This is a genomic window from Saccharopolyspora sp. NPDC000995 (genome assembly GCF_053599315.1).
In genome coordinates this window covers 1-45,365 of record NZ_JBSFLZ010000044.1, presented here as the reverse complement: position 1 = coordinate 45,365, position 45,365 = coordinate 1, and the positions used below count along the sequence as shown (strand labels likewise).

At 67.2% G+C, this 45,365-nt stretch carries 44 protein-coding genes and 5 pseudogenes; 30 read left to right on the top strand and 19 right to left on the bottom strand.

The genetic code is table 11. The annotated features are described in order from the left end of the window. The first annotated feature begins 362 nt into the window (after window positions 1-362). Together ACWDKQ_RS16855 and ACWDKQ_RS16850 are read left to right on the top strand one after the other, a co-directional pair. Window positions 363-3,452: a discoidin domain-containing protein gene (locus ACWDKQ_RS16855; protein ID WP_450139664.1), complete on the top strand. Its 3,090-nt coding sequence runs from the start codon at window positions 363-365 to the stop codon at window positions 3,450-3,452. A 298-nt stretch (window positions 3,453-3,750) separates the two neighbouring features. Then, window positions 3,751-3,885 carry a hypothetical protein gene (locus ACWDKQ_RS16850; RefSeq protein ID WP_450139663.1) on the top strand — a complete coding sequence of 45 codons (135 nt, stop codon included), beginning with the start codon at window positions 3,751-3,753 and terminating at the stop codon, window positions 3,883-3,885. Between the two features lie 732 nt (window positions 3,886-4,617). Here ACWDKQ_RS16850 and ACWDKQ_RS16845 read toward each other — a convergent pair. After that, complete coding sequence (locus tag ACWDKQ_RS16845) at window positions 4,618-5,043, bottom strand: SsgA family sporulation/cell division regulator (protein ID WP_450139662.1); 426 nt, start codon at window positions 5,041-5,043, stop codon at window positions 4,618-4,620. A gap of 134 nt (window positions 5,044-5,177) precedes the next feature. On the opposite strand from ACWDKQ_RS16845, the gene ACWDKQ_RS16840 reads away from it, so the two are divergent. The 3 genes and pseudogenes from ACWDKQ_RS16840 to ACWDKQ_RS16830 all read left to right on the top strand — a co-directional run. Then, window positions 5,178-5,303, top strand: a complete 126-nt coding sequence (locus ACWDKQ_RS16840; protein ID WP_450139661.1) for a hypothetical protein — start codon at window positions 5,178-5,180, stop codon at window positions 5,301-5,303. A 322-nt stretch (window positions 5,304-5,625) separates the two neighbouring features. Then, window positions 5,626-5,847, top strand: a complete 222-nt coding sequence (locus ACWDKQ_RS16835; RefSeq protein ID WP_450139660.1) for a hypothetical protein — start codon at window positions 5,626-5,628, stop codon at window positions 5,845-5,847. Window positions 5,848-6,042: 195 nt separating this feature from the next. Then, window positions 6,043-6,315 (top strand): annotated as a pseudogene (locus ACWDKQ_RS16830) (transposase); the annotation flags it as partial. A 95-nt stretch (window positions 6,316-6,410) separates the two neighbouring features. On the opposite strand, the gene ACWDKQ_RS16825 reads toward ACWDKQ_RS16830, so the two are convergent. Both ACWDKQ_RS16825 and ACWDKQ_RS16820 read right to left on the bottom strand, forming a co-directional pair. Then, window positions 6,411-6,806, bottom strand: a complete 396-nt coding sequence (locus ACWDKQ_RS16825; RefSeq protein ID WP_450139659.1) for a DUF397 domain-containing protein — start codon at window positions 6,804-6,806, stop codon at window positions 6,411-6,413. A 4-nt stretch (window positions 6,807-6,810) separates the two neighbouring features. After that, a complete protein-coding gene (locus ACWDKQ_RS16820) occupies window positions 6,811-8,835 on the bottom strand; it encodes a phosphocholine-specific phospholipase C (RefSeq protein WP_450139658.1) in 2,025 nt (674 codons plus the stop codon). Window positions 8,836-9,327: 492 nt separating this feature from the next. Between ACWDKQ_RS16820 and ACWDKQ_RS16815 the strand changes: the two are divergent. From ACWDKQ_RS16815 to ACWDKQ_RS16795, 5 genes and pseudogenes are all read left to right on the top strand, one after another. Then, window positions 9,328-9,525, top strand: a pseudogene (locus ACWDKQ_RS16815) (helix-turn-helix domain-containing protein); the annotation flags it as partial. After that, window positions 9,477-9,659 carry a winged helix-turn-helix domain-containing protein gene (locus tag ACWDKQ_RS16810; RefSeq protein ID WP_450139657.1) on the top strand — a complete coding sequence of 61 codons (183 nt, stop codon included), beginning with the start codon at window positions 9,477-9,479 and terminating at the stop codon, window positions 9,657-9,659. The pseudogene ACWDKQ_RS16815 and the gene ACWDKQ_RS16810, both read left to right, overlap by 49 nt. A 46-nt stretch (window positions 9,660-9,705) precedes the next feature. Continuing rightward, window positions 9,706-9,891: pseudogene (locus ACWDKQ_RS16805) on the top strand (hypothetical protein); the annotation flags it as partial. Window positions 9,892-10,029: 138 nt separating this feature from the next. Next, the gene (locus tag ACWDKQ_RS16800) at window positions 10,030-10,221 is read left to right on the top strand and encodes a hypothetical protein (protein WP_450139656.1); all 192 of its coding nucleotides are present in this window, start codon (window positions 10,030-10,032) and stop codon (window positions 10,219-10,221) included. A gap of 356 nt (window positions 10,222-10,577) precedes the next feature. Continuing rightward, a complete protein-coding gene (locus tag ACWDKQ_RS16795) occupies window positions 10,578-10,889 on the top strand; it encodes a hypothetical protein (RefSeq protein ID WP_450139655.1) in 312 nt (103 codons plus the stop codon). A gap of 225 nt (window positions 10,890-11,114) precedes the next feature. Here the strand turns inward: ACWDKQ_RS16795 and ACWDKQ_RS16790 are convergent, their stop codons facing one another. From ACWDKQ_RS16790 to ACWDKQ_RS16780, 3 genes are read right to left on the bottom strand one after another with little or no spacing between them, the layout of a single operon-like run. Beyond that, window positions 11,115-12,311: a M20 metallopeptidase family protein gene (locus ACWDKQ_RS16790; RefSeq protein WP_450139654.1), complete on the bottom strand. Its 1,197-nt coding sequence runs from the start codon at window positions 12,309-12,311 to the stop codon at window positions 11,115-11,117. Further along, window positions 12,304-13,443, bottom strand: coding sequence for an amidohydrolase family protein (locus ACWDKQ_RS16785; RefSeq protein ID WP_450139653.1), 1,140 nt, complete (start codon window positions 13,441-13,443; stop codon window positions 12,304-12,306). Before ACWDKQ_RS16785 ends, ACWDKQ_RS16790 begins: the two co-directional genes overlap by 8 nt. Then, entirely contained in the window at window positions 13,433-14,722 is a 1,290-nt protein-coding gene (locus ACWDKQ_RS16780; protein WP_450139652.1) for a glutamine synthetase family protein, read from the bottom strand. The genes ACWDKQ_RS16785 and ACWDKQ_RS16780 overlap by 11 nt, the downstream gene beginning before the upstream one ends. Window positions 14,723-14,972: 250 nt before the next feature. Between ACWDKQ_RS16780 and mftD the strand changes: the two genes are divergently transcribed. The 8 genes from mftD (at window position 14,973) to ACWDKQ_RS16740 (ending at window position 23,889) form a co-directional block, all read left to right on the top strand. Continuing rightward, a complete protein-coding gene (gene mftD / locus ACWDKQ_RS16775; protein ID WP_450139668.1) occupies window positions 14,973-16,145 on the top strand; it encodes a pre-mycofactocin synthase MftD in 1,173 nt (390 codons plus the stop codon). 64 nt (window positions 16,146-16,209) lie between these two features. Beyond that, window positions 16,210-17,718 carry a GMC family oxidoreductase gene (locus ACWDKQ_RS16770; RefSeq protein ID WP_450139651.1) on the top strand — a complete coding sequence of 503 codons (1,509 nt, stop codon included), beginning with the start codon at window positions 16,210-16,212 and terminating at the stop codon, window positions 17,716-17,718. Beyond that, complete coding sequence (locus ACWDKQ_RS16765; protein WP_450139650.1) at window positions 17,699-19,018, top strand: aspartate aminotransferase family protein; 1,320 nt, start codon at window positions 17,699-17,701, stop codon at window positions 19,016-19,018. Before ACWDKQ_RS16770 ends, ACWDKQ_RS16765 begins: the two co-directional genes overlap by 20 nt. Before the next feature lie 184 nt (window positions 19,019-19,202). After that, a complete protein-coding gene (locus tag ACWDKQ_RS16760; RefSeq protein ID WP_450139649.1) occupies window positions 19,203-20,438 on the top strand; it encodes an ABC transporter substrate-binding protein in 1,236 nt (411 codons plus the stop codon). Then, window positions 20,435-21,208 (top strand): ABC transporter ATP-binding protein, encoded by a 774-nt coding sequence (locus tag ACWDKQ_RS16755; RefSeq protein ID WP_450139648.1) that lies wholly within the window; start codon window positions 20,435-20,437, stop codon window positions 21,206-21,208. Before ACWDKQ_RS16760 ends, ACWDKQ_RS16755 begins: the two co-directional genes overlap by 4 nt. A 1-nt stretch (window position 21,209) precedes the next feature. Then, entirely contained in the window at window positions 21,210-21,944 is a 735-nt protein-coding gene (locus tag ACWDKQ_RS16750) for an ABC transporter ATP-binding protein (RefSeq protein WP_450139647.1), read from the top strand. Then, on the top strand, window positions 21,941-22,816 hold the full coding sequence (locus tag ACWDKQ_RS16745; protein ID WP_450139646.1) for a branched-chain amino acid ABC transporter permease: 876 nt from the start codon (window positions 21,941-21,943) through the stop codon (window positions 22,814-22,816). Before ACWDKQ_RS16750 ends, ACWDKQ_RS16745 begins: the two co-directional genes overlap by 4 nt. Beyond that, window positions 22,813-23,889 (top strand): branched-chain amino acid ABC transporter permease, encoded by a 1,077-nt coding sequence (locus ACWDKQ_RS16740; RefSeq protein WP_450139645.1) that lies wholly within the window; start codon window positions 22,813-22,815, stop codon window positions 23,887-23,889. Before ACWDKQ_RS16745 ends, ACWDKQ_RS16740 begins: the two co-directional genes overlap by 4 nt. A 46-nt stretch (window positions 23,890-23,935) precedes the next feature. On the opposite strand, the gene ACWDKQ_RS16735 is transcribed toward ACWDKQ_RS16740, so the two are convergent. Continuing rightward, window positions 23,936-24,784: a MurR/RpiR family transcriptional regulator gene (locus tag ACWDKQ_RS16735; protein ID WP_450139644.1), complete on the bottom strand. Its 849-nt coding sequence runs from the start codon at window positions 24,782-24,784 to the stop codon at window positions 23,936-23,938. Window positions 24,785-25,220: 436 nt separating this feature from the next. On the opposite strand from ACWDKQ_RS16735, the gene rocD reads away from it, so the two are divergent. From rocD to ACWDKQ_RS16720, 3 genes are all read left to right on the top strand, one after another. Beyond that, the gene (rocD, locus tag ACWDKQ_RS16730; RefSeq protein ID WP_450139643.1) at window positions 25,221-26,459 is read left to right on the top strand and encodes an ornithine--oxo-acid transaminase; all 1,239 of its coding nucleotides are present in this window, start codon (window positions 25,221-25,223) and stop codon (window positions 26,457-26,459) included. 100 nt (window positions 26,460-26,559) lie between these two features. Further along, the gene (locus ACWDKQ_RS16725; protein ID WP_450139642.1) at window positions 26,560-26,862 is read left to right on the top strand and encodes a hypothetical protein; all 303 of its coding nucleotides are present in this window, start codon (window positions 26,560-26,562) and stop codon (window positions 26,860-26,862) included. Between the two features lie 86 nt (window positions 26,863-26,948). Then, window positions 26,949-27,140: a hypothetical protein gene (locus tag ACWDKQ_RS16720; RefSeq protein WP_450139641.1), complete on the top strand. Its 192-nt coding sequence runs from the start codon at window positions 26,949-26,951 to the stop codon at window positions 27,138-27,140. A 596-nt stretch (window positions 27,141-27,736) separates the two neighbouring features. Here ACWDKQ_RS16720 and ACWDKQ_RS16715 read toward each other — a convergent pair. Both ACWDKQ_RS16715 and ACWDKQ_RS16710 read right to left on the bottom strand, forming a co-directional pair. After that, complete coding sequence (locus ACWDKQ_RS16715) at window positions 27,737-28,495, bottom strand: CbtA family protein (protein ID WP_450139640.1); 759 nt, start codon at window positions 28,493-28,495, stop codon at window positions 27,737-27,739. A 25-nt stretch (window positions 28,496-28,520) separates the two neighbouring features. Beyond that, window positions 28,521-28,736, bottom strand: coding sequence for a CbtB domain-containing protein (locus ACWDKQ_RS16710; RefSeq protein ID WP_450139639.1), 216 nt, complete (start codon window positions 28,734-28,736; stop codon window positions 28,521-28,523). 253 nt (window positions 28,737-28,989) lie between these two features. Here ACWDKQ_RS16710 and ACWDKQ_RS16705 point away from each other — a divergent pair, with 253 nt between their 5' ends. Next, window positions 28,990-29,583 (top strand): histidine phosphatase family protein, encoded by a 594-nt coding sequence (locus tag ACWDKQ_RS16705; RefSeq protein WP_450139638.1) that lies wholly within the window; start codon window positions 28,990-28,992, stop codon window positions 29,581-29,583. A gap of 60 nt (window positions 29,584-29,643) precedes the next feature. Here ACWDKQ_RS16705 and ACWDKQ_RS16700 read toward each other — a convergent pair whose 3' ends face one another. Both ACWDKQ_RS16700 and ACWDKQ_RS16695 read right to left on the bottom strand, forming a co-directional pair. Beyond that, the gene (locus tag ACWDKQ_RS16700; RefSeq protein WP_450139637.1) at window positions 29,644-29,865 is read right to left on the bottom strand and encodes a Tn3 family transposase; all 222 of its coding nucleotides are present in this window, start codon (window positions 29,863-29,865) and stop codon (window positions 29,644-29,646) included. Then, window positions 29,783-30,514, bottom strand: a complete 732-nt coding sequence (locus ACWDKQ_RS16695) for a Tn3 family transposase (RefSeq protein ID WP_450139636.1) — start codon at window positions 30,512-30,514, stop codon at window positions 29,783-29,785. Before ACWDKQ_RS16695 ends, ACWDKQ_RS16700 begins: the two co-directional genes overlap by 83 nt. Before the next feature lie 175 nt (window positions 30,515-30,689). Here ACWDKQ_RS16695 and ACWDKQ_RS16690 point away from each other — a divergent pair, with 175 nt between their 5' ends. Further along, a complete protein-coding gene (locus ACWDKQ_RS16690) occupies window positions 30,690-30,890 on the top strand; it encodes a hypothetical protein (RefSeq protein WP_450139635.1) in 201 nt (66 codons plus the stop codon). Next, the gene (locus ACWDKQ_RS16685; RefSeq protein ID WP_450139634.1) at window positions 30,887-33,238 is read left to right on the top strand and encodes a hypothetical protein; all 2,352 of its coding nucleotides are present in this window, start codon (window positions 30,887-30,889) and stop codon (window positions 33,236-33,238) included. The genes ACWDKQ_RS16690 and ACWDKQ_RS16685 overlap by 4 nt, the downstream gene beginning before the upstream one ends. 421 nt (window positions 33,239-33,659) lie before the next feature. Here the strand turns inward: ACWDKQ_RS16685 and ACWDKQ_RS16680 are convergent, their stop codons facing one another. The 3 genes from ACWDKQ_RS16680 to ACWDKQ_RS16670 all read right to left on the bottom strand — a co-directional run bounded on the left by ACWDKQ_RS16680 (window position 33,660) and on the right by ACWDKQ_RS16670 (window position 34,917). Beyond that, window positions 33,660-33,881, bottom strand: coding sequence for a helix-turn-helix domain-containing protein (locus ACWDKQ_RS16680; protein WP_450139633.1), 222 nt, complete (start codon window positions 33,879-33,881; stop codon window positions 33,660-33,662). Continuing rightward, the gene (locus tag ACWDKQ_RS16675; protein ID WP_450139632.1) at window positions 33,881-34,366 is read right to left on the bottom strand and encodes a DUF2975 domain-containing protein; all 486 of its coding nucleotides are present in this window, start codon (window positions 34,364-34,366) and stop codon (window positions 33,881-33,883) included. Before ACWDKQ_RS16675 ends, ACWDKQ_RS16680 begins: the two co-directional genes overlap by 1 nt. A 428-nt stretch (window positions 34,367-34,794) precedes the next feature. Continuing rightward, window positions 34,795-34,917, bottom strand: coding sequence for a hypothetical protein (locus tag ACWDKQ_RS16670; protein WP_450139631.1), 123 nt, complete (start codon window positions 34,915-34,917; stop codon window positions 34,795-34,797). Between the two features lie 283 nt (window positions 34,918-35,200). On the opposite strand from ACWDKQ_RS16670, the gene ACWDKQ_RS16665 reads away from it, so the two are divergent. The 3 genes from ACWDKQ_RS16665 (at window position 35,201) to ACWDKQ_RS16655 (ending at window position 39,725) form a co-directional block, all read left to right on the top strand. Further along, window positions 35,201-36,580 carry an FAD-binding oxidoreductase gene (locus ACWDKQ_RS16665; RefSeq protein WP_450139667.1) on the top strand — a complete coding sequence of 460 codons (1,380 nt, stop codon included), beginning with the start codon at window positions 35,201-35,203 and terminating at the stop codon, window positions 36,578-36,580. Window positions 36,581-37,319: 739 nt separating this feature from the next. Next, window positions 37,320-39,035: a GAF domain-containing protein gene (locus ACWDKQ_RS16660; protein WP_450139630.1), complete on the top strand. Its 1,716-nt coding sequence runs from the start codon at window positions 37,320-37,322 to the stop codon at window positions 39,033-39,035. 162 nt (window positions 39,036-39,197) lie between these two features. Beyond that, window positions 39,198-39,725, top strand: a complete 528-nt coding sequence (locus tag ACWDKQ_RS16655) for a nucleoside monophosphate kinase (RefSeq protein ID WP_450139666.1) — start codon at window positions 39,198-39,200, stop codon at window positions 39,723-39,725. Window positions 39,726-39,745: 20 nt separating this feature from the next. Here the strand turns inward: ACWDKQ_RS16655 and ACWDKQ_RS16650 are convergent, their stop codons facing one another. Beyond that, window positions 39,746-39,946, bottom strand: coding sequence for a helix-turn-helix domain-containing protein (locus ACWDKQ_RS16650; protein WP_450139665.1), 201 nt, complete (start codon window positions 39,944-39,946; stop codon window positions 39,746-39,748). 143 nt (window positions 39,947-40,089) lie between these two features. Here ACWDKQ_RS16650 and ACWDKQ_RS16645 point away from each other — a divergent pair, with 143 nt between their 5' ends. Then, window positions 40,090-40,374: a methylmalonyl-CoA mutase family protein gene (locus ACWDKQ_RS16645; RefSeq protein ID WP_450139629.1), complete on the top strand. Its 285-nt coding sequence runs from the start codon at window positions 40,090-40,092 to the stop codon at window positions 40,372-40,374. 232 nt (window positions 40,375-40,606) lie between these two features. Here the strand turns inward: ACWDKQ_RS16645 and ACWDKQ_RS16640 are convergent, their stop codons facing one another. From ACWDKQ_RS16640 to ACWDKQ_RS16625, 4 genes and pseudogenes are all read right to left on the bottom strand, one after another. After that, the gene (locus tag ACWDKQ_RS16640) at window positions 40,607-40,951 is read right to left on the bottom strand and encodes a hypothetical protein (RefSeq protein ID WP_450139628.1); all 345 of its coding nucleotides are present in this window, start codon (window positions 40,949-40,951) and stop codon (window positions 40,607-40,609) included. Between the two features lie 246 nt (window positions 40,952-41,197). Continuing rightward, the gene (locus ACWDKQ_RS16635; protein WP_450139627.1) at window positions 41,198-41,746 is read right to left on the bottom strand and encodes a zinc-binding dehydrogenase; all 549 of its coding nucleotides are present in this window, start codon (window positions 41,744-41,746) and stop codon (window positions 41,198-41,200) included. 113 nt (window positions 41,747-41,859) lie between these two features. Beyond that, window positions 41,860-42,573: pseudogene (locus ACWDKQ_RS16630) on the bottom strand (IS5 family transposase); the annotation flags it as partial. A 276-nt stretch (window positions 42,574-42,849) separates the two neighbouring features. After that, a complete protein-coding gene (locus ACWDKQ_RS16625; protein WP_450139626.1) occupies window positions 42,850-43,800 on the bottom strand; it encodes an IS630 family transposase in 951 nt (316 codons plus the stop codon). 339 nt (window positions 43,801-44,139) lie between these two features. Here ACWDKQ_RS16625 and ACWDKQ_RS16620 point away from each other — a divergent pair. Both ACWDKQ_RS16620 and ACWDKQ_RS16615 read left to right on the top strand, forming a co-directional pair. Beyond that, window positions 44,140-44,358: pseudogene (locus ACWDKQ_RS16620) on the top strand (hypothetical protein); the annotation flags it as partial. Between the two features lie 797 nt (window positions 44,359-45,155). Then, window positions 45,156-45,341, top strand: a complete 186-nt coding sequence (locus ACWDKQ_RS16615) for a hypothetical protein (RefSeq protein ID WP_450139625.1) — start codon at window positions 45,156-45,158, stop codon at window positions 45,339-45,341. Window positions 45,342-45,365: the final 24 nt, after the last annotated feature.

Below are 45,365 nucleotides of genomic sequence, written 5' to 3'. Positions count from 1 at the left end.
CGCAAGCACGGCATCAACGCCTTCGAAGCCATCGCTGCCGCCGTCACAGGAAACCCTTGGGGACCAACGCCTCTCCCAACCACGTGAATAGTTACAAATAATTATCCACCAAACCAAACGCGACGCGGCCAACCCGGCCGGCCAATGCCCAGCCACCGTCCCGTTCCTCAAGCCGAAGCCCCGAGTCGTGCGGTTGTCTGAAAACGGACAGGTTTGGCCTGCGGGATTGCCTTTCCGCGCCGGAACGAAGCAGAATCACGTAATCGTCGCTGACAGCGTTGTCGACGGGGCGGAGAACATTGAGTATTGAGCATTCTCGCCGATGGATTCTCCAGGCGTCCGGCACAGGTGGACTCGCGCTCGTGGCCGCCGGATTGGTGACGCCGATAGCCTGGGCACGGGCCTTGGCCGCGCGGCCGATCGTTTCGCAGCGCCAGGGTGCCCCGGACGACGTGGCGGCAACTTACCTGAGGGTGTTGCTGCGGCACACGCGCTGGGCCGAGCGACAGTTCGACCCGGCTTCGGGAATCTACCCTGCCAAGGACTTCACGTTCGCCGTGGTTCTCGGCAACGCCGTCCTGCTGACTAGAGAGGGCTACGACGCGACGATCGCTGGGGTCGAGCGGGAGGTGCTGCACCGGCAAACCATTGACACGATCCGCCACTTCGCGGCATCGAACGTAATCGCCGGCGGCACCGAGTGGGGGCGCCGGCTGTACTTCGACACGACGTTCCAGTCTTATTTCCAGCTCGCCGGTCGTCTACTCTGGAGCGATCTGGACGATGGTACGCGGGAGAACCTAGACAAGATCGCGATCGGCCAAGCGGTCTATACGGCGGGGTTGGGCTCAGGTGACGACCCGCTGTCGAGTGGCTGGACGCCACTGGGATTGTCCGGGGGGCACGTCGGGGACACCAAGTTAGAGGAGATGGGCGTCTACGCTCAGGCACTGACCCCGGGAATCGCTTGGGCGCCGGATGACCCGCAAGCCGTGGCGTGGCGTGAGTGGTTTGGTAAGTGGAGCCGCAACGAGACGAGCCTGCCCGTCGCGGACCTGGCCAACCCGTGTGTGGTGGACGGCGTGCCGATCTCGGCCAACACCGCCGAGAACCTGTACGACACGTTCCTGGTCGAGAACCACGGTTCGTTCGGCCCGCACTATCAGGAGGAGCTGTGGCGCACCTCCGGGCGCAACGCGATGCATTTCCTTCTCGCGGGGCAGCCGCTGCCGGAGGTGCTCACCGCGCAGCCGAACGGCGAGCGGCTGTGGCACACCATGCTGCTGATGGCCAGCGACGCGGGCGAACCGTTGATGCCGATGGTGGCGGACCGCGAACATCTTTACGGTCGCGACGTCCTCCCACTCGCCTTCCGCGCCCAAGTCCTCGGCGACCGTTACGCCGCACGCGCCGAGGTGCAGCTTGCCGAGCGGCTCGAGCCCTACCAGGCATACCCGCCGGCCGATCGCATCACGAAGTTCTCCGGTGAGCCGAAGTACGAGCCAGAGGCCCGCGCGGAAATCGCGATCAGCTACCTGCTGCACGAGTGGCGCGCGAGTCACGGTGGCCCGGTGCAGGCAGTGAGCCAGGCCGGGTTCGACGCGTACGCGATAGGCGTGGGCGATTTCGGTGAGGGGCCCGGATTGATGGCGCACCGAACGTCTTACGCGTGGACGGCGGCGGTGAGCAAGCCGGGCTTCGTCAAGTTCGCCTGGCAGCCCCATCACGACGACTGGCTTTTCGTCGTAAGCGGTGCGACGCCGATGCTCTTGCCGTCGACGGCGCTCAAGATACTGAAGCGGAACGCCGCGACGTGGACGAAGGTGCGGGACAATTTCGACGCGACCGCAGCGGTGCTGAAATTCGACAATGGCTACGCCGGTTTCGCCACGCTGCCCTCGGGCGCCGCGGTATACGCGACGACCGGCTTGGCTTCGGGAGAGGGCGTCGTGTCGGTCTACAACCTCGACATGCCTGGCATTCCGGGATTGAACGGTAAACGCAGTTACCACACCGCCGAGGGGACCGTGACCGTCCCGGTCGCTCCCGGACCCCCGCCCGGCGGCGGCCGGACCGACGAGGTCGCTTTCCCTGCGGTCACGGCACGCTACGTCCGGATGCTCGGCGTGCTACCGGATCCGGCGTACGCCTATTCGGTGTTGTCCTTCGAAGTGCGCGATGGCGCCGGCAGGACCGACCTTGCCCGCGCGGCTACCGCGTTCGCCTCGTCAGCGGCGCCAGGCAAGGAAGCGAAGTACGCGACCGACGGCGACGCGACCACGCGCTGGGCGGTCGCCACGGACGATCGCCCGCGTACCGACAGCTGGCTCGCCGTCGATCTTGGCTCGGCACAGCGGTTCGACCGCGTCAAAATCGTGTGGGACGCTGCGGCCGGACGGTACTACCGCATCGAGACCTCGCAGGACGGGGATACCTGGACCGCGGCGGCGACCTACCCGCGACCGGCGGTCAGCACCACCGGAGACTGGCTCAACGTCGATGGGCGTGCCGGGTTCGTCGTGACCGGTTCACCGAACCCGATAATCGTGTCCGGCGACCAGATCCTGCTCTCCGGCGGCAGCGCGGCACCCCTGCAAGTCGAATGTCACCCGGACCCGCGCACCCTGGCCACTTCGGCGACGGCACCGCGTCCGACGTCCAGTGCCGCCGCGGTGCGCACTTCCGTGGTCGACGGATACCTCGTCATGCTCAATCTGTCCGGCTCGGCGGTGCGCGGGACCGTCGCACTGCCCGAGGCCGGGGGCACCGTGTCGCTCTACCGTGGCGTTCAGGTGATCACGAAGGCCGGCAGTGAACTCACGATGTCGTTGGCCGAAGCGGAAGGACGGGTCGAACCGGCTTGGTTTACCGTGCGCGCCGCCGCAGGGCCGCATCTGCCCGCCGGGCTACAGGCGACCGTCGCCGACGGCGCGACACTCCGGCTCACGGCACCCGCCGGACCGCCACTGCGCCTCCAGGTGCAGCCCGCCGGGGAGCCACCGCGCCACGTGGCGGTGCCGGGACGCCACACGGTGACGATCGAGGCCCGCAACACCCGACCCTACCCACAGGATGATCTCGCCCTTGGGGCCACAACGTTCCCGACCGAACCGCTGCCCCCGGGGATGTCCGCACCGAGCGCAGCGGTCGACGGTGACGAGCGGACCTCCTGGCACCCGGGCCCCGACGGCCGGATGGTCGTCGACCTCGGCGCGCTCTGGCAACTCGGCGAGGTCGAACTGACATGGACCGACGGGCTGCCGCCCGCCGTCACCGTCGAAACGAGCACCGACGGGCGTGCGTACACGCCAGCGCCCCCACCGACCTCCCGCAGGAGCACGACAGTGCGCTTGGGAGGTGCCGCGCGCTACGTGGCGATCCGGGTACACGGCGGTCATGCCGGGGACGCCGAACTCACCAGGATGAAGGTGCGGCCAGCAGGGTTCGGTTGATCATGTGGTCGGCCTCGTCCGGGGTTAGTCGAGCTCCTGGACAATCCGCGACATAGCGGTACTCCACCACCCCAGTCAACAACAAGATCAATCAGACCCCCGGACACTAGGCAGAAGATTGCGTCCATGATCGCCCGCTGGCATTGGGTCTGCCGGTGCCACCCTTGCCCGCCAGCCAAGTCGGCTTCGGCAGTTACGGATCGATCAGCGCCCACTGCGAATCGGTCGTGTCCGACGGTACCGGCGAGTCGAGTCCCACGCTGGAATCGGGCAAGACGACAACGTGGGCCCCAGAACCATGGCCTCCCTGAGCAACCTCGCCATCAGCGCCCTACGCCTGGCCGGACACACCGACATCGCCAGCGGACCACGCCACACCGCCCACACCGCCCGCGACGTCACCCGACCAGTCCTCTACGGAATCATCCCCTGACAAGCCAAAAACGACTTTGCCGGGACCCGGTCACGCCGCAACCGGGGCACACCCAAGAGCCGGGGCCGCGAGGTGGCCGATGATGAGGAAGACCTTGAGCAACGTGGCGTTCTAGACCTTCATCAAGCGTGTCGGGTGGGTAGATCCGGCCTGAGATAAGGCAAAGGCCTTATCCTGCTTGGGTTTGCGACTCCAACGCAGCCCAAGAGGAAAGGCCTTAGTGGTGAAGAAGATACCGCACGAGCAGAGCCGGCGGAACGCGGCACGCCGACGGCGCAAGGTGGCGGCCCGGCATGCACGTGCGGGACACTGGGGCGCGCAGTCCAATCCGATGCTGCACTCGGGCACGGTGAGCGACGAGCCCCGCGACCCACAGCACACTGACCACCCAGCTCAGCAGCCCGAGCTTGAGCGGAACGGTTACCGCTGCGGCAGGAGAGGCGGACTGGCCTGGCCGTCTGGACCAGGGCAGCAACGACGACGAGCCACTGGGTAGGACCGGAATCAGGAGACACCCCTGATGATCTCCCAAGGACACCGCTGGTGACCGGGATTTCAGGATCATAACGGCTTTAGCGGTACAGCAGCGTATTCGACGGCCCGCATGCAGCACTGCGCCTCCGGGCTGGGCGGAGTCCCGGCTCGGAGGCGCAGCGTGGCGGACTTTTCAGGTTTTCAGCGCCGCCAGGTCCCGCGGCCGGTCGCCCGGCGTGCGGCACTTCGGGAGGGCCATTACAGGTTGTGCGAGAGCAGCAGGCTCAGCGTCTCGTCGACGTTCATCCACCGGTGTTCGTCACCGGGTGCGACCGCGTCGTAGGTGTCGTTCAAGAACTCCGCAAGCTGATCGGCGTTCACTTCGAAGGTGGCCTGTCCCAACGGCGCGCTCAACGCGATCATGACCAACCCCGAAGAGTCCAGGCGGGGGCGGATGCGCACGTCGCCTTCGCCTGCCTCGGCGACCAGCCCGTCGGCCAGCAGGTCGCGGGCGATCACCCAATCCACCTCACCAGCCTTGCCGGCGTTGAACTTCATGCCGACCTCGTACGGGTTGCGGCTGTCGTACCGCAGTTCCACGCCGACCGGCGCGATCACTCCCGCCGGGGCTACCAGGTTGAAGACCATGGTGGCGAGCACCGTGCCGTGACCGTTTGCCATCATGTCCGCACTCCCAAGCATCGGCTTTCCATACCCTCTTAACGAAGCATGCCCAACGTGGGTTCAGACCTTCTTCACGAAGTCTTCAGGCCCCTGCTCGGCCCTGCAAACGCCGAGGTCCCGGGCAAGATGCCGGAGTGGGTCATTTGCGCCAGTACGCCTTGCAACCCGCCGTGGTGTACTCCTGGAGACTCGCGGTCGAGGCCGTACCCGCCGGGGCCCAATCGGAGTCCTTCGTCCCGTTCATCGACACCGATGACTGAAGATCGTCCTACACCGCAGAAAATGGCCGCAGCCGGGCTCCACCTGATGCGTGCGGCTCACTGCGGATCCCGTACTGGCGCTACGATTCTCTAAAGCAGCATCGACCCTCCACGGCGCGCGATCAGGGCCTGCCGGTCACGGCGGCGACGCATCCACGGCGGCTGGGGCTGCCAAGCGCCCGCAATACCGGCCGCGACCGTTCCCGCGTAGTCAGACCGTTGCATCTCTCGACGATGATGACGTGTTCCTGCCTGCCCATCTGGACACCGCGCTGGCCAGGCTCGACTCGGCCACCGGTGTCGACGATGTCGCCATTACCTGTTGGTCACCGATCACCGCGTCGACGCGGCCGAGCCGGTCACCGATGCGGTGGTCTGGGATGCTGCCTTAGATCCGCTGCTGCTCGAGGTCTGGAACCTGTTTCCCATGCACACGGCCGTCTTCCGCCGGCCGGTGCGGCCGCGGCTCGATCCCGGATTACCGGCGACCGAGGACTGGGACCTTCGGCCGCGCCTGCCCCAACGAATTCGACTATGCGATTGAACGTGCCGACGTGGTCTACCACCGCGTTCCACAGGCCAACAGCATGATCCGCTCAGTCGCCATCGGCGCCATGGCCATGGCCGACTTCCGTGGCCCGGTACGCAAGATCCGGTCAATCCCTTAGAACATCGTCACGGCCCTGTTCGATGCGGGTTACTTCAGCGAGAACAACCTCACCCATCCAGGCCGGACCGGCTGATCGCACCAGTCACCAGGGAAAATTCGCCATCTCCAGCGCGAAGCCGCCACCAACCCCACCAGCGGCCCACCCCAGAGGACGCCACCCTCATCGAGGCCATGCGGCACCGTCTGCGCACCCCCGAAACAGCCGGGCTCTACAAGAAACGCGGCGCCGCCGTCGAACCTGTCAACGGCATCATCAAAAACCGCCACCGACTCCGGCGGTTCAGCCTGCGAGGCCTGGCCGCCTGCCTCGGCGAACTCAACCTCACCGGCGCAACCCACAACCTCCGCCGCCTGTTCACCACCCTCCGCATCCACCACAACACCCTGAACAGGGGGTGGGCTTCCAGCCCACCTCTGATCAGCAACCACGACACCCACTACAAGGCGGCAAGCACCTCGGTGTCGGGCAGATCGAACTCCGCATTGCGGACGCCCGCAACAAACGCGGACCACTCGCCCGGCGTGTACGACAGGGTCTTGTTCAGGTTGCTGCGTGCCCGGAGGCGTGCGCCGCCATCGGCCTCGACCACGACCTGGATCACGGTGTTGGAGCTGACCGGTGCACGTCCAGCGACTTCGTCCAGAAACCGTGCCCAGCCACCAGCAAAGACGCCCAGAACCGGGCCGGCACCGCGCTCCTTGCTGCCGCGGATGTAGAGGAGATCGGTGCCGAAGCAGACCTCGACGCACTGGTTGCCGTCCGACCCCTCGAGTGGCGGCGAATGGCCGCCGGAAGCCGCGCCGGCCCCGCCATGGCGACGTGGCCGGCGCACGGACTCAGCGGCCGAGGGCCGGGTCGCTGACCGAGGGGCGGCCGTCCTCGATGTGGCCGGCGAACGTGCGGCTCCAGGCGGTTCCCGGTACGGCGACGGTCACGTCGTACCAGCCGCCGGAGGCGCCGGTGTCCAGCATCGCCCGCCGCTCCTGGACCGGGACGGCACCGCGGTAGGCGTCCTCGACCACCACGGTCACGTCCCTGGGGGCGGTCACGGTGATGACGAGCGTCCGGCTGTCGCCGTGGCGGCGGACCGTGACGGCGGCGGAGTCCCCGGTCTTGTCGCCGGCGAACCGGCGGAAGAAGCCGTTGGGTCCGTGCATCTGCACGTCGTACACCCCGGACACCGGCCAGGACGCCGTTAGGTCGTCGCCCGCGCCGATGGTGTAGCTGTGCGGGGCCCCGGCCGGTGCGATGAGCCGGGCCTGGACGTGCACGCCGAGCTTGCCCTTGTTCGCGAGCTCGACCTTGATCGCGCTCTTCGCGGGGAGCTCGTGGACGTCGAGGTCGTAGCCGAGCGGGCGGGCCGGACGGGTGCCGCGCTCCTGCCTGGGCATCGCGCCGGCGGCCGGTGCCGTCGGGTGGTAGCTCGGGTGCCGCTTGTTGTCGAACGGCTTCCAGGCTTCGGTCGACGGCAGCACCGGCAGCTCTCCCACCGTGCGGGAGAAGTCAAACGCCGAGGTCAGGTCACCGGCCACGGCGCGACGCCACGGGGTGATGTTCGGCTCCATGACGCCGAAGCGCTCCTCCATGAACCGGATGATCGAGGTGTGGTCGAAGGTCTCCGAGCAGACCCAGCCGCCCGTGCTCCACGGCGAGATCACGAACATCGGCACCCGCGGGCCCATGCCGAACGCGCCGGCGACGTACCCTGGATCGCCCGGCTTGCCGGGGTAGAACTCGTGGTCGGTGGGCACCGTCGAGGCGCCAGGGATCAGCTGGTTGTTGGCGTGCGGTGGCACGAGGTGGTCGAAGAACCCGTCGTTCTCGTCGTAGGTGACGAAGAGCGCGGTCCGGCTCCACACCTCGGGGTTCGAGGTGAGCGCGTCCAGGACTTGCGCGAGGTACCAGGCGCCGTAGTTGGTGGGCCAGTTCGAGTGCTCGCTGAAGGCCTCGGGCGCGGCGATGTAGCTGACCTGCGGGAGGTTCCCCGACTGCACGTCCTGGCGGAGGATCTCGAAGTAGCTCTGGCCGTCGCGGGCCCGGGTGCCGCGGCGTGCCTTCTCGTACAGCGTGTCGCCGGGCTGGGCGTTGCGGTAGTTGTTGAAGTAGAGCAGCGAGTTGTCGCCGTAGTTTCCGATGTAGGGGTCGTTGGTCCAGCCCCAGTACTGGTTGCCACCCCCGAGGCCGATGCCCTCGTCCTGGTAGACCTTCCACGAGATGCCGGCCGCTTCAAGCCGCTCCGGGTACGTCGTCCAGTCGTAGCCGAGCTCGTCGTTGTAGAGGACCGGGCCACCGCCCTTGCCGTCGTTGCCGGCCCAGCCGGTCAACATGTAATAGCGGTTCGGGTCGGTGTTGCCGATGAACGCGCAGTAGTAGGCGTCGCAGACCGTGAACGCGTCGGCTAGGGCGTAGTGGAACGACGCGTCCTGGCGCTCCAGGTAGGCCATCGTCACCGGCGTTTTCGTCGGGATCCACCGGTCGTAGACGCCGTTGTTGAACGCCTGCTGGCCACCCTTCCAGGTGTGGTCGAGCCCCTGCAGGAACTGCGCGCCCAGGTCCTCGGCGGTGGGGTGGAAGGGCAGGACCTCACGGTCGCCGTTGGCCTGGTGCCACACCGTCTTGCCGCTCGGCAGGGTTGCCGGGTGCGGGTCGTCGAATCCTCGGACGCCGCGCAGCGAGCCGAGGTAGTGCTCGAACGAGCGGTTTTCTTGCATCAGGACGACGACATGCTCGACGTCTCGCAGCGAGCCGGTGGCCCGGTTCGCGGGGATGGAGGCGGCGCGCGCGATGGTCTGGTCAAGCATCGTCAGGGCGGCGGCACCACCGGCGATGGACAGGAACCTGCGGCGGTCGATGTCGACCATGGATGTGCTCCTCGGCTACGGAGACGGGGTTGCCCCGACAGCCTCGTGGCACTGGTTGAACACTCTATTAGAGGCCGGTGACGCGGAAGTGGCGTCCCGCTGGAGGAATCAGGTATGCAGCGGCTATCGGCCTCGCCTACATCGAGGACCGGGTGCGGACCCGTGAACAGCGCCCACAACGCCATGACACGCGATGGCTCTTACGCGACAGCAAGCAACGCCTGTTTCCCATGGAAGAGCCGGACAAGGTCAACGATCACTGAGCAGCCCTCGAGTCCCAATCCTCAACGAGACATCGCCCATGCGTGCCAGGCTCCGTGAACCGGGTCGGCCGGTCGGCGCGCTGGCCATTGTCGGCTGAAAATAGCTGTCCGCCGCGATTTTGAGGCGTTGCGGGAGCGGCGGATGCGGGCAGCGGAGATGTTCGACCGTGGCAAGCGGCAGGTCGATGTGGTGGTGGAATTGGGGGTCTCGGCGTAGACCGCCTCCCGGTGGCACCAGGCGTGGACGGCCGGTGGCCGGCAGGCATTGGCCGGGGCTGGTCGCGCCGGGCGGATGCCCAAGTTGTCCGACGACCAGGTGGCCGAGGTGGCGGATGCGCTCACCCAGGGACCGCGGGCAGCCGGGTTCGGCACCGGCATGTGGACTCTGGCGCGGGTCGCCGAGGAGATCGAACAGCTGACCGGAGTGCGGTACTCGACCACCAGACCTGGACGATCCTGCGCGAGCGGCTGGGCTGGAGCAGACAACGCCCGGCCCGGCGCGCGGTCGAACGCGACGATGAGGCCATCAACAGGTGGGTGAAAATGAGTGGCCGCGCATAAAAAAGCGCCCGGCGCCGGGGAGCTGTGATCGGCTTTTCAGGACGAGAGCGGGTTCTCGCTGCTGCCGGTGGTGCGGGCTACCTGGGCGCCGCGTGGCCAGACTCCGGTGCTGACCCATCGATTTTCCTGGAAGCGGATGTCGATGGCCGGTGTGCTGGCCTATCAGCCCGACCGAAGCCAGGCTACGTTCGTGTTCCAGCCAGGCACGGTGCCTACAACACCGTCTCGCTGATCGAGTTCCTCACCGACCTGCGGGAGCATCTGGGCGGGCAGCCGGTCACGTTGATCTGGGACGGGCTGCCCGCACATCGGTCGGCGGAGATGACGGCATGGCCGGCCACCCAGCGGCGGTGGTTGCGCGTCGAAACCGTTGCCCGGTTACGCCCATGATCTCAACCCGATGGAAATGCTGTGGGGCAACGTGAAAGTGGTCGAGTTGGCCAACCTGTGTCCGGACACTTTGGACAAGGCCCAGGCTGCCGCACTGACCGGCCTGGAGCGGGTGGCCAACAGCTACGAGCTGCGCTTCGCTTTCCTTGACCATACCGGCCTTTCCCTCTAACCAAGATCACCCGAACCGAAAGATCTTTAATGCAGCAGGTGGCGGTTTGAAGCCCTCCCCCGCAGGACGGCTCCGAAGGGCCAACACTCCTTCATCTCCTACGCAGCAACACGTCAAGAAGCCCTGCCTACACCAGCTCCTCTCCGCGCTAAGGACACACAAAGCCCTACTAGCCGGGCCTATCGGGACGACCGGCAATCCCGGGTGCAGATCTCCCGAGCCGTGTACCCACATCCGGACCGCGAAGCCGCGGTCAAGCTGGTCGCGCCCGGTGTCACCGTTGGCAGAGTTGGCTTTCCTCGCGACGTGACGTCGCGGGCCTCGACGTCGAGGGGTACCTGGAGGCCGACCGCGCTTTGCTCGGTCCGCCTGAGCCGCTGGCCACCGAGCTGGCCGCCGACCCGGCGTTATGCCAGGCGACCGACCTGTTGGTGAGTGTCGTCCCCGGAGTGCCCGAGTTCGATGAAGACATCCGCCTATTCACCGCCGGCGCGGTGCTGGAGCACCGGTTCACCGCCGCGCTCGCTCGGATCCTGCCCCAGCGACTCCGCAGCCACCGGAGTGTCTCACCACGCATTTGCTCGCCTGGCATCGACGCTTGGTGGACAGAAGTGGACCCAGCAACCCTCACCGACGCCCGCCGGTATCCGACGAGCTTCGCGACCTGATCATCCGGCCTGGCACCGACAACTCCTGCTGGGAATTCCGACGCAGACACGGCGAACCACGCCCGACTGAGATACAAGGCCCGCACAGCCACCGCCCACCGCGTCCTGCCAGCCGCACCAACACAAACAGCCGCAGCGTGGCTTGGCGAGATCGCTCGCTCGCCCAGGCGTTGAAGGCACCGTAGGGCACGTCGACCAGGGCGCACTTCCGGCTGATCAGATTTATCAGGAAGCTATCCAGCCTGTCGGAGATAATCCCAGCCGGCTCTCCTCCCGTAACAGGTCGGCGGCACCGAGGTAACCCGCGAGCATGGCTCGTGCTGTTAGGTGGAGGTCGGAGTCGGAGGGCAGGAAAGCCGAGGAATGCAGCGGTTCATCGGTTTCGGACCCGACGAACATCATCACCGCCGGCATGACTTCGGAGAAATAGGAGAAGTCGTCGGCGCCGAGCGAGCGCAGGGTGGTCGACGTCGCGATACTCTGCTCGCCGAGGTGGCGGGCCACGGCGTCGACCAACCGCGGGTCGTTGTGCAGGACGGGTTCACCGTGGGTGATCTTCACCTCGACCTCGCAGGAGTGCGCCCGGGCGACGTTCTCCGCGACCGCCTGCACCCTCCTGCGCAACAACTCACGGGTCTCGGCGTTCATCGCGCGGATGGTTCCCGTGGCCCGCGCGAGGCCGGGGATGACGTTCGCGGCCGTGCCGGAGGAGATGGACGAGACCCCCACGACGGCCGCCGCCATGGGGTCCACCGAGCGGCTGACGATACTCTGCAGGGCGACGACGATCTGGGCGAGGGTGAGCAGGGGATCTGCGGTGAGGTGGGGGTAGGCGGCGTGCCCGGAGGTGCCGTGGACCTGGATCTCGAACTCGTCGGAGGAGGCGTTGACGCTTCCGGAGACACAGGCGACGACCCCGGTCGGCAGTGCGGGCTGCAGGTGCGCGCCGATCATGGCCACGCATCCTTGCGCCTGGAGGGCACCGGCCTCGACGATGTCGCGGGCGCCGGAGGGGTAGGTCTCCTCTCGGGGCTGGAGCACCGCGAGCAGCGGCGTGGGCAGTCGCAGCTCCTCGATGGTCCGTGCGACTGCGACGAGTGCGGCCATGTGGACGTCGTGGCCGCAGGCGTGGGCGGCCCCGGCGCGCTCGGACGCCCACTCGACCCCGGAGGTCTCCGTGACCGGGAGCGCGTCCATCTCGCCGCGGATCCCGACCGCGGGGCCGTCGCCGCCTATGCGCACGATCGCGCCGGTGTCGGCGACCTTGGTGACCGGGGCTTCGGACGGCAGCGCGGCGAGCACCCGGTCTCGGGTGCCGATCTCTGTTCCGGACAGTTCCGGTTCCCGGTGCAGGCAGCGGCGCAGTTGTTCGGCCTCGTGGATGTGTCGGTCGAGCATCTCCCACAGGTCTGGATCAGTCACGACCGGCTCCGTAGACACGTTCCGCATTCTCCTTGCCGATCATGGTGGCGACTCGTAGCGCGTCACGGCTGGACCACTCGCCCTCCTCGACCCACGCCGAGAGCGTGCGGTGGAGACCGCGCCGCCAGAGCACCGAGCCGAGATGGTGCAGCTCGGCGGGACCCCAGGCGTCGGAGGAGTAGAAGATCTTGCCGAACGGTGCGAGTTCGAGGGACTCCGCGACGACGCGGGAGGACGCTGCCCCGGTGTAGTTGACCGCGAGGCCGACATCGAAGTAGACGTGCGGGAACACCTGCGCCAGATAGCCGGCGTGGCGATGGTACGGATAGCAATGCAGCAGGACGATCGCTACGCCACGCGATTCGACCGCTCGCAGCCAGGAGGTGAGCAGCAGCGGATCGCAGCGGTGCAGGTCGAGGTCGGGGTCGCCGTAGCCGGCGTGCATCTGCAGCGGGAGGCCGAGTTCGAGGCCCTCCCAGAGCAGGAACCGCAGCAGCACGGGATTGGTGACGCGCGGGGACGCCCCGGCGTCGATCTCGCGCAGCCACCGGCCCGCGGCCTTCTTGACCTCGGCCTCGCTCGGGCGGGCCGGGTCGACGTCAAATCCGTACCGGTAGGCGATCACCGACTTGAGGCCGACCGCGTGCGTGGTCGCGGTGGTCAGGGCCAGCCGGAACAGGTCCGGCAGCTCCTGCGCCGACGCGCCCAGGGCCACTGTCTCCAGTACCGTCTCGAGGCGGACGATCTCCTCGACCCGGCCCGGCGCGCGCACGGTGAACTCGTCAAGGGTCAGCAGATCGCTGCCCTGGTAGCCGGTGTCGACGAGCCATCGGTCGACTCCAGCCGCTGCGAGCAGACGGTCATCGAGCGCGGCCGCGGACAGTGCCCGGCGGGCGTCGAGGTAGTCCTCCATGGCGCAATGGGGTTCCAGCCCGAGCAGCGGGGCGCAGTGCCGGCGCACGGCGATCCCGATCTGGGAGTCCAGGTGGCTGGTACCTGGCGCAGCCGGCCAGGCCGACTCGGTGAGCAGCTGGGCGAACTGCGGGGTCGTGGGTTGATCGCGCAGGCTGGCGTGGACGTGGTGGTCAACGAGGCGCAGCTCGCCGATCGCCGACTCGAGCTCAGTGGGCATGGGCGACCCTCGCGCAGCGCTCGCGGTCGGACAGCCCGGCTACCTCGTCGAGTTCGGCCCGCTTGACCGCTAGGTGGGTGGCGAGAAGGTCGGGGTGGAACCAGTTGTTGACGATCTTGTCTGCCTCGAGCTCGGCGAGCGCGTCCTCGAGGCTGCGGGGCAGAGTGGGGACCTCGGCGAGTTCGGTCTCGGTCGCGTCCTCCGGCCAGATGTGCACCGGTGCGTAGGAGTCGCCGAGGCCCTCCAGCCCGGCGCGGATGAGAACACCGAGGACCAGCCAGGGGTTGGCGGTGGCGTCGGCGGCGCGGAACTCCAGGTTGTACTGGGAGGTGGGGTCAGCGGCGCCGACGGTGCTGGTCGGGCAGATCCGCAGTAGGGCCTCCCGGTTGCGCTCGGCCAGGAACACCCCGCCGACGCTCCAACGGCGTGGCATCAGTCGCAGGTAGGACGTAGGCGACGGCGCGGTGAACGCGAGCAGGGCCCGCGCGTGGGCGAGAACGCCGGCGGCGAAGCGCTGGCCGAGGTCCGATAGCCCTCCGGGGCATGAGGGGTCGTGGAGGACGAAACGGCCCTCGGCGTCGCGCAGCGACAGGTGCACGTGCACACCGTTCCCGCTGCCGACCGGGTCGAGCAGCGGGGCGAAGCTCACGCGCTGCCCGTGGCGGCGGGCGAGGTCGCGAACCAGCTCCTTGAGCAACACCGCGCGGTCCGCAGCGAGCAACGCGTCGGTCGGCTCCAGGGTGATCTCGAACTGGCCCGCTCCGTACTCCGGCAACCAGTTCTCCGGCTGCAGGCCCATGGTGTCCAGCAGCCCCACCAGCTCCGACCCGAAGGGCTCGGCATTGCGGTGGCGAGCGAACGAGAACGGCCGCTCGTCGACGAGGTCGGGTGCCATGAACTCGTGCTCGAACGAGGCCTGCACGTCCAGCCCGGTGCGCTCCCGCAGCTCGGTCAGGGCGTTGCGGGCGAAGGTGCGTGGACAGCACGGCCAGGGAGATCCGTCGAGTAGGACCTGGTCGGCGAGCAGCAGGCTGACGCCCGGGTCGTCGTCGGTGCCCGGGATGTCGACCCGCGTGGCCGGGTCGGGCATCAGCCGCAGGTCACCGGTGGAACCGAAGACGTTGGGCGCGATCGTCCCGAACGAGCTCAGCGCCAGGTTGGCCGGAACCCAGCCCACACCGCGGCGCAGCACCCGCTCGAGGGCGTTGCTGGGAACACTGCGGCCGCGCACTTGGCCCGCGAGATCGGCGGTCGCAACGAAAACGGTCGGTGAGTGCATGGTCCACCTTCTCGGTCCTGCGGGTGTGTGCGGAGGTGTCGCGGTCAGCTCAGCCCGGGCGAGCTCGTAGCGAGTGTTATACACGTTACAACTCTTGGTCAACAGTGCGCACATGAAATCCTACTTCCGAGAACACTCGGGGCGATCACTTGACATGTGCGTTACAAAAAATTGCTTGTCAATCCTTGTCGTAAGAAGAATTTCAGCCTACGGTTGTGCCTCACACCACAGCGAAGGAGCCGTGTTCACCATGATCCGCTTCCGCAACCTCGCTGAGGCAGAGCGCGTCGCGAAGCGGCGGCTGCCCCGCGCAATCTGGCTCGCCGTCAAGGCCGGCAACGAGCAGGGATGGACCCTGGATGAGAACGTGCGTGCCTTCAGCGAGCTCGGCTTCTCCCCCACGGTCTTCAACCGTCCGACGAACTTCGACCTGAGTACCCGGGTCCTCGGCATCGATGTCGAGTTCCCGGTGCTCGTCTCGCCGGTGGGCGCCCAGGCGATCCACCCCGACGGCGAGGTCGGCGTCGCGCGGGCCGCCGCCCGAGCGGGGACCGCGATCGGCCTGAGCTCGTGGTCCTCGGACTCGGTCGCCGACGTCGCGCGCGCCAATGACAACACCATCTTCCAGCTCTACTGGGTTGGATCCCGGCCGGAGATCGAGGCTCGCGTCGAGGCCGCCCGCGCCGCCGGTGCCAAGGCGTTGATCGTGACCCTGGACTGGTCGTTCACCCCGCGACGCGACTGGGGTGTGCCGCCCGCGCCGCCGAGCGATCGCAGCATCTCCACGCTGGCACGGCTGGCACCCCATGCGCTCTCCCGTCCAGGATGGCTCATCGGCTATCTGCGACGCGGCCGGATCCCGGAGCTTCGGGTCCCCAACCTCGTCACGCTGGACGGTCGCGTGCCGTACTTCGGCAAGGCTTGGGCCGACTTCGAAGCGACCCCGCCTCCGACGTGGGATGACGTCAAGTGGCTGCGCGAACTGTGGGGTGGCCCCTTCATGGTCAAGGGCATCAGCACCGTGCGCGACGCCAAGCTCTGCGTCGACCTCGGTGCGGATGCGATCTCGCTGTCCAACCACGGCGGCAACAACATTGACGGCACCCCCTCGCCCCTGCGTCAGCTGCCCTACCTGGTCGAGGCCGTTGGAGAACAGGTCGACGTAATGGTCGACGGCGGCATCCGCCGAGGCTCGGACGTGGTGAAGGCCGTCGCGCTCGGAGCCAAGGCTGTGTTCATCGGCCGCGCCTTCCTCTACGGCCTAGCCGCTGGCGGCGAGGAGGGCGTCTACCAGGTCCTGCAGGTCCTCCAGAACGGGATCCGGGAAACGATGTTCGGCATCGGGCGCAGCAGCCTCTCCGAGCTCTCCCGCGACGACCTGCTGCTGCTCAACCCCCACTTCTTCGTCGCACCGGCGCGCTGACCAACCCGCGGATGCAGAGCAAACACACAGCCGTCCAGACGCACAGACCAGACAGGAGATTGCCGTGAGCCGGATAGTGGTCATCGGCGCCGGGAGTGCCGGATCGGTGGTCGCCGCACGCCTGAGCGAGGACCCCGACCACGAGGTCGTACTCGTCGAGGCCGGGCCCGACCATTCGGGCTCCGACATCGCACGCGCCCTGGCGTCGGTGAACTGGATCGACGCCATGGGCGCCACGGCGGCGTTCGATCCGGAGCTGCAGGCGACCCGCCTGGCCAACGACCTCCCGCGCAACTACCACCGTGGTCGCGGGATCGGCGGGTCCGGCTCGGTGAATGCCATGCTGGCCCTGCCCGGGCTCCCGCGGGACTACGACCGGTGGGCGCGCGTCTACGGACTCACCGACTGGACCTGGGCGCAGGTGGAACCCACCTTTATGGACCTCAAACGAGAGCTGCTGCGCTCGACCGTGCCGGAGTACACCCCGATCGACCGGGCGTTGGCCGACTCCGCCGCCGCGCTCGACCTCCCGCGGGAGGTCGACACTTACTCCTCCCCGGCCGATGGATCCGGTGGTCTGTGGCGCAATGCGGATCGGGCCGGCAGGCGCTCCTCCCGGGAGCTCTACCTGGAGCCCTGCCGCGACCGGCCGAACCTGGAGGTGCGCACCACCGCCAAGGCCGACCGCCTGCTGCGCCGCGGCGAGAACGTGCACGGTGTTGTCCTCGTCGACGGCACGGTGATCGATGCCGACGAGGTCGTCCTGTGCGCCGGGGCGATCGAGACGCCGGCGATCCTGCTGCGCAGCGAGTGCGACCGGCCCGGTGTCGGGCGCGGCCTGCAGGATCACCCCGCCGCGTCGATCAAACTGGCCCTGCGCCCCCAGTACCAGGATGTGAACCTCGGTCTGCCATGCATCAACGCCGTGCTGCGGCTCTCGTCGTCCTACGGCGAGGGAGACATCCACATCCTGCCGATGCACGGGGCCCTGACCGAGTCCGCACCGCCGCACCACGGCGTCCTCATGGCCGCGGTGATGGCGGTCCGTTCCCGGGGCTGGGTCACGCTCAACCCCGACCGCCCCACGGGGCCCCCGGTCGTTACCGAGCGCATGCTGACCGACGAGCAGGACCGGTCGGTCATGCGCGAGGCCGTCGGCCACGTCCGGCGACTGCTGCAGACCCCGGCGTTCACCGAGATCGTCGAGGCCGCGTTCATCGATGACGTCGGCACCCCGGTCTCCGCACTGGACGACCCGCAGGTCTACGAGAAGTGGCTGTCCGCGTCGGTCGGTGACTACTTCCACGTCGTGGGCACCGCCCGCATGGGCACCCAGGACGACCCCGATGCGGTCGTCGATGAACGCGGTCGCGTCTACGGGCTGCGCCACGTGCGGGTCATCGACTGCTCGGTCATGCCCGAGGTCCCCAGCGCGAACACCCACCTGCCCGTCGTCATGGTCGCCGAACGACTCAGCGCGGCCCTGCGTGCCGACCTAACGTCGTCTGCCGACCAGCCCGCCCACTCCTGTTCCGAGCAGCAAGGAGAGCTCCGTGCCCACATCGCCCAGTGACGCCGCCCAGCGAGCCGAGGCTTCCGCGACCTGGGACCGCGCTCGTGCCGTCGTGCCCCGGGGGGTCTCCTCCGGGCACCGCGTCGGCTGGGCGCAGGTTTTCGTCCGCAGCTCCGGCGCCTACGTCTGGGACGACGAGGACCGCCGCTACGTCGACTTCCTCAACGCCTGGGGACCGATCGTCCTCGGCCACTGTGACGACCGGGTCAACCGCGCGGTCTACGAGGTGGCAAGCACCTGCGACCTGACCGGCGTCGGCCCCCAGCCCGGTGAGGCTCAGCTCGCCGAGACCATCTGCCAGGTCATGCCCTCCGCCGAGAAGGTCGTCTTCTGCACCTCCGGCACCGACGCCACCATGCACGCGGTCCACCTCTCCCGCGCAGCGACCGGTCGGCTCAAGATCCTTAAGTTCCACGGGTCCTACCACGGCTGGAACGACCACGTCGCGGTCGGCAGCTCGCGAAAGGACCTGACCACGGCCACCCGGCTCAATACACCCAACGGCGGAGGCCTGCATCCGGCCGTCGTCGACGACGTCGTGGTCGTGGAGTGGAACGATGAGGCCGGGCTCCGCGCCGCCTTCGACCAGTTCGGCGACCAGCTCGCCGCCGCGTTCGCCGAGGGCTACGTGCACAGCTTCGGCTGCGTGCCCGCCGCCCCTGGGTTCCTCGAGCTGCTGCGGACCCTGTGCACTCGCAACGGCGTGGTCATGGTCCTCGACGAGGTCAAGACCGGGTTCCGGGTCGCGATCGGCGGCTACCAGTCCGTGTGCGGCGTCGTCCCCGACCTCACCGCGTTCGGCAAGGCCGTCGCCAACGGCTACTCCCTCGCCGGCCTCGCCGGCACCGACGCCCTCATGAGTCACCTGGGCGCCTACAGCAAGAATGAGGCAACCGTCGACGGCACCTACAACGCCTCGCCCTACGCCCTTGCCGCCGCGAACAAGACCCTCGCGATCATGCAGACCGAGGATGTGTTCGGCGCCCTATACGCCCGCGGTGAGCAGATGCGCAGCGGGATCCAGAAGGCGATCGACAGTCTGGGCGTCCCGGCCACCGTCGCCGGCCTCGGCTCGGAGTGGTGCGTCTACTTCCGCCCCGAGTTGCCGGTGAACTTCCGTCAGGCGATGGAGTCCGACGCCGACATGTACGCCAAGTACCACAGCTCGCTGCTCTCCCAGGGCGTGCTCGAGCCCGCCTTCCCGACCGGCGACCGCCGACTCAACGCGGCCACCACCGAGGCCGACGTCGACTTCGCACTCGAATGCGTCCACAACGCGCTCACCGCCGCCATCTCCTGACCACCGCTACCCCACTCACCGGCACCCGCCGGAGCACTACCGGCATTACCCAGAACTACCGGTAGTACCGAACCACCAGCGCAAACCAGCAGTCCGCGGCGTTCGACGACGGCCGCGGTTGCGCAGGGCACCCGAAACCTCCTAGGTAGGACACATGCTCTCTTCAGCGCGCCCAAAATCGGCCATGAGGACCGTTATCGCGGCGTTCTCACTCTCGGCCGTGCTCGCCGCCGCGGGCTGCACCGGCACCGACTCCGCAGGCGGTTCCGGTGATTCCGGCGACTCCGCCACCGTGACCATCGGATTCGCACTCAGCCAGAGCGGCCCGATGGCGCCCTTCGACGTCGAGCCGGGCAACGCCGCGCTGATGCGCGTCGCGCAGCTAAACGCCCAAGGCGGCATCGGCGGCCGCCAGATCAAGGCCATCGTCAAGGACGTCCGGTCAGACCCCGACACGGTCGGCACGGTCGCCACAGAACTGGTGTCCGAGGGCGTGAACCTCCTGGTCACCCCGTGCGACTTCGACCTGAGCGCACCCGGGGCCTCAGTCGCGCAGGCCGCCTCCATCCCGGCGATCTCAATCTGTGCCGGCGACCCGAAGATGGCCGACACGAAGACCCTCGGCGACTACATCTTCTCCGGCAACACCGGTAGCGACGTCGAGGGCGCCACCGGTGCCGCCTGGGCGATCCAGCGCGGCTGGAAGTCCGCCTACGTCATCCAGGACGAGAGCATCGAGTACACCAAGTCGGCCGGGAAGTACTTCCGCGCCGAGTTCGAGAAGCAGGGCGGCACCATCGTCGGCGAGGACGCGTTCCCCGGCGGCGACAACGTCGACATCAGCAACCAGGCCAACCGGCTGCGCAACCTCTCCCCCAAGCCCGACTTCGTATACGTGGCCAGCTGGAACCCGGGCGGTGCGACCGCAATCCGCCAGCTGCGCGACGCGGGCGTGACGGCACCGATCGTCGGCCCGGCCGCGCTGGACGGCCAGGTCCTGCTTGGAATCGTGGGCAACCGGGCCAGCAACATCTACTACACGGCCTTCGCCTGCTACTCCTACTGCAGCGGCTCCGGGCGCAACGGCCTGGACTCCTTCGTCTCCGACTACGAGAAGCAGTACGGCGCCAAACCGGCCTCGAGCTACGCGCTGCTTGGCTACAACCTGATCTCGGCGGTCGGTTCGTTGCTCGACGGGGTCGGGCCGGGCTCCGGCGAGCAGATCAAGACCGCACTCGAGAACGGCAAGCCCGTCACGACGCCCATCGGCGACGTCACGTACTTCTCCCCGACCTGCCACAAAATCACCAACATGCCGCTGACGGTGATCGGAGTCGAGCAGGGCAGCATGAAGTTCGTTGGTCAACAGCGCGTCGACGCCATCCCCAACGTCGGCGACGGCAACTCCTGCGCGTCATGAACAGCCCGACCGCACAAGCCGCCGCACCGGCCAGCGAAGCCCCCACCACTCAGTCGCAGCTCCAGATGGTCGACGGCGGCATCCACTTCGACGGTGTGAAGGCCGTGGACGGTGTCTCGATCACGGTCCGCTCGGGTGAGGTCCTGGGCCTCATCGGTCCCAACGGCTCGGGGAAGACAAGCACGCTGAACCTGCTCTGCGGAATGCTGCGGGCCACCGGCGGTTCGATCCATCTCGACGACCGCGATGTCACCCGGATGTCCATGCGGCACCGGGCCCGGCTCGGGATTGTGCGGACCTTCCAGAGCGGCCGGGTCTTCGCCCGGCTCAGCGTCGCGGAGAACGTCGAGGCGGCAGCCCTCGGCGGACGTCTGCGCCGCAGCGCCGCCCGCAAGCTGCGCGACGAGATCATCGACGAGCTCGGACTTGGGGCCGTCGCGGCGGCCCCGGCGTCGGGCCTGCCCGCCGGGCAGATCAGAACGGTCGCGATCGCCCGCGCTCTGGCGACCCGTCCGCGGTTCCTGCTGCTCGACGAACCGGCTGCGGGGCAGAACGAGGCCGAGGCCGTCGAACTGATCAACACGATCCGCGGGTTCGCCCGCCGTCGATCCTGCGGTGTCCTGCTCGTCGAGCACGACATGGCGGTCGTGATGGGGACCTGCGATCGGCTGCATGTGCTCGACAGCGGTCGCACCGTCGTCGAGGGCGACCCGCCGGTGGTCCGCAAGGACCCACAGGTGATCGAAATCTACTTCGGGAAGCGATACTGACATGGTCCTGCACATCGACGACGTGTCGGTCCAGTACGGCGCGGCCGTGCGCGCGGTCCAGGGATGCACGCTGGAGGTCGGGGAGGGGCAACTCGTCTCGATCATCGGCCAGAACGGCGCAGGAAAGAGCACCCTGCTCAAAGCCGTCATGGGCCTGGTCCCGCTGGTCGGCGGAAACATCAGGGTCGACAACGTCCAGGTCGGATCCCGAGCCTTTTCACCGGTGCGCAGCCAGCTGTCCTACGTGCCCGAGCGCGGCGGGGTGTTCGCGAACCTGTCCGTGGGCGAGAACCTGCGTCTCGGTGGGGTCGCCTGCAAGGACAAGGCCACCGTCGCCGCCCGCATCGAGCGGGAACTCGAACGCTTCCCCGTGCTGCGCAAGTACTGGGGCCGTGGGGCGAGCCTGCTCTCCGGCGGCGAGCAGCAGCAACTCGCAATCGCCCGCGCCCTGATCCGCGATCCCCGCCTGCTGTTGCTCGACGAGCCAACCCTGGGCCTAGCGCCGATCATCATCGATCTGATCTTCGATGTGATCGTCGGTCTCCGGGCCGAGGGCACGACGATCCTGCTGGTCGAGCAGAACGCCATGCGCGCGCTCGAGGTCAGCGACCGCGCCTACGTCCTGCAGGCGCCGGGCAGGGTGCTCGGTGCCGGGACCGCGGCCGAACTCCAAGACATCCCCGCCGTGGTCGACTACCTCGGCTTCTCACCCTCCGAAGCAGGTGCTTCGCAGTGATCCTCGACTTCGTCGTCTCCGCGATCGGCCTGGGCGCCCTCTACGCGCTGCTCACCATCGGTGTGGCGCTGCTGTTCGGTGTCCTTGGCCTGTTGAACTTCGCCTACGGCGAGATCGTCATGGCCGGTGGCTTTGCCCTCTACCTGTTCCGCGACCAGCCCTGGGCGCTCGCAGTCGGTGCCGCCCTGGTGCTCGCCGTCATCGTCGCCGTTGTCTGCGAGGTGCTCGCGTTCCGCCCGCTGCGTGACGCCGACCCGATCACCCTGATGATCGCCTCTTTCGCCGTCAGCCTCGCGATCCAGAGCCTGGCCCGCATGACCGTACTCCCGCGCGCCCAGGGCGTGGCCCCGGAACCGTTGCTGGGACAGCGCTTCCAGCTTCTGGGCGCCGACATCAGCGTCCTGGAGATCGGCACCCTCGTGCTCTGCGGGCTCATCCTCGGCGCCGTCGCCTGGCTGATGACCCGCACAAGCCTGGGCATCCAGCTGCGCGCCGCGGCCGAGAACTTCGAGATGGCCTCCGTGCTCGGCGTGCGGGCGAACCTCGTCATCCCGGGCGCCTTCGCGATCGTCGGGCTCCTGGCCGCCGCCGGATCGGTCGTGCTCGTCGCACGCCAAGGCGCGGTGTCCGCCGAGATGGGCCTGCAGCCGATGCTCATCGGCGTGGTCGGGGCGGTACTCGGTGGGCTGCGCAGCCTGAAGGGCGCGGCACTGGGCGGGTTCATTCTCGGCGTGGCCACGATGCTGCTCGAGACGGTCCTCCCGACCGGGCTGATCGCCTTCCGCGACGCCGTCCTCTTCTCGGCCCTGATCGCCGTCCTGGTCATCAGACCCCAGGGCCTGCTCAGCAGCGCGAAGGTGCGTGTCTCATGAGGAACAAGGTCGACTGGCTCCAGACCCCCGCTCTGCTCGTGGGGCTGTGTGTCCTCTGCGCGCTGATCGGAGCCTTCAGCGGTGGCGCGCTCGGCCGCGTGGTCACCATGACACTGATCTCGGTCGTGTTCGTCGCCGGGCTTTCGGTCTTCACCGGCAACTCCGGGGTGATGTCGTTCGGGCACGTGGCGTTCATGGCCGTCGGCGCCTACGCCACCGCCTACCTGACCATCCCGGTACCGCTGAAGAACACCCTGTTCCCGCACCTTCCCGCGCCCTTGGCGTGGCTGGGCGAAGTCCACGCCCCGTTTCCGGAGGCGCTCGTGATCTCCGGCCTGGCGGCAGGACTGCTCGGGCTGCTCACCTCACCGATTGTCGCGCGGCTGAGCGGCCTGCAGTCCGGCATCGCCACCCTGGCGGTGCTGGTGATCGTCTACAACGTGCTGAACAGCTGGACCGACGTGACCCGCGGCTCCTCCAGCATGATCGGGATCCCCAAGGTCACCACTGTCTGGACCGCACTGGCCGTCGTCGCAGGCACAATCATCGTGGCCTGGGCCTACCGGTGCTCACGCAGCGGACTGCAGCTCAAGGCCTCCCGTGACGACTTCTGGGCGGCCGAAGCGGCGGGGATCTCCGTCGGGCGGCACCGAGCGATCGCCTGGGTCCTCAGCGCGATCCTCTGCGGGATCTCCGGTTCGCTGTACGCGTCGTTCCTGGCCACGTTCAACGTGAGTGGTTTCTTCCTCTCCACGACCTTTGCCTTCGTGGTGATGGTGGTGCTCGGCGGCTACCTCTCCCTCAGCGGTGCCGTGATCGGCGCGATCGGCGTCAGCGCCCTGCAGGAGTTGCTGCGGCGCCTGCAGGACGGTGGGCTGACCGGGGGCGTGGCGCTCCCGGCGGGCACCGCCGACCTGCTGCTCGCGGCGGTCCTGCTGGTCATCCTGATCAAGGCGCCCTACGGGGTGATGAACGTGCGCGAGCTCCGACTCCCCCGTGAGAAGGGAAGCGACAAGCTTCGTCAGGCCGACCAGACCGATCCGGTGCGGTTGACAAGCGGCGCCAGACAATGACGGACCAGGCGTCGCCCGGTCAGCGAGGCCGGATCGAGGAGAGCACCTACTCGGTGTTCTCCTCGATCTGTTGGAGCCTTTCCACGCCCTTCGCACCCCGGCGCTCGGCGACCGCGGCGATGACACTCTCCGTCACCGCGGTCGCCGCGACCAGCGAGTCAAACGGCGAGGCGGAGTCGACACGCACGGGCAGCACGACCTTGGCGACCTTCGCGATGGGCGACAGCCAGTTGTCGGTCATCAGGCACACCGTCACGCCCCTGTCCGCCATCTGCTGGGAGAAGCGCAGATTGAGGTCGGTGTAGCGGCGGTAGTCGAAGACGACGAACACGGTGCTGCTCGTCGCCTCCACCACCGTGCTCCGTCGGTCGATCTCGTCGTTGCTCACCATCGCCACGCCCGACCGGATCAGGCGCAGGTGCACGACCAGATACTCCGCCAGCAGCCGGCTGAACCGGCCGCCGGCGACCCGGATCTCTCGACCCGGGTCGCTGAGCAGGCCGACCAGACGACCGAACTCCGACTCGGGCAGGTCGGCGTAGCTGGACGAGAGCATCTCGGCGAAGGAGCTGAGCGTCTCCGGCAGCACGCCTTCCTCCGACGTGCGCTTCGCCGCGATCTGCTTGAGTGGGGACCCGAGCTCACCGTTCAACTCGTGCACGAGCGCACGCTGGAAGGAGGGGAAGCCGGAGAACCCCAGCCGGGTCACGAACCGCACGACGGTCGGAGAGCTGACCCCGCCCCGCTCGGCCAGGTCGGCGACGGTCGTCAGACCGGCGGTCGGGTAGTTGGCCAGCAGCGCTCGCGCAACCTTTCGCTCGCTATTGCTGAAGTCGTCGAGCTTCTCCATCGCCAGAGCGCGGACCGAAGCGAACCCGCCGAGGATCTCAGTCATGATGACAAATTATCAGCCACACGGCCTCTCTGAAACGGAGATTACAGGTCCTGTGCCATCTGCGGATAGCTGTGCTTTCAGGTCGGAACGAAGGGCTGCCGCCCCACGCCCCCTCTTGGGTTGTCGTTGACATAGAAGTTTCTGGCGGTCGAACGCGCGCTGCTCGACGGGCGCTCCACCGTCGCGGCTGCGACCGCCCACGATCGGGACCAGGTTGCGGAGCGAGGAGGCGAGCTCCTCCAGCGCGTGATCGTCAGCGGCGCGTACGAAGCTGCCAGGGACATAGGCGAACACCGGCTCGTTCACGGGCGCGGGCTTACGTGTGGAGGCGCCCATCGTGATCCCTGCCAGGTTTCGCACAACAGACGAGCTCGAAACAAATATTACAGATTCGCCAGTATTGACTTCAACTGAAACAAACTGTTCTATGGTTGGTATGGCCTCTGCTGACCTTGGGACGCTCACCGCCTCCGCCCGCCACACTGCCCAGACCGAGCGCTACGCGGCGCACAACTACCACCCGCTCCCCGTAGTACTGGCCCATGGGGAAGGGGCCTGGGTGACCGATGTCGAGGGCCGGCGGTACCTCGACTGCCTCGCCGGGTACTCGGCGCTGAACTTCGGCCACCTGCACCCGCGGCTCGTCGCCCGCGCACACGAGCAGCTCGGACGACTCACCCTGACCAGCCGCGCCTTCTACAACGACCGCCTCGGCCCGTTCTCCCAGGCACTCGCCGAGCTCACCGGCAAGGACATGGTCCTGCCGATGAACTCCGGCGCGGAGGCTGTCGAGACCGCGATCAAGGTGGCCCGCAAGTGGGGCTACCGCGTCAAGAGCGTCCATCCCGACAGCGCGACCATCGTGACGATGCACGGCAACTTCCACGGGCGCACGACCACAATTGTCAGCTTCTCCGACGACGACGTTGCGACCGCGGACTACGGACCGTTCACGCCCGGGTTCGTCAGCGTCCCTTACGGCGACCTCGATGCGCTGCGGGAGGCGATCAACCCGTCTGTCGTCGCTGTCCTCTTCGAGCCCGTCCAGGGCGAGGGTGGTGTCATCCTGCCGCCCGAGGGCTTTCTGCAGGGGCTGCGTGAGCTCTGCACCGAGCAGCGGGTGCTGATGGTGGCCGACGAGATCCAGGCGGGGCTCGCGCGAACCGGTCGCACCTTCGCCTGCGACCACGTCGGCGTGGTCCCCGACATCTACATCCTCGGCAAGGCCCTCGGCGGTGGCTTGTACCCGGTCTCGGCAGTGGCAGCCGATGAGGAGATTCTCGGAGTCGTCACCCCCGGCAGCCACGGCTCGACCTTCGGCGGCAATCCCCTCGCCGCGGCGGTCGGGCTCGAGGTCGTCGAACTGCTTCGCACCGGGGAGTACCAGGAGCGAGCCCGACGGATCGGCGCGCGGCTGTCCGAGCGGCTCGACGGCCTCATCGGGCACGGCCTGGTCAGCGCCCGCGTGCATGGAGCGTGGGCCGGCATCGATGTCGACCCGGAGCTGATGACCGGTCGGCAGGTCTGCGAGGGGCTTCTCGAGCAGGGAGTGCTCGCGAAGGACACCCACGGATCGACCGTGCGGTTCGCGCCTCCCCTTGTCGCGACCGACGAGGACATCGAGCTGCTCGTCGACGCGCTGGCGAAGGTGCTCCAGTCCGCTGGCGCCGTATAGGCATGTTCGGAATTCAACGGTTCCAAGAACCTCGCCGCGGCCACTGTTCCGGCGGCTGAGGACCATCAAACAACGGCGGGTCCTGGCCCGTCGACGACGTGTGGTCGACGAGCTCACCGCGTGGCTGTCCAGTGTCGGTCTGCGCCCCGACGACGACCCGGAGAAGGCCGTGCAGCGCCTGCGGACCCGCCCCCACTCATGGACGGTTTTTGGGCTGCGCGACAACGACACTGAGGGCGAAACCCTGATCTCCGCCGCCGTCGCCGGCGAGGTCAACTGCCGCGACATCGACCCCGGCGACGAAGGCGGCTACCAGCGCGTCGCCGAGTCCGTCGTCGCCGCCGACCCGGACGAAGCCGAAGGCAAGGCGTACGAGCTGTTCGAAGACGCCCGCGACCACTGATTCGGACCGGCGGCATCACCCGTTCTGTGGGGCGTGCGCACTCTGCCCACCGCCAGCCAGGGTCAAGCCGCGAAAAAGCGCGTGGCTTGACCCCTTCCCTGGCGCCGGGGCCTGTCGAGTGCACCCCACCGGCCCGGGGCAACACCAACCTCCTCTTTTCCGCGGAGGCCGACCAAAACCTGTTGCACGTCAACGAAACCGAGCGGAGTTTGCACATGAGCAGTACGGTGAACAACCCCAGCCAGCTCGTCACCCTCGCCACCAACCCCGACGAATAGCCTGCGACCGTCACCGCCACCGTCGTGAAGGTCGAACGCCGGGAGGAAACCGATATTCTCGGCACGAGGGTCGGTCTCGACGCGTGATTGGACGTGACGTTTCCCGGTGAGCACCAGCCCTACACCTACTACCTGTCCCGGATGGTCAACGAACCCTGCTGGCCGCTGGACGCCTACTTCAGCCCCTGCGGTCTCCCCGGCATCAGTAACGGGTTCGGTGCTTGGGAAGTGAAAAAGCAGGGCATCGTCCCGGAGTTGGGCCCTGCTCGGCCAGGCCGCGCTCCAGCACGGCCTGGCCGAGGAGACCGGCCCGGATGTGCCGCTGATGCTCGCGAATCACCGCGTGTCCGAGGCCACCAGCGACGACTGATCCGCCGGTGTTCTCGGTGGGGCGTTAGGTAGGCACTCTGCCCTAGCGACGGCGGTCGTCAAGACGCGAAAGGTCGACACACGATTCCTTGTTGAGTGCGTTCATCTGCCAGGCGCCAAATGTTGCGGTCGTCAACGCGGCGTAGGACTTGAACAAGAAAACGGCCCCGCCGAAGCGGTTGTGCTCCAGCGGGGCCGTAGCGGCCGGGAACCGACCTTCCCAGCAGTCAGAGGGCATTGGCGGTGGCGAGTGTGTCCTGGGTGGACCGTTCAGGTGCTCGACCGCGCTCGAAGTGGCGTTGCACCAGTGCGCCGAAGAGCAAGCCCATGGTCGTCCACATCACGAGTTGGATACCCAGCGAGGCGACACGGAAGTTCCACAGCACCGCTGCCGGGAAGCCCTGGGGTACTCCGTCGGCCGTGGGCAGCAGGACCGCGGCCACCGCTGCCGCGACGATGAACGCGAGGACCCCGAGCAGGGTGGCGTTCCACGCGCCCAGGCGCGGCGCCAGTCGCCGACCCAGGTACGTTGCGGCGACGGCCAGTACCACCGAGATAAGTACCATTCCGAAGTAGACGGCGGTGCGCTCGTTTAGCGTGTCCGGGTTGCCGACCGCCGGTGGGTTGGCGGGGTATTTCAGGAACGGCACCACGAAAGCCGCCAAGTAGCCACCCAGCGCGACGACGGCGGCTGTGGCCCGTGCACTGAGTTTCCCGAGACGGCCGTGGGCCACGGCGAACGCGACGGCGAACAGGCCCCCGAACGCGACGGCGTAGACACAGACACCAGTGGCCAGACCAAGGGTGCTTTGCGCCGTGCGGCTGACCAGTTCCGGCTCTGTTGCCTGGCCTTCTGCCGCTTCCTTGGCGGACTCGAAGTCGATCGCAGCCCCGACCGACGGTTCGCCGAAGATGTAGGCGAATACCAGCGCGAGCAGCCCCGCCACGAGGCCGGCGAGCATGCCGCGCACCAACAACATTTTCATCATGATCGTGTGTCCCCCGCTGTGATCAGTGGCAGGGGAAACCGAGCAGGTGCCGGCCGTCGTGGACGAGCTCGTGCACGTAGTGGCCCGAGATGACCGATGTCGCGCCCTGTTCGGCGCCGACGAAGTACAGCAGAACCAGCGCCAGCACACCGGCGAAGACGGCCCAGGGCAGAACCTCGCGCAACGGGATGCTGGCGGGAATCAGGGCGGGAACAGGCGCGGCAGAGACGACGCTCACGGCACAGACCTCCTTGGGTTGACGCGACCCTCGTACGGATGATGATCACGAACGGAGTGGCTGACTCACGTCTTGCACGCCTTTGGCGTGATTCCGTTTACAGTGGCGCGACCGTGCCGGGCTTGCACCGGCTTACTCCGCTCGTCGGTCGCCTGACGTTACGCACGGCTTCATGGCGGCGTCAATCGACCGGACAGGTTGCGAGACCATGGTCATGCCCGACACGACCCGGTCTTGAGGAGCGTCACCGCGGATGGTCACTCGCTTGATCCTGGTCTGCCATGCGCCGACAATCGCCACCCGCGCGGCGCGGTTCCCCGACGACGAGGCCCTCGACGAGCGCGGCACAACCCAGGCCGCAGCGGCGGCTGGCGCCCTGGGTCGAGTCGACGAAGTCGGCTGCGGACCGGAGACGCGCTGTCGGGAGACGGCCACCGCGCTCGGCCTTGATCCCACGATCGAGCCCGCGTTGGCCGACCTACATGTCGGCGCCTGGCGCGGGCGCACCCTCTCCGAGCTCCAGCGTGAGCAGCCCGCCGAGCTCCAGGCGTGGCTGACCGACCCCGCAGCCCTGCCACACGGCGGCGAATCCCTGCGCGACCTGCAAGCACGAGTGGGCGACTGGCTCGATGAACTACGCGCCGCGACCGGGCGCATCGTCGCGATCACTCACCCATCCGTCATCCGCGCCAGCGTTGTCCACGCTCTCCACACCCCACCGGAATCCTTCTGGCGCATCGACGTCCCACCGCTATCGCACACTCGGCTGTCCGGTAACGGCAGCGGCAACGAGTGGACGCTGCGCGAAACCGGCCACCCGCTCACAGCCACTTCGCGGGAGAACTGACTCGTGAGGTAGGCCGATCACCCACGGCATCTCCCGCGGACGGTCACCTGAGTGGATCGGCTACAGCGACGCGTCCACCGGCTGACGCAGCGGCCGGTAGCCAATGCGCGCGTACTCATGCTCCACTGGAAATTCATACGTGCCGTAGGGATTGACGTGTTCCATCAACACAGGTGAGACGTGCGCGAGCAGGTCCCGGTCAATCCGGCCCCGCCGCTGGGACAGGTGCCCGAGGGCCAGCTCCAGATACGCGGTATTCCAGGTGATGATCGCGTTGGTCACCCAGCGATGGGCATAGGGCTTGCTCGGTCTGTTGCTCGTGGTGGCGTCGGCGGACGGTGCCTTCGTGGGCGAAGAAGAGGTCGCGGCGCAACGAGTGCAGGGTCTCGCCCTTTGTTGAGTTACCGGGCGATGCGCCGCCTGTATGCCTCGTCGGCCAGATACCGCAGGGCGTACAGGGTGCGCTAAAGCCCGCCATACTCGACGAGGGCCTTGAGGCCAGCGCCGAGCACCGCGACGAGGCGTGGAGCTTGCCGGCCACCAGCGATGCCGTGGAGTGCCCGTATTTCAGGCTGGCGGCCAGGCGCAGCATCTGGTCCCACTGGGACCAGATCAGGTCACGGTCGACGGTGCCGGTCAGCAGCTTGCCCGCGTGCGGGAACACACTGCACACCTCACGCCGGGAACCGAGCCGGTGCAGGGTGATCCCGCCCAGATCCCGAATCCGCGGGGACAGCGTGAACCCGGTCAAGGCAAACAGCGAGAACACGGTCAGGGTCTGACCTGCGGTGTCAGTGGCGTGCTCGGTGATCGGCAGGTCCGTGGCGTTGCCGAGGATCTCACCGAGAACATAGACCGCTTCGCGGTCGGTGACCGGCAGCCGCTGTTCCAGCTCGACCGGCACGGCGGGTGCGCGCCGGGCAGTCAACACGCCGTTCGGACTCGACAGCCGCTCATCAACATCGCATCAGCGGCGCCCGCCCGCCCTGGTCGATCGGCTTGTATGAACTCTCTACCCCGACGAACGGCAGAGGACGTCTATGCATACCCCGAAACGTTCCCGCTTTCGACGAAAGGTTAACCGGAAGCGGCACCGGGACGGCGCGGTGCGGAACATGGTGATCGGTGGTGCCGCCGCCGGTTCCGCTACTGGTTTGGCCCGGGGCGTCGGCACAAGCGTCGTTGACGCCAACATGCTCCGCTCCACTGGTCGGAAGCTCTATGAGCTCGGCCGCCCCGGCAAGCCGGTACGGCCGCTGGTGGCGTTCGGCCGTTTCCTCGGTGGTCTAGCCCAGGTGGCTCGGTGACCGCGAGCAAACCGCTGGTCATGCACGCGATCGACGACCTCCACGACGCCATGCCGAACAGCTGGTTGGGCGCGTTCGGAGCGCGCGGCGGGAACGCCTCGAACAGCGAGGCGCCCGAGACGTCCGCGATGGGACGGGCGCCGGAGTTAACGATCCCCAGTGCTCCGGCGGGCGCGGAACCGGCCGCCGACCACAGAGACGCGTTGTCTCCGGCCTGGGGTGCGGAGCTGGCCCCGCTCCTCGACACCACCGTAGGAAACGCGGCGCGCGCCGGAGCGCCGGAACCGCCTGCAAGCCCAGCGGCGGCATCCACCGCGCTGGAACAGGAACTGCTCGCGGTCCTACCGCCGCACGACGGGACGGCGCGGGACTGCGTAAAGCGGCTCGACGCCCTGCGCCGGCACTTCAGCGGGGGTGCACGCGTGACCCGCGACGACATCGCTGTCGGATCGCCTTGGCGTGAACTCGAACTCGCCATGGCCGTCGGCGGAGTGTGGCGCCCGGTGCGCGGCTCGATCTCCGGTGTCGTCCGGCAAGTGCGTGAGCTCGGCCCTGGCGCGATGGCGTTCGTGCTGACCAAATCACCCGGTAGTGAGCCCCACGGGATTGCGCTGCGCAACCATGGCGGAACCCCACTGTGGTTGGAAACCCAAGCTCCTCCGGGCTCCCGGGTGCGGACCGTACCGCCGCCGCTGGTCGACGCTCGGGTGCTCGTGGTCGCCCCGACAGGCCGGGCGGTAGCGCCGGCCGCAGGACCGTCCGGTTCCGCGGACGGCCTCCTGCACCCCAACACCGGCTCCAGGTACGGGTATTTCGCGCGTGCGTCCGGGGACGGCGGCCGCGCGAGCTCCGCAGCGCCCGTGCCGATCAGCTCGATATTTTCCTCCCCAGGACAGACCGTCCGCGCCAAGGGCCCGGATGGCCGACCGATCACCGTGGCACTGCGCGACATCGTCTGCCAGGTCATGCCCGGCACCGGACACGGCGTCGCGTTCACCCGAGACAGCAGCTTCCAGCTCACCGGCCGCTACCGCATCGCAATCAAGACGCTGCCCGGCGAGACCGTGCACGACGCCCGTGGGCGCACCAGCCGCCCCAAAGCGCAACTCCGGCTCGGCGGGGACTTCCACGTACACGCCGAGGGAACTCGCGGCGGGTTTGCGGCGCCACTGCGCAACGGCACCTGGGCGACCCTCGAACCGCGCGAATTCGCAACCGTGCTCTCCCGCATCGAAGGGCTGCGGACACTGGTCCAGGCAAAACCTGGCCTCAACCTCATGCTGCTCTCCTCCGGCGACCACGACGCGAAGGACACCGCGCGCGGACTGTTCAAGGAGGGGATAAACGTGTCTATGCTCAGCAACAACGGCACGGTCTCCCAACTTCCCGATGGACGCTTCGGCGTCGCCGACAACCGAGGCTGGAACACCTACAAGTCCAGCCCACGGCTCTGGGATTGGTGGAAGCCGCAGCACCAACGGCTCGGCGTCTACTCCGACGGCAACATCAACAACATCACCTTCTTCGAGACGCACCTGCCGACGGCCAGGTACATCCCCAACGCCGATCCCGATGCCGAGGTCCCGCTGCAAGGCAAGAATAAGCATGGCGCCGTAATCGACTTCTTCCCACACGAGGTCGCACGCATCGGCCTGACGAGCACCAGCACCGGGCGCGAACGCACCAACGGCCTCGACCTCACCGGCGACCACGAGGAACTGATCCCGGACATGGTGGGCAACCTTGACCAGATGACCCACGTCGTCCGGACCTTCCCCGGCGAAGGAGCCCGCGACATCCGCCGCACCGAATGGGACAAGCTGCGCGATCACGACCCGAACCACCGACTCGTGGCAGTACCGTGGCCGTCAGTAGAGCTCACTGCCACCGACCCGAGGTCCGGGCGGCCCAGGAACGTCCGCGTCGGCCCCAACGCGATCGTCGCACATGGCCACTCGCGTGCCGTCCGGATCACGATCGAGCGGGACGGCAACGAGAGGCGCCTCAGCGTAAGCGGCGACACCCTCGTCGGCCTGCTGGTGCAGCTGCCGGAGTTCCAGCAGATGTACGCCGTCAACCCGCACAGCCCCTTCCTTCTGCTCATCTGCGGCACCGCTCAGGACGGCGCGTCAGTGCTCAAGGAAGCGGTGAAAGCAGCTCGGTACCTGACGCTGCCCAACACCTTCATCGGCGCGGGTAGCGACATCGTCATGTACAAGCAGAAGAGCGGGCTGCTGCTGTCAGTGATGGACGACGCGGGTTTTATGATCAGCTCCCGCGTCAATAGCCACGAGGTCATGAAGATCCACGCCCGCTACTGCGAACCGGAGTCGGCTGGGGACAACTGAAGCGAGACGCCCCGGCCTGGGGCGTCTCGCAACGAGCGTTCTGCCCTGGATGAGTTCCCGACCTGGCGGGTGCGGGACAGACGACCGCGGACGAACATCGGCAACGTCGCGTCCCTCGACGACGCCGCCGCCCGCTCGCGATCCTCGTCCTCGCGTAATTACAAAGCGGACGTCAAGCGACTACGGCGAAGCCCTGGCTGCCCGCCCGACAACGAAACGCCCACCCTTTCGCACTGGAAGCACGGGGGTTGCGGTGGGGAGGTCACGATCCCCGACTAGGACGATGCGGTGCAGGTCAACGAAATCTACCCAACGAGGTCGGGACGGTGCTGCGGGTGATCGGCGATCCACGTCCATGCGGTCCACGTGCCGTGTCACCGGCAGGTGGTGCCAGGCGGTTTCACTCCCGCCCTGCGGCGCGTCATCCGCACGCGGCGTCCTCGGCCTCCCAGCGCAGCAGGTCACCCGGCTGGCACTTGAGCACCTCGCAGAGCGCGGCAAGCGTCGCGAAGCGCACCGCTTTAGCGCGGCCGTTCTTGAGTACCGCCAGGTTGGCGGGCGTGATCCCTACGCGATCCGCGAGCTCGCCCACGGACATCTTCCGCCTGGCCAGCATCACGTCGATGTCGACGGCGATCGGCATCAGATCACCTTGTCCAGCTCGGCCTGCATCTGCGCCGCTTCGACGTCGCGCGCGACGGCCTGGGCAAGCAGCATCCGCAGCACGAGCACGATGAGCGCGACCCCCAGGATGGCCACGCCTATCCCGCACATGATGACGGTGACGCCCGGGTCGTCCCGCTGGCCCGGCGCATTGAGGACCGTGACCGCGAACCACACGAGGGCAACCGCTACGACCGCGCCGATCACAAGGTCCACGTACCGGAAGGCGGCGTGGGAGAACACGGTTCCGCGTCGCACCATCGTCACCAGCCGCCATACGCAGACCAGGGCGACCTGGACCGACACCATGCCCAGGATCGTGACCACGCGCAGCGGGGTCAGCGGGAGCGACCCGTCCTCCGGGTCGGTGGCCAACGCCCACATCATCAATGCCTGTACGAACACGGTGCCGGCGAGTACCACCACGAGCACGACGCGCAGCGCACCCACTGCCAGCTTTCCCATTGCCAACCTGCCCATCGAATCGCGACAGCAATCTATCGCTTTTCGATAGGTGAAGCAAGGGCTGGGACGGAGGAAGAGTGGGTGGCGGCTTCGCACCGTGGCGGGACGCCGCCGTCCCCTCCCATGGCATGGCGTTCGCGCGAACCGCCTTGATCTTGTCGGGGTCGGCCTTGCTTGAGCGCAAATCGGACGCCACCCGACTACGCCGAAGCCCTGCCTCGGAAGCGGATCGGCCGTCCGGCACGACTCGACGTGATCTCCAGGCAGGCCCCTCGCACGAGCTCAGGATGCACCAGAACCGGCCGCACCGCGTTCTCCGGTGTTCGCGGGCAGCTCCTTCAGACAGTGCACACCGAGCAAAGTCGCCAGGGTCAGCCATGCGAAACCCATCCTTTATGACCCCGAACCCCTGCGAGTCAACGGGCGTCCTACTCGGGTGCCTCGTCGAGCACCGTCTCGACGCGCCGCCGGTAGTTCTCCTCCAGCCCGGCGAGGACCCTCGCATAGATCTCATGGAGGACCGCGACCGAGTGGCCTGCCCACTCTGCCACCTGGGTCGACGGAACGCCGGCTGCCAGCCAGGGACACGCAGGCGTGCCGAAGCTCGTAGGGACGTGCAATGAGCGGAGACGCTGCCTCTTCCTCGGTCAGCGCGCAATGCCGGTTACCTCCTCCACATCAGAACGCAATCTATGGACGCTTCCTCCGTATTCCCCGTTGGTACCCCGTGTTCCGATAGGAACCTATGGCGTACCTATAGCGTCGAACACAAGAGTCCGCACCAGCGTCGGCCAGGGCGAGCGCGACGATGCTGACCTTCTTGGAGGAGCTGTGATTACGGCAACGACCGGAGTGCTGGGCGACATCGCCGACCACGTACCCAACCACCGGATCCTCCGCGACCCCGATGTACTCCGAGGGCTGAGCCACGACGAGGGGGAATGGGCGCCAGCCGGTACTCCGCTGGCCGTTATCCGCGCGGAGTCGTGCTCGGAGGTCCAGGCCGTCGTCCGCGCTTGTCACCACCACAAAGTGCCCGTGGTGACGCGCGGGGCTGGCACCGGACTTTCGGGGGGAGCCAACGCGGTTGAAGGCTGCGTTGTCCTGGCGCTGGACCGGATGGACCAAATCGTCGAGATCAACCCGCTGGAAGGTCTTGCCGTTGTCCAGCCCGGGGTAATTAACGATCACCTGCGCACGGCTGCCGCCGAGCACGGCCTCTGGTACCCGCCGGACCCGGCAAGCGCACCGTGGTCAACGATCGGCGGCAACGTCGCCACCAACGCCGGCGGACTGTGCTGCGTGAAGTACGGCGTGACTCGCGACTACGTGCTCGGACTGGAAGTTGTAACCGCAAACGGCGAGCTCGTCCGCCTCGGCCGCCGGACGGCGAAAGGCGTGGCCGGCTACGATCTAGTCGGCCTGATGGTCGGTTCAGAGGGAACGCTCGGTGTGGTCACCGAGGTGACCGTCCGGCTGCGCCCGCTGCCACCACCTGCGATCACGGTGGCCGGGTACTTCTCCTCGATCGTCGACGCCGGAGCGGCGGTGCGTGCGGCTGCGGCCGCACGACTCACGCCGGCCGCGCTCGAACTCGTCGATCGGCACTGCCTCCGCGCGGTGGACGCGTGGAAGAACATGGGACTGTCGCTGGAAGCCGACGTCGTGCTGCTCGCCCGCCTCGACGAGCCCGGCGCCGCCGGCGAGGCCGAAGCCGAGCGGATGCTGGCCTGCTTCGAAGAAGCCGGTGCCACGTGGGCGGCTCGCTCAACCGACGAGGCCGAGGCGGAAGCGCTGTTCGCGGCCCGGCGGCTCGCGTATCCCGCGCTGGAACGGCTGGGGCCGGTGCTGACCGAGGACGTCTGCGTGCCCAAGGAGCACGTCCCGGCGATGCTGGAGCGCATCGAGCGCGCCGCGGAGCGGCACCGCATCACGATCGCCAACATAGCCCACGCCGGCGACGGCAACCTCCATCCCCTGCTGATCACCGAGCCCGGCGATGACGATGCCCGACATCGCGCCCACGCGGCGTTCGACGACATCGTCAACGACGCACTCTCGCTCGGCGGAACCGTCACCGGTGAACACGGTGTTGGGCTGCTCAAGCGTGCAGGTCTCGCCACCGAACTCTCCCCTGCCGCACTCGACATGCACCGCGCGGTGAAGGCCGCGCTCGACCCCGCCCACATCCTCAACCCCGGCAAGATCTTCTGACGAAGGGCACCGCCATGAGCAAGGCCACCGACAGCGTCGTCGATGCGTCACTCGTCCAATCCGGAGTCCGGCATGCCGGTCGACGGCTGGTCCCGTTCCTGATCGTCCTCTAACTGACCGTCCTGCCGTGGCGACTGGACGCCGCGCGCCGAGCGCGACGCACTGACCGACGCCATCGCCGCCGAGCAGCCCGACACCGCCGCCACGGGGCACGTATCGGTACCCAAAGGCATTGACCAGCCCCCGGGTGCTCGCCCTGCCCTGGGTGTACTTCGGCATCGTCTACGGCCTCTACTCGCTCGACTTCTCCTGCGCGGATGGAGCGTCGCCGGAGGTGCGCCGTGGGGCGTACGCCGGTCGTACATGTATTGAGGTGCCACGGTCTGGATCGAGGACGAGCCAGTCGGGTGGGACAGCGGCAGCAATATCCGCTGGCACCTCCCGGTAGGTCGCTACAGCCGCAGTCTGTAGGTGCATTCGGTCCTCCTACCGGATCACACGGCCCTGAACGAGCCCAGGTGGACCGACGCTAGAAGCGACCCCCAACGAACATGATGTTTGTTTTCAACATGATTTAATACCTCACATGGAGGAAATCTCTGCGACAAGGACGTCGCCGGGATGGCTGGACCTACTGACCCGCGGATGCACGCCAGCCGACTTAGCCGAACACCGCCGTGCCCTGCTCGACGACCCCTCAGCCAACCGACAACAGATCGAACGCGACAGCGAGCACGCCATGGTGCTGCTGGAACGATTGGCGCAACGCAAGCAGCACGCCGAGGAACTGGCCGTCCTCAACGACCTGGCCCGGCGACTCGCGTCCCTCCGCGACCCCGGCGAGGTCCTCAAGGAGGTCGCCGCCCAAGCTCGCCGCCTACTGCGCACCGACATCGCCTACATAAGTTTGATCGACAACGACGTCCTGAGGATCGAAGTCGTCAACGGGTCGATGGGCCACGCGCTGCGCGGCATCGAACTCCGGCCAGGCCAGGGCCTGGCCGGTGCTGTGCTGGTCTCAGGGAAGCCAGTGAGCAGCGAGTCCTACCTGGCCGACCAGAGCCTCACCCACGACACCAACGTCGACGAAGCTGCACAGAGCGAACAACTCGGCGGCATTCTCGCGGTTCCCCTCATCGTTGCCGAGGAGACCATCGGAGTGTTACTGGCCGCAGACCGGCAAACCCGGAAGTTCGGGGCGCAAGAGATCCAACTACTAGCCGCCCTAGCTGCCCACGCCGCGGTCGCTCTGCGCAATGCCAAACTGTTCGAGCAGTATCAACGAGCCAATCGCGAACTACAGGACACCCTCGCGTCCCGCCAGCGCAGCACCAAACTCCGCGAGGCGCTCACCGCGGCCGTTTTGGCCGGTGACGGGATCGATGCCTTGCTCAACTTGCTCATCGAGACGCTGGACGCGCAAGTGCGGTACATGCCTGCCGACGAGGCGGCCGCCACCGAATACCTCTACGAGCTCACCGGGACGAGGAGCGGCGAGGACCTCTTCCCGCCCGGGGCCCCCGGTACCTACCGGACCACCGCCGCCCACGGCCACGCTCTCGTGGCCCAGGTGGCCGTGCACGGTGGCCACGTCGGCTGCCTGGCGGCAGTCGGGGACACCTCGTTCAGCGACGAGGCTGACCGGCTGCTGACCACCGGCGCCACCGCCGTGGCTCTTATCGTCGCCTCGGAACGCTCGGTCGGCGAAGCCGACCGTCGGCTACGCGGCGAGCTCGTCGCCTCCTTGCTCTCCCCCACCGTCGACGAGGCCGCCGTACGACGGCGCGCACGCGATAGCGGGCTCGCCCTCGACGATATCCGCAACGTCGTCGTTCTCCAGCCCGATGGCGACAGCTCCCTCACCCACATCGCAGGCGCCTGTACCCACCTGGTGGACCGCAACGGCTGGTCGGCTCCCCACGAGGGCCGTTTGGTCCTGTTCCTCGCCGACGACGACACGACTGCGGTCACCGCCAAAGTGCGCGCACTGCACCTGCCGGGCAGCGCCGGCGTTGCCCCCTCAAACACCGGACTACAGGGACTGCGGGCTGCCTACGAGGCTGCCAGGCAGACCGCGACCATGCTGCTTGCTCTCGGCCGAAGGCATGATTGCCGGCAAGCCTCCGAGCTTGGCGCCTACCGATCCCTGTTCGGCCAGTCAGGACGCGACGAGGTCCGCAACTTCGTCACCGCGACCATTGGACCGCTGCTGGATCACGACCGCGACAAGGACCGGAAGCTGGCCGCCACGCTGGACGTCTATCTACAACAGGCCCAGCACCACGCCCGGACCTGCAGCCTGTTGCACATCCACCCCAACACCCTCTACCAACGGCTGGACCGGGTCACCAGCTTGCTTGGCCCCGACTGGCGCGATCCCAACCGAGTCCTCGAAATCCAGCTCGCCCTCAAGATGCAGGACCTGCTCACCAAGCTGGACAACACCAGCCAATGAAACCAGGCCGTAGGCCATGCACCGGTGTGCGGCCGGAACGTCGCGTGCTCGATGATCCCGACCTCGCAACGGCCGCCCGCAGGCGTAACTGCAACTCTCCCGACATGCTGCCATGCGCGTCTCGGTTCTGCTCGGGCCGCCCGGTGCGGGTAAGGGCACGCAATCTCTCGTGATCGCCGGGAAGCTCGCCGTTGCGCACGTCTCCACCGCGACATCTTCCGGCGCAACATCAACGACGGCACTCCGCTGGGCCTCAAGGCCAAGTCCTACATCGACAGCAGTCTGCTGATCCCGGACAGCATCACGACGAACACGGTCCGGTCCAGACTCACCGAACACGACGCTGCGCCCGGGTTCCTCGTGGACGGGTTTCCCCGCACGTCAGCGCAAGCGACGTGCCTAGCCGACATCTTGTCCGAGCCCGGCACCCCACTGGACGTCGTCGTGGAGCTTCGCGTCGATGAGAGAGAGCTCGTGCGCCGACTCACCGGTAGGCGCACCTGTCGCGACTGCGGCCGCAGCTGTCACCTCGTCTTCACCCCGCCGGCGAAGGCGGACACGTGCGACGCCTGCGGTGGTGCGCTGTACCAGGCGCGACGACGACACGGCGGACGCGATTCACCAGCGGTTTCGCGTCTACGAGGAGCAGAACGCGCGGCTGACCGCGTTCTACCGAGACTCGGGTGTTGACGACGTTCTCGATCGCTTCCTCAATCGGACGAGCGCTTTCCGCAACCGAACGACCGATGTCGACCGATCCTCTTCTCCAGTGCTGTGATGCGGCGGGAAACGGTGGTGTGGTCGACTCCCAAGGCCGAGGCAGCCGCAACCAGCCTGCCTGTACGGGCGAGCGCGAGAAGATATCGGAGATCGTCCACCCGGAGTCGTCGTGCATCAATGTTTTTTGCCATCATGGAAATGCCATCTTTTCGGTCCTGACTCGGTCCGTTGAGAGGCCTCAATCGGATCGACTCACCTAATCAATTTTCTGCAGTTCCGCACAACTGCTCTGCGAAATTGGCGCTTGATTGCACACGCCTGCTGCGCGAACCTCATGGGATCGGTACACGGTGCGGCACTTGACTTCGCCGCCGCCGCGCAGGCGTACCGGCTCGCCCGGCGTTGCGCCGCCGAGTTCCCACAGCTGGGGGCCGTGACCGTGGACGCGCTGGTCGTTCCACGACGCGGGAGGCTCCGACGCCAGGAGCTGGACTGCTCGCTGGCCGCCGGGGTCACCTGCCTGCGGTGGCTGACCGAGACCGGGCTCGACGTCGACACCGCCGCCGGCCAGCTAGAGTTCCGCTACGCCGCCGCAGACCAGTTCCTGACCATCGCCTAGCTCCGCACGGCCCGCCGCCTGTGGGAGCAGGTCACCCGCTCCACCTGCGACGCCAAGAAGTCTCTGCGCAGATCCGCTGGAAGAGACACAGAAGCAGCGGACGCTGCGAGTCACCGACCCCCGAGCAAGACACCGCTGCGCGCAAGCGTTTGACTCGGATAAGATCAGGAGCGGACGGTGGAATCATTCCACCAGAGCACATTCCAACGGCGCAGAGCACAGGCGCTATGCCCTATCCAGTCTGATCTGCGCTGATCACCGATGGTTCACGACGGAGACGGTCGAGGAGCAGGGACATCTCTTGCCCAGTGAGGACAACGATGAACCGCACCTCACTGCCCAGAACGTCGTCATCGATCTGAGCGGCGAAGGCGTGGACCTCGTAGCGGCGTCCGCGCAGCATCATCGCAATCCGCACGACACCGTCGAGTCCGCCAGTTACCCCAACGGTCACGCTGCGATGTGCTGCTTCCTCGCATCCTCCAGCGTCCTCGCCGAAATCCACGCAAGTGGTGACCAACAGCTTGTGACTCTGGTCGAGAGACGGCAGGGTCAGATGTGAAAGCGCTCGGCTCATAACGGATCTCCAAGTTCACAGAGGACGATCCGGACCAGGTTCCAGACGCACGAACTCACGCGCGTCGGCTCCCTGGCTCAGCCGACGCGCCGGATAATGATCTCCCGCTGGAAGCGGTTCTCCACCTGGCACATCACGATAGAAAATAGCACATCAGATAGTCCACTACGCCGCATCCAACTCACCGATCAAACCTCCAGATCCTCCCCAACGACCTGCTCATGCCCAGGTTCTGCCACTGCGCCATCAAGACAACTTCCCTGTCGTGCTGCAGACCTCCAACGCGCGATGAGCCTCAGCCTCGTCCTCCAGCGGATACGTCTGATCGACGAGCACGTTCAAACCACCGTCACGGTGCAACACCACGACCGCGCGAATGGCCTCGTCAGCGCCAATCGTGGGTACGCAGATGAGAAGATCCGGGCCCAGGACCTGCAGGAACCGAATGACCACGTCGCCGCCGATGAGGTCCAGGACCAGGTCGACGGTGACCTCGGCATAGGCACCGTCGGCCCGGGGACGATCGCCTTGCCCAGCGCATCCTCCCCCACGCCCAACCCGTTCACGTCCGGGCCGAGGGATTCCACCGCACCTGCTACATCCCACCCGACGATGAAGGGTCAGCCACCAAAGTTCTTGTGCACAGAGGGCCGATCGGGTCTTCCAATCGATGGGGTTGACTCCCGCAGCCTGGACCCGAACCCGAACCTCTCCAGGCCCGTGGATCGGGGTCGGCACGTGCCTAGTTGCAGAACCTCGGGACCGCCGATCTCCCAGCCGACCTATCCCACGCATGTTCGCCGTCGCGTGTTCCGCGCCCTTCCTCTCGCTTCTTCCTTCATGGGGTCACCAGGTTTCCCGGACGCGTACAGCCTGCGTGACTCAAAGACCGTTGGGTAACTGGGTGGTTACGCAGCGATGTTGGTTTCCGCGGTGAGTCGGCGGGCGGCTTCCCGTTCGGTGGCGTTGGACCACTTGACGCTCTGGCCGGAGAGCCGGGTGGCCATGCGGCGGATCATCGCGAGTTTGATCAGGTTTTCGGAGTTCGCGGTCGGGCGTTCGTAGTCGCGGGCGAGGCGACGGTTGCGGGTCAGCCACCCAAAAGTTTCGTTCGACCACCCACCTACGTGGCAGCACCTGGAACCCCTTGACATCGTCGCTGCGTTTGACGATTTCCAGTACCAGGCCGAGTTTTTCCTTCGCCCAGGCCAGCAGGCCGTTGACGACGGAGTTGGCGTATCCGCCATCGGCCCACACCAGAGCGACCGAGGGGAACCGGGCGGCCAGGCGCCGCAGGATCTCGCGCCCGCCGCGCTCCGCGCGGTCCTGCACCGATGCGGAAGTGAATATGACGACCAACAGGAGGCCGAGCATGTCCACGATGAGGCCGTTTGCGGCCTGCCGTTTTCTTGCCCATATCGAACCCGCGCGCTTCGCCGCCCTCACTGCTTTTGGCGGACTGGGCGTCGAACACGGCCGCCGACGGGTCCGCCGTGCGTCCGGCCTGGCCGAACCTGATCGCGCAGCGCGTCGTGGACACGGTCGATCGTGCCGTCGGCACTCCAGTCCCGAAACCAGCGACAGGCCGCGTCCCGGGGCAGCAGATCGCGGGGAATCATCCGCCGCTGGGAGGCCGCGGCCACCGCGGCGGTCAACGGGCTCGCCTCGGGCAACGCCGCCCTCACCACCAACATCACACCCAGACGGAATCGACGAAATGAAAGCCCCTCGGCGAGGTACTCGACCCACTCATCGACGAACTCGCCGAGTACCCGACACCCAATACCTCAACCACCCACAATGGACGCAATTGGTTATCCGGGCGCATCAGGCGCTCGACACACTTGAGCAGGCTTATTGACCGGGAACTTATTGATCCGGATGGCAAATGTGTGATGTCAGGTGGCGTAACGGACTTCGGGTTTGCCGAAGTAGGAGCGGATCCGGTCGGGGAGTGTCTGGAGGCGGTGGAGGAAGGAGCGGACCGCTTGTTTCAGTTCGTCGCGTGTTCTTGGTGCTGTGCCGGTGGACACGGTCCGTTTGAGGTCGGCGTTAAGGATCTCGTCGGGGTTGAGTTCGGGGCTGTATCCGGGCAGGAAGTGCATCTCGATCGCCGTAACGTGATCGTCCACCCATTTCCGGACGGTCTTGCGGCGGTGGACGGGATGTCCATCGACGATCAGGTGAACCTTGCGGTCGAGGTGGCGGGTCAGCCGGTCCAGGAACGGCAGGAACACCTTGGCGTTGAACGAGCCGGTGTACACGGTGAAAGAAAGCTCGCCTTTGTTGCCGATGGCGCAGATGGCGTTCACGCTGAACCGTTTACCCGTCTTGCCCACCACCGGTGTCTTACCTACCGGGGCCCAGGTGACGCCGACGGCGGCATCCGAGCGGATCCCGGTCTGGTCCAGCCACAAGATCACCGCGCCCTCACGGCGGGCGCGGGCGGCGATGGCCGGGTAGTCCTCCTCCAGCCACACCCGCACCTCTTCGGGGTCCTGCTCGTAGGCTTTGCGGACCGGTTTCTGCGGCGACAAACCCCACGAGCGCAGATAGTTCCCGACGGTGCGCAGGCTCAGCACGATGCCGTACCGGACCCGGATCAGCTCGGCCACCGTCTTACGGGTCCACACCACCCCGGCAAGCCCGAACGTGGCCGGGGTGTGCTCGGCCACCGCATACCGCAGCTTGCGCTGCCGGCGGGCACTTAACGCTTTCTGCTCACCGGCCTTGCGGCCCCGACGACGCGTCGCAAGACCCTTCGAACCCCATTTTTCCCACGCCTGCATCCATCTCGACACCGACTGCGGCGATACCGCGAACACCTGCGCCGCCCCAGCCTGGGTCATCCGCCATGGACAGCCGCGACCACCCTGCGCCGCAAATCCTCCTGCGCCTCAGGCGACAACCTCCGCGCGTCCCGCACACCAGCGATCATGCCAGAACAACGAAGATCACAACTTTAAGTTCCCGGTCAATAAGCGGCGACGGCGGCGCAATTGGGGAGAATTCCGAGGGGCTGGGCTCCCGAGGCGTTCGTGTGGATAGGCTGAAGATCCGGCTTGTCACTCGGCTGCCCGTGCAGATCACACCGGTCTCCTCAGACAGCCCGAGTTTATTGGCCGCGGTGACAAGCTCGTGGAACGTGAAGTCGCTGCCGCGACGCTGCGTGGAAAGAGCCGGTCCGCAATCGGGTGATGCTCGCGTTGGCCTATGACGCGGCGTTGCGGCCGGAGGAGTTGTGCTCGTTGCGCACCGACGATCTGGACCCGGCTCACCGAACGTCCCAGGTGCGCCGGCTTTACGGCGGCGGCGCGACCGGAGAACGCGATTCGAAGCACTGGGCCTTCCTGTTCTTGCGTGCCCTTCTGAACCACACAGTTTGCATGTTCGCCCCATTTGAGTAGCGCTGCCTGCGCTAAGGAGGCAAGACTGCGGCTGCTAGCCAGCGTGTTCGTCCTCTCAATTCCCGAGCCGCATGATCCAGGACTGGCTCGACACGACCTTGCAAAGTAATCCGGCCACCACTAGTTCGCTCGTCAATACCGCAAAATTCGCTCCCCGCAAAGGAAAAGAGGTCTTCGTTCAATGCAAGACGACCTCACGGAGCGGATGCAGACTCTCAGTACCTGGCTTCGTGATACGGACAGTTTCACCGAAACCGTTGCCTGCTGGCGCAACAGCCAGGTTGATTACATCTCGCTGAGCCACGAGTACTGCCTCGTCACGCCCGAACATGCTGCGGCATTGGATGTTTCGGCAGGCAGCAAGGCGTTATATCGACGCGGAAATCTCGAATCGGAATCGGCCGGCTTTCGGCAGCGGGTGGCCGGGGTACGAGCCGTCGTGGTCGAGGATCGGCTGCACCCGGATGCCCGACAATCGCTGAAGTTTAAGAAGGTTGCGCTCGGTAGAAACCTTAGCTGCCACGGGATGCGGCGACACACTCATGACATCACCCGCGTCTCAACGGTCGATGCCAACGGCCGACAGGAATTGCGCGTGGCGGCGACGGTCACGACCGCCGACGAGCTGGTCGCGGCCGTCGACGAGATCGTTTATCTTCAACTGTCGCAACGCGGCACCACGGACGATGCCCGATCGTCGACAGACTGCAGGACGCCCGAAGGCCACTGGAATCGCCTATATCCCGGATGCGACGCCGCACGGAAGCATCGCTGGCCTGGATCTCTCGTGTGGCCTGTTGCTGGACACCACGCAGGCCGGTCTGGTGCGGGCGATGTGCGAGCCGGTGGAACGCGAGAAGTGGGCTGCGGCGCGGCGCATCGTGGTGCCGCACCCCAGCGCCGTGGAGTTCCACGAGCGCGGCTACCGCGAATACCTTTTAACGATCGATCGCGCCCGCTCGCTGTGGGGCGCGACCTCCTGACCTTCAAGACTTGGCGCTGAGGAG

Coding starts and splice junctions, on each gene's coding strand:
- ACWDKQ_RS16850 (WP_450139663.1), top strand. CDS start 3,751: ATGGCCTCCCTGAGCAACCTCGCCATCAGCGCCCTACGCCTGGCCGGA.
- ACWDKQ_RS16845 (WP_450139662.1), bottom strand. CDS start 5,043: ATGATGGCAAACGGTCACGGCACGGTGCTCGCCACCATGGTCTTCAAC.
- ACWDKQ_RS16820 (WP_450139658.1), bottom strand. CDS start 8,835: ATGGTCGACATCGACCGCCGCAGGTTCCTGTCCATCGCCGGTGGTGCC.
- ACWDKQ_RS16785 (WP_450139653.1), bottom strand. CDS start 13,443: ATGCCCACTGAGCTCGAGTCGGCGATCGGCGAGCTGCGCCTCGTTGAC.
- ACWDKQ_RS16780 (WP_450139652.1), bottom strand. CDS start 14,722: ATGCACTCACCGACCGTTTTCGTTGCGACCGCCGATCTCGCGGGCCAA.
- mftD (WP_450139668.1), top strand. CDS start 14,973: ATGATCCGCTTCCGCAACCTCGCTGAGGCAGAGCGCGTCGCGAAGCGG.
- ACWDKQ_RS16760 (WP_450139649.1), top strand. CDS start 19,203: ATGAGGACCGTTATCGCGGCGTTCTCACTCTCGGCCGTGCTCGCCGCC.
- ACWDKQ_RS16755 (WP_450139648.1), top strand. CDS start 20,435: ATGAACAGCCCGACCGCACAAGCCGCCGCACCGGCCAGCGAAGCCCCC.
- ACWDKQ_RS16750 (WP_450139647.1), top strand. CDS start 21,210: ATGGTCCTGCACATCGACGACGTGTCGGTCCAGTACGGCGCGGCCGTG.
- ACWDKQ_RS16740 (WP_450139645.1), top strand. CDS start 22,813: ATGAGGAACAAGGTCGACTGGCTCCAGACCCCCGCTCTGCTCGTGGGG.
- ACWDKQ_RS16735 (WP_450139644.1), bottom strand. CDS start 24,784: ATGACTGAGATCCTCGGCGGGTTCGCTTCGGTCCGCGCTCTGGCGATG.
- rocD (WP_450139643.1), top strand. CDS start 25,221: ATGGCCTCTGCTGACCTTGGGACGCTCACCGCCTCCGCCCGCCACACT.
- ACWDKQ_RS16715 (WP_450139640.1), bottom strand. CDS start 28,495: ATGAAAATGTTGTTGGTGCGCGGCATGCTCGCCGGCCTCGTGGCGGGG.
- ACWDKQ_RS16705 (WP_450139638.1), top strand. CDS start 28,990: ATGGTCACTCGCTTGATCCTGGTCTGCCATGCGCCGACAATCGCCACC.
- ACWDKQ_RS16680 (WP_450139633.1), bottom strand. CDS start 33,881: ATGCCGATCGCCGTCGACATCGACGTGATGCTGGCCAGGCGGAAGATG.
- ACWDKQ_RS16675 (WP_450139632.1), bottom strand. CDS start 34,366: ATGGGAAAGCTGGCAGTGGGTGCGCTGCGCGTCGTGCTCGTGGTGGTA.
- ACWDKQ_RS16660 (WP_450139630.1), top strand. CDS start 37,320: ATGGTGCTGCTGGAACGATTGGCGCAACGCAAGCAGCACGCCGAGGAA.
- ACWDKQ_RS16650 (WP_450139665.1), bottom strand. CDS start 39,946: ATGGCAAAAAACATTGATGCACGACGACTCCGGGTGGACGATCTCCGA.
- ACWDKQ_RS16645 (WP_450139629.1), top strand. CDS start 40,090: ATGGGATCGGTACACGGTGCGGCACTTGACTTCGCCGCCGCCGCGCAG.
- ACWDKQ_RS16640 (WP_450139628.1), bottom strand. CDS start 40,951: ATGAGCCGAGCGCTTTCACATCTGACCCTGCCGTCTCTCGACCAGAGT.
- ACWDKQ_RS16635 (WP_450139627.1), bottom strand. CDS start 41,746: ATGCGTGGGATAGGTCGGCTGGGAGATCGGCGGTCCCGAGGTTCTGCA.
- ACWDKQ_RS16625 (WP_450139626.1), bottom strand. CDS start 43,800: ATGACCCAGGCTGGGGCGGCGCAGGTGTTCGCGGTATCGCCGCAGTCG.